Here is a 57,671-nt window from a genome sequence, read left to right on the forward strand (position 1 = left end):
CTAGAGTGAATTGCGGCCCCTATCGTATTCCGTTGCGAATGTTGATCTCCAAGGATCTTGATAACTTATTAATGGCCGGGCGAAATATCAGTGCGACGCACGTCGGTCTGGGGACGGTACGTGTGATGGGCACGACTGCTTTGACCGGGCAGGCAGCAGGCGTGACAGCCGCCGTGGCTGTAGGCCAAGAATGTGAAGTGCCGGCGGTCGCTCAGCAATATATGCAGCAGGTGCAGCAAACTCTGTTGCGTGCAGGTTGCTTTTTACTTTCGGCTAAAAACGAGGATGTTAAAGATCTCGCATTGCAGGCTCAGGCACGCGCGTCCAGTGAGGCCAGTTTTGAACTCGTAGAACCTTGCTATAGTCAGGATTCGGCGCTTCAGCAGTATTGGATGTCTGCTGATCGAATTAGGCAGTTGCGCTCACAATGGATTGCTATTTCCACGCCGCAACTTGAGTCTGTGGGGCTGTATTTGACGAATCAAGAGGCGTCATCGCAGAAACTACGATTGCGATTGGTGCAGGCCGAGCATATTTGGGATTATCCTTTTGACGGTGATCTAAACATACTTGCCGAAGTTCATTTGAATGTGCCTGCGAATCATCACGGTTGGCTGGATTGGCCTTGTCATGTGCAGACGACAGGATCTTGCGCTTATGTGCGTTTGGACGTTATGTCAAATGATGCTCTGGTTTGGCATACCGCGGCTCATACCATACCTGGTTTTCCTGCCGCTTTTGAATTCCAGCCAGGTCAAATGCAGCGTTGGCGGGAGGCATGTACCAATGCCATACGAGTGGTGCCGGCGCAATCTGTCTGGCCTGCTGCGAGCGTCTTGAGTGGGGTGACGCGTCCATATCGTGCGACAAACGTCTGGCGTTCTGATGCGGCAGAAACCCTGCCGCAGAGCTTGGAACTTGTTTGGGATGACGAAATTTGCTGCTCCAGAGTCGAGCTCACGTTTCCAGGTAACATTTTACTGGAACATCATAAATATCCGCCATTTTGGTGTGATCCTCAGTTGCCCACGGAATATGAATTGCAGTGTTGGGATGGAGGCGCTTGGCGATGCGTGTTGCAGGTGACCGGCAACTACCAGCGGCAGCGTATTCATCGTTTCGATGCGACGATTACAACACGGCGTCTAAGGGTTGTTGTGACGCGGACAGGAGGAGATCCTTCCGCTGCTATCACAGAGATTCGTTGCTATGCCTGAGGGCGTGTCGAATCGATTTATTGAAGTTTTTTATTATGCTAGTTGTTAAACAAAATCAAATGCGCCAAGCGCATGAACTTTCCGGATTTTTTCGTTTTAAAGCAGACCGCAATGCGTGCTCTGGATCAGAGGCTTGGGAGAATGGTCTGGTGGGTGATGTGCATGAGCTGGCAGTGCCTGGGAGTTGGAATGAGCAAGCTCGTGATTTACACGATTTCTTTGGTGAGGGCTGGTATGAGCGTGAGTTTACTGTGCCTGATGGCTGGCAGGGGCAACGCGTTTGGTTACGTATCGGCAGCACTGCTGGCAACGCGCGCGTGTGGCTGGATGGGCATTTGCTGGGGCAGCACCGTGGGCCGCATTTGCCATTTGAATTTGAACTGACTGCATATGTGCGCTATGGCGAGACGCAGCGACTCAGTATTGCGGTTGATAATACCTTGGTGCATTATGATTTACCTCCAGGTCAGGCGCGTAGCGATGAAGATCGAGCGGCTGGGCAGTGTAGTGCCAAGCCCGATGTGGCTTATGATTTTTTTCCGTCGGGTGGTATTCATCGTCCAGTTTGGTTATACACGACCGGGGCGGCCAAAATCGAATCCCTGCAAGTCGCGACAAATTTTCAAGGGACGCAAGGGCATTTGCACCTGCGGACCACGGTTTGCGGTGAGGGGGCAGCTGAGTTGCAAGCGGTGGTGGATGGAAAACGTTATGTATTTCCCGTGGATCAGTGCTCGGTGTTCGGGGAATGTGTGATCGAGAATGTTCGCTTGTGGTCGCCGGAGGATCCGCACCTCTACCAGTTGGAATTACAATTGGTATCATCGAAATGTGAGCTGCTCGATTACTATACTCAGGCTGTCGGGGTGCGCACCATACGAGTTGAGGGACATTCGCTACTCCTAAACGATCAGCCTATTTTCTTGCGTGGAGTGGGCAAACATGAGGATTTCCCAGTAATTGGGAAGGGGTGGATGCCGAGCTGTGTGGTGCGGGATTTTGATTTAATGCGCTGGATGGGGGCAAATTCTTTTCGAACAACTCACTATCCATATGCGGAGGAGATGTTGGACTATGCCGATCGACACGGGATGCTGGTGATTGCAGAAACTCCATTTGTTGGCTTAAAAGAGCATCTATATACTGATGATATGCTGGCGCGTGCCCAGGATACGATTGAGGAGATGATTGTGCGCGATTATAATCATCCAAGTGTGATTTTGTGGTCAATGGCGAACGAGCCTAATGTGCGTAGTGAAGCTGGGCGTACATTCTTCAAAGGCATGGCGGATAAAGCACGTAGTATGGATGCGACGCGGCCCATTATGTTTGTCGCGCATCAGTGGCCGGACAATAACCTAGGAGCTGAGTTTTATGATATGATCGGGGTCAACAAATACTATGGTTGGTATAGCGATCCGGGGGATATTGACGGTTCTTTGCAGAAGTTGATAGATAATTTGGAGGCCTTTAACAAAGAATTTGATTGTCCGGTTATGCTGGCCGAATTTGGTGCGGATGCAGTCGCCGGTATTCATAGTGATCCGCCAGCAATGTTCACTGAAGAGTATCAGGCGCAAACGATTGAGAAGCAGTATAATGCGGTCAAGGATTTACCCTGGATGGTTGGTACACATGTCTGGGCGTTTGCTGATTTTAAAACTCAGCAGTCTTACACGCGAGTGAATGGTAATCGCAAGGGGCTCTTTACTCGTAATCGGCATCCTAAGATGGCAGCGCATACGGTGCGTCGCTTGTGGACAGGCCAATGATGCGTGTGCGATTGACTTGGTGCTCTGGGTGGATGCTGCCCGGCAGATTTATTTTGCGCATTCGGAAATATTTACCGATTATGTAATTTGCGCTGTATTAATTGCAGTTCGATCTTGAATTTAGATGTAGGCGAGTCGTGGGATTAATTTTTTAGAATTTTATTTGATGTTTTAAATTGATTCTTAAGTGTCTTTAAAGCAACTTCTTATGTTTTTATATGGCACGGTGTTTTTGTGTTTTAATTGGCGTTATTTTTGATTGGGTATACTTGTTGCTTTGTCTATTGCAAAGTAGCAGATAGTGGCTACGTTAAACTCATTATTTTTAATCTTTAATTATAGAATCATCATGAAAAGGGCACTCACATTTTCCTTATTTAGTCTCATTGCCGGCGCATCGTCAGTCATGGCAGCTTACCAATATGGCGACTATGTAAATTATGACTACAGCAGCCTGACTGTTGTGGAAGATAGCAGCTTAAGTTTGGACTTCTTTATCGAGTCTTCCGCTGATGGTTATGACATTCTGGACTGGGATACTTTGACGGTCGAAATTACTAGCAGTAGTAACGAAGTCACGTTGAGGGATGTGAGCGTGACTGGCACGTCCATCGATATTGGAAATTTTGTAGCTGGCGATAGCTTGTTTTTCTTCGTTAGTGGTGATCAAGGCACGACGAGCACTTCCTACACTCGGGACTTGGGGCACCGTGGTTGGGAATATAGTAGCACGTTCAATGGTCCGGATTCTTTATTTTTTGGTGGGAACTATGGCCAAAATGGAAGCGATTATGCGCAACTTTCGTTTCGCGTTAGTGGGGGAGCACCTCAATCCGCCAGCGGTCAACCACTACCAGGTGTCGCAGTGTCGATGTTGATGGGGAGTGCTGGGCTCTACTGGGTCAAGCGTAAGAAAGCTGACTGCGTCGCTGCTTAATGATAACGGTCCATATCTGAAACACGAAAGTTAATCTACTGAAAGCACTTCGTCCCTGTTGGGATGAAGTGCTTTTTTTTGTGTGTGTGTTGCGAATCTTTTATCTAAAGTCGTTCATTGTGGTGTGATTCAAATGCGAGGCAATGAATTCGGCGTTCGTTGTTTAGATACACCCGCTTTAATCGTATTAGATCGGTGGAAATATGTCGCCATTTGCTAGTTAGTTGATCATTATCTATCTAGGAATCGGGGGTTATTATGCTTCATCAAAAATTACGTATATCTTGCCATCGCATATTGGATGCAGGTGTGAAGCAGTTGGACGTACCGATTGGTATTGTTAGTCACATATACAACGGGCTGTATCGGGTGATTGCGATTAATAGCGAGATGGGGGAGCTGGTTGAGAATGCAGTTTTTCCACTGGAAAAAACTTACTGTCGGGACGTATACCAGTCGGGGAAAGCTATGGCTCTAACGGATATCGATCATGTTCCTGGCTTGCGCTTGCATCCCTTGTACTTGAGTTTGCCTCTGGAAGCTTATATCGGTGCACCCATTATCCGTAAGGATAGTGTTTGGGGGACCGTGAATTTTAGCTCTTCCAAATTGCACGATGCTTTTACGGAGCAGGACCTTGCTTATGTCGAGAGCTGTGCGCGGCAAGTCAGCGAATTATTGGCAGATATGGATGCCCCAATGGTGGGTGATGTCGGCACTTTTGCTCCCTTTGGGCCGGATGCACACCGAGGCTAGCTGCAGTTTTAGATTTTACCGCCAGCGCCTTCGATTCCTAGCGGAAAACTTAGATACGGCCTAAACACGGCGTTTCATGGCGACCATGATGAGTGCAGAGAATCCAAAGATGAGGGCGTAGGTGGTGGGTTCGGGGACGGCTGCAACTAGCTTTTCTGTGAAGTTGGTGTCCAGCGCGGGGAGGTGGAGCTCTTGGCCGCCAGTTTCGATATTGTTGGCCACTACAACACCTTCGATAATGTTGCCTACACTGTTAATGTTGGCTTCAGGTGCCAGAATGCTGCCCCAGAATTTTCCATTGCCTCCGATGGTGATGGTATCGGCGGCAGTTGCGTCGACGAAGTTGAAGAGCATTTTCGAAGCGAATGTATCGTTCCAGCCGTCATTTTTAAATGCGCCAGTGGGAGTGCCGGTGATATTGACGACGACGCCATCCACAGCTGCCAGTTGACTTAGGAGCGATTTATCGTTGTTGTTGCTAATCTGGGTCAGCTGATCGAAGGCCATATTGACGACGACGAGGCCATCGGCGTTGGAATCGACTAGGTTGCCAACTAAATCACCCTGATTGTTGACGTAAAGAGAGGCGCCACTGTCGTTGATGAGCTTGCCCACATTTACCGCGAATGCCTTCATTTCCTGGGCACTAGAGCTTATGTCCATATCGGGATCCAGGATGACTTTGCCACCGGAGTTGACTTGAATTCTTTTGCCATTGCTGAAGGTCGCCATGCTACCTTGGTTGGTGAGGATGACCCCAGCGTTGACGCCATTTGTGCTGATGCGCACATTTCCTGAATTGATCGTCATATTTCCATTTACAGAGCCTGCGACTATGACTGATTCGTCTGGTGGTGTGACTGTCAAGGTGTTGGGGGCCCCCGAAACACTGCCATAGGTCGAGCCATATACGATGAAACGTCCTTCAGTGTGTGCCGTTGTCGTATAGTCGCCCAAGGCTACCATGTTATACTTAGTGAGCAGGTCCGCCACTGGCAAGTCGAGGGTGCTGGCATTGCCGCTGATGACTGCTGCGAGGCTGCTGGCCAGTGCGATGTATGTGAGCTTACCGTATTTGCGAAGGAAATATGAGTATTTTGTAGTCATGGTGATTTACGCAGATTGTTTGCGGAAATCACGTATTAGTCAAGGGGGTAATGCCCCTAATTTGCTCATCTTGGGATGCGCTTTATCGGGTGCTCGCTTTTTTTAGGGAAAAGGATTTTTTTAAATTGATATACTAGAATCTGATGTTCATTTTGATGTTTTAAGCGCCATACATCGGCACTGCTTTCACTCAAATGCCCTGAAAATGTTAGATACCCTGTGTAGTCGATTGTGTGCGAAAGGAGCGACTCCCATTGAGTGGGAAGGTTTTAATGGTTATGCTTTAAATTTTAAGGAACGTGTCTTGCGAGTCGTTCTGCCTCGAATGATGGCATCCGGGAGTCCTTGGTTTTGGCGACCGGAGTTTTTTGGTGCGTTTGCTCAGACAGATCAGATGCTTTTGGAGCGTGGATGGGTGCTGGTTTTCTTGGACCTGCCAGATCATTATGGCTGCCCGCATGCGGTTGAGCTTTTTGCTGCGATGCACCTGTTTGTCACACAAAGCTTAGGTCTGAGTGAGCGAATGGCGGTGGTGGCACTGAGTCGAGCAGGGCTTTCTGCTTATAATTTTGCATCGCGCTATCCGGAGAAGGTTTGCGCGCTCTATGCCGATAATCCTGTATGTGACTTTCGTAGCTGGCCAGGTGGTATCGGTGTGGGGCCTGGGAGTGAGAACGATTGGCGGAACTTACTCAAAGTATATGATTTGAGTCATGCGGAAGCTTTGGCTTATGCAGACCAGCCACTCAGTTTGGAGGTCTTGAGGCCCATCGTGGATGCGAAAATCCCAATTTTACATGTCTGTGGTGATCGCGATGAGATTGTTCCTTATCAGGAGAATTCACTAGGCCTCGGACAGAATGTTCAACAACTAGGCGGCGACTACCAGGTCATCATGATTCCTGGTGGCAAGCACCATCCCCATGGTTTGCCTGACCCCACGCCGATTGTCGCATTTTTGGAAGCTTCTATTCCCTGCCACTGATATCATTTTTCTATATGAAACATCTAATATTTTTTACTATTTTTGTTATGATTTCGACACAAGTAACGACCGCGCAGTCATCCCTGCACTTTTCAGAATTCGATCAACGTGCCGCTGGTGGCAGTTCACTCACTGTGGCCTTTCTTGGTGGCAGCTTGACTTGGGGCGCGCAGGCTACGGATCCACTTAAGACTTCATATCGGGCGTTAGTGTCTAATCACCTGCGTGAGCGTTATCCACAGGCTAAGTTCACTTTTGTAGATGCGGCGATTGGGGGCACTGGTTCACAACTAGGGGTCTTCCGCTTGCAGCGTGATGTTCTGGATTATCAACCGGATCTCGTTTTTCTTGATTTTACAGTTAACGATGGCGCGTATGCCTTGCCGACAGATGACCGTCTTTCCTCGTATGAGGCCATTATACGTCAATTGTTGCGATCTGGTACTCCGGTGATTCAAGTCATATTGGCGATGAAGGCGGATGTTCAGCTCGAGCCTTCGTCGCGCCCTCTGGATGCATTGCACAAGGAGATTGGGGCTGCCTATCAATTGCCTCTGGCAGATGTTCTGGCACAGATGCGGCAAGCTGTCGTAGTGGAAGGACGTGCTACACCGGATGAACTGTGGGATCTTCCTTATGATCAAACGCATCCTGGTGATGCGGGCTATGCTCTATATGCGGAGTGTGTCTGGGCCACTTATCTGGAGGCGGTGCAAGAGGAGTTAGTATGTCATTTACCAGAGACAATGTTGCACCCAGATCACTACATGCAATTGGATCGCTTCCGTTTATGTGGCTTAGACATTTTGCCTGCAGGGTGGTCGCGCGGGGTGCCGCATCGTAATGCGATTGCCTTTGATTTTGTATGCTCGCGTTGGATGGACGATGTCGCGATTGCGCGTGCAGTTGAGGGCGTTGTGCCAGAGGCTTTGAAGCTAGAGTTTCAGGGGCAATCCGTGCTGCTTTTCGGAGAGGGGACTCAGAAGTCAGGTCGCTACATTGTGCGAATCGATGGTGGTGAAGCCAAGGAGTACAATATGTATTGCAAGGACGGTAATATGCGGCACGTGCAGATAATTGCACAGGGGCTAAAACCCGGAATTACACATACTCTCGAAATTACCCCCAAACTCGCTGATGGGGAAGAGTTGCGTCTGGAAAGTGTTTGTGTGGCAGGTGGTGCGGTGCTCGCGCTGGCGGAGTAACACGCTGCTGGCGCGAGCATTTTACTGAGCTCGATTTAGTGTGACGATAAATTCACTGCCGTTGTTTTTCTGACTCTTTACTTGGATCGTGCCGCCCAGTTGAGTTACAAATCTTTGGACGATGGCCAAGCCCAAGCCAGCGCCACCAAAACGGCGTGTGTTGCTGGCGTCTTCTTGCACAAAAGCTTCAAAGATTCCATCGATTCGACTGGCGTCAATTCCGATGCCAGTATCGCGGATATGGAATGAAATTTGATCCGATGAATGTGGCATTACGGTCAGTGACACCTCACCCGTATGCGTGAATTTGACTGCATTTGACAAGAGGTTCCAGAGTATCTGTCGCAACATTGGCGGGTCGCAGGTAATTGTAGCGCAGTCTGTCGGGATCGGCTGGACTTGAAAAGCGACTCCCTTCGACTCGGCTTGGTGGATCAATGGGGGCACCAGTTCTCGTAAAAATGAGTCAAGTTCGATCTCCCGGTAATGATATAAATGTAGTTGCTTGGATTGGCTCAGGACTAGGACGTCGTCCAGTAGGCGGGTCAATGTCTGGGCCGATTGAAGTATGACGGAGGCGTTGTCGACAATTTCCTTATCATCCGCTGACATTTTGATGAGTTCAGACATGCCGCAAATTCCATTGAGTGGTGTCCGTAACTCATGACTCATGTTTGCATAAAATCGCTCCTTGATGGATGCGACATCGCGCTCCATATTCTGACTGTGTTGGACGCGTCGTATAAAGAGGTAGTAAAGGAAAATGACCACTAACACCAATACCGTCACTATCACTGTGATCGTTCGAATATAGAATGCATTCGGGGAGACCTGTAGCCAGCCAGCTTTAGGCACCGCAGCCATCTCCCAACTTCCTGAGAGCAATTTGATCGGGGAGCGCACCGGGTCGGCCTGATCGATTGCAGGCGAGCCATAGAATATTTCTCCCTTGGCGCCGCTTGCATCCTGCCCTCGTATATTCACCTGTATCGGTAGGGATGGGTCGTATAGCCCCGCTTCTTCATACAAGACGCCAGTATCAAATGGGGTAGAAAGAATGCCCCAGAATTCCAGCTGCTGGTTCTCTTTTGAACGAATATAGACTGGAAAGCGGCCGATCACGGCTTCTCCGCCTTGAACTAGTGTAAATGGTCCTGCAATGATAGGTTTGCCAGTCTCTTTAACCTTAAATGCACCCTCTCTTTGGGTGGGGTGTTTGGCATAGTCGAGTCCGAGTGCAGCCTCATTACCCTCCAGCGGATATACATGGCGAACGACCATATCCGGTGCTGCGGCAATGTTACGAAGTCCTGAGCGTGAACTTACTAAGCGAGAGCAAATTTCCTGAAACTCCTCATCGGTAATACCGCCGTTGATTTCAATCATACGAGCCAATCCGACGACGAGATAGAAAGTCGAAATGGTTTCCGCTTGAATGCGCGAGGCTAGGATCGAGGCTTCTGATAAAGTTTCTTCGCGCTGGTCATTGAGCGCTCGCTCCAAATCGACACGCTCTAAGTGAGTATCGATGACAACTGCACCTCCAATGATGCCACTGGCTACCAGCAACAACCATAGCAGCGGACTGGCAGCAAAATAGCCTGCTCTGGGCTGTTTGAATAATAGAGTTGGCATGGCGGGTCAGTATCGATTGCTAGGGTTTTCCAATTGTATCTAAAATTTTTAGTATTTGTCGACGCATAGGATCCGACGAGAATTGTTTAATTCAAAAACAAGGAACCGTGTCTATCCTAATGGTGTTTTCATCATGTTTTTAGTGTGACATGTCCGGACTCCTGCTTCAGTCAATGTAGATCATGCATTTTAAAGAAAACCCGCGCTTTATTGAAACTATTGCCGCATTTGATGCGCTCAACGCTCAGGACCCCAATAGGGTCGAGTTTGAGGGAAAGCCCATGCCGAAGGAGTTGCACGACGCCTACGCAATGACCCGCTGGGTGGAGGCTCTCGATCCAGAAGCCAGTGAAGCCGTGCATTTAGCGGCGCGTTGCCAGCATCTATGTCGTTGGGAAGTGCCTCGTAGTAGTTACCCTGAGGGGCGAGGGGGCTATCTGAAATGGCGCAGCGATTTGAAAAAATGGCATGCTCAGAAAAGTGCCGAGATCTTAGGTGCACATGCTTACGATTCCACCATGATCGAGGCAGTGAGTACCATTAATCTGAAGGAGGGGCTGAAGTCTAATTATGAGGTGCAATTGATTGAGGATGCGCTCTGCCTGGTTTTCCTGGAAACCCAGTTTGAGTCCTATCTGGACCAGTGGGACGAGGCCAAGGTCATCCGTATATTGCAGAAGACTTGGGCTAAAATGAGTGCGCGTGGGCATGCGGCTGCGCTCAAACTGAAACTCTCAGATCGCGCCAGTCGATTGGTACAGCAAGCTTTGTCCTGATGCTCGGGGGAGCGCGCCATGGCAGGATTTGAGGTTTCTGTGGCATAGCGCGTGGTCGATTTTATGATAAAATGGTGCTTCCTAACCCATTATATCATGAAATTAATTAACGTGACCGCTTCGCTCATTCTTTCATTTTGCATGCTCATTGGCATGACAGCTTGCTCTACCAGTAGTGCCATACGCACCAGCGTTTATAATTATGAGGCCACTCTCGCGAGTGAGGTTCAAATTTTGACGAGTTATCCGCAAGCTTATGAGACTTTGGGGCTGGTTGAGGCTTCTGCACCTAAAGGCTACCTATGTAAGGCCGAGCGCGCGACGGATGCGGCTTTACGCGCATTAAAGCAGCGAGCGGCCGAACTTGGGGCGGAAGCTATTGTTCTAAAAGACTACGCTGCATCTTCAGTGCCGGACTTTAGTCTCGGCGGCAGTGATTTGGGTGTTCTGCTTTCCTCTGAAAGAAAGCATATTACCGGTGAGGCCATCCGTTTTAAGTTGATAACTGCTTCTACACGATGAGTTTGTTGGTGGTTGACGTGCCTGGGGCTCGTCGCTAGCAGTCCACCTTTTTTCATAATATTTATCAGTTTCGTTGCCTATCAAAGTTAGATTCTTTATTTTCCCCGGCATACAGATGCTCGATCTCGCTGGGCCCTTGGCCGCATTTGAGATTGCGCAAAGGCATCATGGTGCGTGCAGCTACGAACTTGAGACAGTTTCTCTGATGGGGGGCCCCATCCTTTGTTCCAATGGCTTGCAGTTGGATTCCCAGCGATTATCGAACGATTATTGTGACAGCTTGATCGTGATTGGTAGCGATGAAATGGCTAGCGTATGTGAGTGTACGCGTACCTTGGATGCCCTGCGTTATGCTGCTGAGCGAACGAATCGCATAGTGAGTGTGTGCACCGGAGCTTTTTTACTGGCATCTACAGGTTTGCTCTCTGGGGTAAAGGTGACGACTCACTGGCGTTTTGCGGAGTTATTTCGCCAGCAATACCCGGAAGTCCAGCTGGAGCCAGACCGAATCTTTCTTAAAGATGGCAATGTATGGAGCTCTGCGGGGATTACCAGCGGCATCGATTTGGCACTGGCACTGATCGAAGAAGATTTCGGTGAGAGCGTGGCGCGGTCGGTCGCTCAGGATTTAGTGGTTTATTTGCGGAGGCCAGGCGGCCAATCTCAATATTCGGAGTTGCTTCAGGTTCAGGCACGTTCGGAACGTATGAGTCTAGTGCTTAGCTATGCGCGGGCTCACTTAGGCGAAGACCTAAGCGTGGATGTCCTGGCGGAGGTCGCATGTTTGAGCCCTCGCCAGTTTGCTCGTGTTTTTCGTGAGGAAACGGGGCAAACGCCCGCTAAGGCTGTAGAATTATTACGCGTGAGGGACGCTCAAGTCAGGATCGAAGCGCACACTTCACAGTCGTTGGAAGAAATTGCTCTAAAAACAGGCTTTCTGGATATGGAGAGAATGCGTCGTTCTTTTTTACGCTTGCTGGGACGTCCTCCGCAGACCGTGCGACGTGAGGCTAAGGAGCGTATGCGGCGCAGTCGGTAATTAGTTCAGTGGGGCTGCATAGATGGGGAGCAGGTCGCTCAATGTGAAATACATAAAATGCTGATTGCTCGGAATAAAGACGGTGTTGGGCTATCCTATGGCCATGATCTCGAAAACCATACCATCTCTCTCATCTGCATTATTTCTCACAATAATCGCTATTTTCAGCACGGCACAGGCGGAGCCTGCAAATGTGTCGAAATTGTCATCGGTCGTGTCAGCGACGCAAGAGGCGCACGGATTACGTGCATGGTGGGGGAAAGAAGTGGTCGTTGCCGATGTGGAAATTATCTTTGGCGGAAATCCGATTGTGCAGGGCACATTTAGCTTCGAAGCACATGGGCCACGTGCTCGCTATGACCGTCAAGATGGTGTATCTGTTATTTTTGATGGCAACACTGCATGGGTGACGCCGGCGGATGCGGCGGCACCCAAAGGACGTTTCCATGTGCTCACATGGCCATGGTTTATTATGGCACCCTTTAAAATGCAGGGCGACGGGATTCATTTGAGTGATCTCAACAGCGCTGAAGTCGAGGGCAAAGTATATGACACGGTCTTGCAAACCTTTGGCCAAGATATGGGCGATACACCTGATGATTGGTACCGCTTCTATCTCGATCCCAAAACACAACTGGTGGATGCCATGGCTTACATTGTAACTTTTGGCAAAGACGTGGAGACCGCCAATCAGTCGCCATCAATTCTTAAGTATTTTGATTATGTCGATGCCGATGGACCGATGATTGCCACACGCTATGAGTTTTGGTATTGGAATCCAGAGCAGCATACAGTCGTTGGTGATGCACCGAAAGGTGTTGGCACTGTTTCTAATATTCGTTACACGACGAAACAAGCGGCCGACTTCTCGGTGCCGACTGGTGCGCGTGAATTGCCGCTTAAATAGTGCTTTAAGCCTACGAAATATGAAATATTTTTCGCTACTGTGGGGCTTTTGCCTCGTTCTTAATATTGCTGAGTCCAAGGTCGGTGATTCCGTTTATGCGGTTCTATTACAGAAGTATGTGCAGGCTGACGGTGTGAGCTATCAAGCCTGGGCGGATAATGCTAAGGATGTCAAAGCGCTGGATCTTGTTCTGTCGAATTGGTCGCAGGTGAATGTGGCGCAACTTGCGCCTGAGGAGCAAAAAGCATTTTACATTAACCTGTATAATGCGGCGATGCTTCAAGCAGTGCTGCAGCGCTATCCGATTGACTCTGTGAAAGATATCGGGCTGATTCCATTTAGTATCTTTAGGAAAAATTACATTAAGCAAGGAGACCGAAACTTGAGTCTGGATGATATCGAGAAGGGGATCTTGTTGCAGCAGTTCCCCGATCCACGGATTCATTTTGCTGTCAATTGCGCCAGTGTGAGTTGTCCGCCCTTGCGACAGGAGCCCTATCGGGCTGAACTGCTCAACGCACAGCTTGAAGAGCAGGCACGCTTGTTTGCCGCCAGCGACCGGGCCGCGCGTGTGGATTCTCGGAAGCAGCGCACGGCATATTCTGAATTGTTTAATTGGTATGCATCTGATTTTGGTGTGGATAATCCCGCTCTCTTTTTAAACCGTTATCGTTCGGACGCATTGCCGCCTCAATATGAGGTGACTTGGATCGATTATGACTGGTCGCTCAATTCTGCGGAATAATGCTTATGCAAAACTTAATTACACGTTATACGCATTGGCTGCATACACGTTGGCCTGCTGGCGGAGTTGAAAAGGGACCGAGTGTCAATGCCGACGGCACGACTCGCTTGAAGGGAGTCCGTGTTGTGGGAGATCTCACTGGGGTGCCTTTACTTAAGTTTTCCGCAGATACGGGGGCTAAGGCTGTTTTAAGTATTTTGGAAGAGCCCGACTTTAAACCAGGCGCGGGTAATGATGCCCGCATCCATGATCTGGTGATTGTCGGGGCAGGGGTTTCAGGTTTAGCCGCCGCGATTGAAGCCAAAAAAGCGGGTCTTAGCTATATGCTATTTGAGGCCGACGAGAGCTTTTCCACCATTCAGAATTTTCCACGTAAAAAGCCGATTTACACCTATCCCAGCGAAATGACGCCTGTCGGCGAATTACGGTTTGAATCCAAGGTAAAAGAAGACCTTTTACTGGAGCTGCAGGCACAACAAGAGGCGCATGGCATCGAAACTACCTCAGCTAAGGTTGAGCACATCGAACGTGATGGAGGCGTGCTACGCGTGAAATTAGCGCAAGGCGCGCCCGTGCGTGCGCAGCGCGTAATCGTCGCGATTGGCCGCACGGGAAACTATCGCAAACTCAATGTGCCAGGCGAGAATTTGGACAAAGTATCGAACCGCTTGATCGATGCGGGGGAACATGCGGGACAACAGGTGTTGGTCGTCGGTGGGGGAGATTCTGCACTAGAAGCCGCAATTGCATTGGCAGAAGCGGATGCCAGCGTGACTTTAAGCTATCGCAAAACAGAGTTTTCACGCGCTAAGCCCGAGAATGTTGAGCGTGTTCAGGAACTGGCCTCCAATGGACAGTTGCAGATGCTGCTGGGAACTCAGCTACAGGAAATTAATGAGGACCATGTAGTCCTCTGTGGTGAGGATTCAGAAGATTGTAAAATTGCTAACGACTACGTATTCACATTGATTGGCCGCGAACCGCCGCTGGATTTCTTTCGCAAGTCCAGTATTCCAGTTACGGGCGATTGGACGCCGAAGATTTGGGGCGGGCTGATCGCATTTATGCTGCTGATGACCTTTTTATATCATCTGAAGGCATATAAGACTTTTCTGGGAATTCCCAACACAAACCTTTGGCAGATTTTTGCTAGTAAGCAATGGTTCCCCTTTAATATTCCCGTAGTCGGCGGGGAGGGCAGCTTGCTGTATACCTTCCTGAATGCGGCGCGCAATGATCCGGGATTTACCTTTGCGCTGATTTACACGACCGTGATCCTGGTGTTTGGTGTCCGCCGCATGCGTCGCCGTCAGACGCCCTATGTGAAGTTGCAGACCAGCACTTTAATGGCTGTTCAGGTGATTCCGTTATTCATTCTGCCGTATTTGCTATTTCCCTACCTTTATCACCATGGAGTATTTACCAATGGTGGCTTCGGAGAATGGTTTGGCAGAACCTTTTTGTCAGACGGTCAAGGTGGTGATCCCAATCAGTTTTGGCGCTCCTTTGGTTTTATTCTAGCTTGGCCACTTTTTATTTATAACATCTTCACTGCAGCTCCCATTTGGGGGTGGATCGTTTTTGGCTTTGTTCAAACCTTTGTAGTGATCCCACTGATTGTATGGCGTTGGGGAAAGGGAGCCTATTGCGGGTGGATATGCTCTTGCGGGGCGATGGCGGAAACGCTGGGGGACCAACATCGGCATAAAATGCCACATGGAGCTAAATGGAATAAGCTCAATATGATTGGGCAGTGGGTTTTGGCCATCGCATTTGTTTTATTAGCGCTGCGTATTATCGGCTGGGTGACGCCATGGGAGGGATTCGATCAAGCCATTGCGGGCTTTATTGATAAGAACGAATTATTCAGCTATAAAGTGTTGATTGACCTCTGGCTCGCGGGGGCGATTGGTTACGGCTTATACTTTCATCTGTCCGGGCGTGTTTGGTGTCGTTTTGCATGCCCATTGGCGGCACTGATGCACATTTATGCCCGTTTTTCGCAATTCCGCATTTTCGCTGAAAAGAAAAAATGTATCTCCTGCAATGTGTGCACTTCGGTGTGTCATCAGGGGATCGACATTATGAACTTTGCCAATAAGGGCCTCCCCATGGAAGATCCGGAGTGTGTGCGTTGTTCCGCATGTGTCCAATCGTGCCCCACTGGTGTCTTAAGCTTCGGTCGCATGAGCCGTTCGGGGGGAGTGGTCTTAGATAAGCTGGCAGCTTCGCCTATTCAGATGCAGGAGTTACAAGACTTGACGCCAGTGGATCAATTCTTATCGAACGCACGTAAGCGGGGCGAGACATTCTAAGTTCGATTCGCGCCATGATGTTGGCACAATGACCTTTTTATCTATGAATTTGCTCAGTCTATTCGTTTTCGCCCTCTATACATCCTGTAGTATTCTATTGTTACTCTATGGGATGAATACCTACCTAGTGCTCTTTCTCTATTGGCGGAAGCGCAATGCCAACTTGCACAGCGATGCCACGACTGAATCGCAATTTGAGCAGAATTTTGCTGGACGAGAAGATTTGCCTGTCGTGACGACTCAGATTCCACTTTATAATGAGATCAATGTGGCCGAGCGTGTGATACGAGCTGTGGCGGCGATCGATTATCCTCACGCATGTCATGAGATTCAAGTGCTGGATGATTCAGATGACGAAACCTGTGCTTTAGTTGACCAAGTGGCGGCAGATTTACGCGCTCAAGGACATTGGATAGAAGTTTTTCGAAGAGCAGATCGGATCGGGTATAAGGCTGGCGCACTAGAGGAGGGGATGGCGGTCTGTCATGGTGAGTTTATCGCGATTTTTGACAGCGATTTCATCCCTCCTGCTGACTTTCTACGTCGTACACTCGCTCACTTGTGGGCAGATGAAAAATGTGCTCTGGTGCAGGCGCGCTGGGATCATGTAAATCAGGACCAATCTTGGCTTACGCGGGTGCAAGCCATGGGAATTGATGGGCACTTTGTCATCGAACAGACGGCTCGAAATCGCAACGGATTGTTTATGAATTTTTGCGGCACGGCCGGGGTCTGGCGCCGTGAAGCGATTGATGATTCAGGCGGCTGGCAACACGATACCGTGACTGAAGATTTGGATTTGTCCTATCGTGCACAGATGCGCGGCTGGCGCTTTCACTATTTACCGTCATTACGCGTACCCGCGGAGCTGCCGCCGACATACAGCGCTTTCAAAAGTCAACAATACCGCTGGGCCAAGGGAACCTTGCAAACCGCGCGTAAACTCCTGCCCACCGTATGGCGTTCTCCGATGCCTTTGTTTAAAAAATTACAAGCGACGGTCCACTTGACCCGCTATGGCTTAAACTTGCAGATGGCATTGATTGCGCTTCTGGTGCTTCCACTCATTGTTTCGCTCGGCGAGAGTGGCGTTTGGTTTTATCGTTCCGTCTTATTCATTAGTTTATTAGTGCCTGCTGCGATCGGGCCTAGTTTGGGCTATGTTGTTTGCCAATACAGCGAACATCCAGATACCTGGAAGCAACGTATCGCCGTCCTCCCATTTTTACTTATTGTTGGCTTTGGGATTTGTTTGTCCAATGGTAAAGCTGTGCTCGCTGGCTTGTTTGGTAACGATAGCACCTTTGTGCGCACGCCCAAAGCGGGCGAGACCAGTCTTAAAGATTACTGGGTCCAGCGAGATTGGATGCCGCGCATTGAGATTATTTTTGCCGCTTATTGTGCGCTGACAATTGGCGTGTTGGGATACCTGGGGCAATATGCCTTAATGCCATTTATTGCCGTGTATACACTTGGTTTCGGCGTGGTCGGCTCTAAAGGCTTGGTAGAGGCTCGAGTCTAGGACGGCAAATGTATGCACGTAATCTAGCTTGGATGCTCTGCCTGTTGCTCGCAGGCGTGGGGGCGGGGGGCTATGCCTGGGTGACGCCTGATTTTGATGCCTCGGGATTGCCTCGTGTGCTGTGCTATCTTTTGCTGGGGGGGGCAGGTATGCTAAGCGTTTTTTTGTTTCCCCGCTTTCAGCGTCGGCGCTCTGTTGTATTCGCAATTTGGATACCAGCGATTTTGTTGCGGGTCGTGCTTTTGCCGACTGCGCCTTCAGATGATGTGAGTCGATATCTGTGGGAGGGGCATCTAGTGAGTGAAGGGATCAGTCCATATGCACAAACTGCTGATGCGGAATCCCTTCGTCAGTATCGTGATGCACAATGGGTGCAGATGAATCACAAAGACCAAGCGACTGCCTATCCGCCATTGTCGGAGTTAGCTTTTGCTGCGGTGGTGTCCGTTGCGTATCATCCGCTTGCATTTAAGCTATTTTTTGTGATCGCGGATCTATTAACTTTGGCGGCAGTGTTACGCCTGTTGCAAGTGCGCGGGCTGTCACTCCAGTATTCTGGATTTTATGCACTTTCACCGGTTGTATTAATCGCCTATGCGGGGGAAGGGCATTTTGATGCACTGATGGTGGCCGCTTTGATGTGGGGCTTTTGGGCGGCGGCTGTGGGCCGCGATAAGTGGGCGGTGTGTTTCGTCTCCTTGGCCACTGGAGTAAAGTGGATTACTCTGCCCTTGCTACCATTCTTTATTTGGGGACAGAGGAAGCATTCCGGCGAATCTACATTCTTAAATCGGGTGTACCGACGAAGCCCATATCTCTTACTTTCTTTAGTGATCTTGCTTTTGCCGACGATTTATTTTGTGCCATCCTTGCCCGCTTTGTTCGCAGGCCTGTTTAAGTTCGGGGGCACGCGTAGTTTTAATGGTCCTATTTACGATTTATTGCTGTTGGGCATCGGATTACCACGAAGCTTGTGCTCGGCGCTTGTGATGTTTCTTTTCGCATCTGTTTGCCTCTGGCGATGGCATGAGCGGGAGCAGTCCACCTTGGATGCGCATGGCCGCTGGATTCTGGGAGCTTTAATCGTTTTGTCGCCGACAGTACATTTCTGGTATCTTGCTTGGATTTTACCTCTAGTATGTCTGCGGCCAAGTTTGCCTTGGATTTTGCTGTCTTTGAGTAGCGCTGTCTATTTCATGGTCTGGTCAAATGATGTGTGGGGACTCAGCTTGCTACAGCGTTTTGTGTTCTGGTTGCCCTTTTTTACTGCTTTGTGTTACGAGTGGTGGAGCACGCGCGGGCGTGTTGTATTGCCCTGTCAGCGTCCCAGGGATGAAGTGGTCACAGTCTCGATTGTAATACCGACTTTGAACGTTGCGGATCAATTGTTGGGAGCTTTGCAAAGTGTGAGCGCGCAAAGTCTCATGCCTTGCGAAGTCATCTGTGTCGATGCTGGCTCCAGAGATGCCACGTTGAAACTGGCCCGGCAGAGTGAACTTGGTGTACGCGTCATTCAATCAGAGCAGGGGCGAGGGCAGCAGATCGCTACGGGCGTTGCCGCGGCCACCGGGACATGGGTATGTATCTTGCATGCCGATGCGGCACTAGCGCCCACGGCCATTGAGCAGTTGAGCCGAAGTGTGCGCGCGGATCCATCGGTTTGCGGGGGTGCCATGGGGCAGCGTTTTGAGCAGGCACAAGCGGAACTGCTGCCGATTGAACTGTTGAACGATGCGCGTGCATTGTTTACGCGCACCGCATTCGGAGATCAGGTTCAGTTTTTTCATCGTGATACAGCCTTACGGTATCAATTGATGCCGCGACAACCACTGATGGAGGATGTGGAATCGAGCTGGCGTTTGCGAGAGACTGGCGGTTTTCTATTTTTGAATCTTCCCTGTGAGGTGTGTCATCGTAGCTGGAAAGCTTCGGAGTGGTTGACGCGATTCAGATTGGTTATGCGTCTGGTTGCTCGCTACCGGTTCGTACGTTTGTCTAGTCGAGCTCAAGCAGAAGCTTTAAGCTATAGGCTGTACGATGAATATTATAATCAGCGCAAATAAAGTCGAGGGGTTTCATTGCTGCTTCTCAGGGATGACTCTGGAGGTGAAATATGCTAGCGGAGAGTCTCAGTTACTATTTTCCATGTCATGGTACGATCTTTGATCGAAAAAGGTTTAATATCGTTTGATGCATGTAAAAAAATAGTATAGCATGCCTTGGTTTCGTTCCTATCAATACTTTTCCCCTAACCTGTTAATGCATGCCTGAACTCAGTGAGCAGATGATTCATTCGCTTCAAGACTTGGATGAGGCGAAGCGTCAATTACAGCAGTTGAGCAAAGAGTTAAGAGATTTGCGAGCGAGTGAGATGTATCATCGCACAACCTTTAACTCTATTGGTGATGCTGTGATGACCACAGATGCGAGTGGGCGTATTTTGAAAATGAACCGAGTGGCTGAAGAGTTGACTGGTTGGACGACTGGCGAGGCCTATGGTCGAGATTCCCGTGAGGTCTTTCGAATCATCAATACCATCTCACGTGAAATAGCAGAAAGCCCCGTGGAGCGTGTTTTACGTGAGGGGGTAGTCGTTGGTTTAGCGAATCATACTTCTTTGCTTTCCAAGGATGGAAAAGAATACCCGATCGCGGATAGTGGTGCACCGATTAAAGATGATTCAAATGTCATGATGGGGGTGGTGCTCGTATTTCACGATGTATCTCTGCATTATGAGAACGAAGCCAAAATTCGTCGTAATGAACAGTTTCTTGCTTCTCTTTTGGAAAACAGTCCATTGCCGACATGGATTGCTGGAGCGGATGGTTATGTGATTCGCACGAATCCTGTCTTGTGTCAGAAACTAAATCTTTCGTCGGATGCAATTATCGGGCATTATAATCCTTTGAAAGATCCTAACTTGGAGCAGGCGGGGGTCATGCATAAGGTTCATCAGGTTTTTTATGAGAACAAAGTCGCAGTTTTCGAGTTATTATGGCAGCCTCATTTATTTTCTGAAGGGTATAATGAAGGCCATGCGCGTCATGTGAACGTCATTTTATATCCTATCACGAATGATGCGGGAGTCTTAAACAATGTGGTTTGTCAATGGGCAGATGTCACGGAAGCTAAAGAGGCCGAATTGGCCCTAGAGCATACAAAGACGCTTTTCCGTATGTCACGAGATCTGGCCGCAGTGGGAGCTTGGAGTCTAGATATACAAACTGGAGTGTTTGAGTGGTCTAAAGAGACCTTCCAGATCATGGGGCGTGATCCTGAAAAATTCTTTCCTACGCTGGAAACTGTGGATGTGGTTTTCTACGAGAATGACCAGCAAATCTGGGAAGAGCATATCAAGAAGTCTTTAGAGGAGGCGCGACCCCATCATTTTGAACTCCGAATTGTGCAGCCGGGGGGCAACGTACGCCAAATATCTGTAACAGGGAAGATGCGTTGGGATGCTCAGGGCGAGCCCACTGTCTTGTCCGGAGTGATGCGTGATGTGACTGATGAGCGGAAAAAAGAGGCTCGCCTAAAGATGATTTCAGAGGCCACTGAGAATGCATACAGTGGTTTCGATATCGTCGACCAAGATGGTAAATTTGTGTATGCAAACAAATCTTACTTGGATATGTGGGGCTATGATCGCTTGGAAGAAATCGTCGGCACTTCACCTGCGGGCCATTGTGTCGATCCAGAGATGCCCGCGCGCATCATCGCGACGGTTAAAAAGCATGGTCGCTTTGAGCAGATTTTTGAAGCCAAGCGTAAGGATGGTACTCACTTCACTGTGTTAATGAATGGTGGCATCAGTCACGATGAATATGGTCGTGAACTTTATTTTTCCTATTCTTTGGATATCACAGAGCGTGAATTGAATAATGCTAGACTGCAGCACCTAACGACAGTGCTTCGCTCTGTGCGTAAGGTGAACCAATTGATTACACGTAAGCAACCCGATGCGAATACCCTGTTGCGCGAGGTCACACGTATACTTGTGCGTGATCGTGGATACAGTTATGTTAGTTGTGCTTTGGTGGATCGGCACGGCAATGTTTCTGACTTTTTGGAATCGGCCGATCAGAGTGAGCATTGCGCTTTATCGATAAACTGTGAAATTGGGCAACCACTCACGTGTTATAATTTATTCTGTGCAAAAGATCACTGCATGCATTATAAAGACAGCTGCGATCTTTCTGCGATTCAGGCTTCTGAGGTCGAATCAAGTGATATCCAGGAGAGTCATCGCTTTTGCGGTTTGCTTGAATATGAGCAAATCGTCTACGGAGTCCTCACGATTTGCACTGCCCAAGGTGTTCAAGCCACCGAAGAGGAATTGGCTCTCTTCAAAGAAATGTGCAACGACATAGCCTTTGCACTGCACAGTATCGAACTCGAAGCGCAGAAGCAGGAAGCCTTTCAGCATATGGCGCTCGCCAAATCAGAGGCAGAGGTCGCTAATCGCGCTAAAGATGAATTTTTGGCTGTGATGAGCCATGAATTAAGAACACCTCTCAATCCTATTTTGGGTTTTACAGATTTATTGAGAAAGGGGGCGACTCCAGAAGATTTGGAGCTATTGGATATTATTTATCGCTCCGGTGAGCGACAATTGAAATTAATTGAAGCCATTCTTGATTATACACGATTGGATCAAGGTAAGCTCAATCAGAACAATACGACTTTCAATTTGTTAGAAATCTGTCGTTTGGCCTTCGATGGCATTCGTCCAATGAGCGACGGTTTAGCATACGAATTCGTCAACGGTCAGGGGGACTTGATGGCTATTAGTGAGACGCTTAAGGTCGTCCACGATTCAGAAATACTGTTACGTATTTTGAGTAACTTATTACAGAATGCATGTAAATATACCGACGAAGGCTATGTACGTTTAACGGTCGGTCAGGTGCACTCGTCCAGTTCGGATTTGCCGGAGTTTTGTTTCATCATTGAAGATAGTGGCATCGGGATTTCAACGGAATCCAAGGAGAAAATTTTTAACGCCTTTACACAGGTGGATAGCTCATGCTCCCGTGCACACGGAGGCCTCGGGTTGGGACTCGCCATTTGTAGTAAGTTGATTGCTTTTTCTAACGGTAGAATTGAGGTGTCCAGCCAGGCGGGCAAAGGCAGCACCTTTACCGTTACGCTTCCACTTGAAATTCAAGAGCCTGAGTTGCCACACTCGACTCAGCCCGAGGCTGGTGAAGGGCAAGCCGGCGGTTCTGCTGCGCTTCGCAGCTTACGTTTATTACTAGTCGAAGACGATGGCTTCAACCGTCTCTACTTTGAATCGCTGATGAAAAAAATCGGGCTCGATTATACGCTCGCCGATGGCGGTCATACTGCTATCGAGGCTTGCCGTCAAAAAAAGTTTGATGTGATTTTGATGGATTTACACATGCCTGAGCTCAGCGGTTTTGAAACCATGGATCTTATACGTAGCGAGGGGGCCAATAGAGCCACTCCCATTTATGCATTAACGGCTGACAACTCAGTCGGTATGCATGAGCAATGTTTATCGACTGGCATGGTTGATGTTTTAACCAAGCCAATCTCTCCAAATCAGTTGGAAGAGATCCTCGAAGCAATCGCTCAAAAATGATGCTAGAACTCTTGGTTACGTGAGGCTTGCTGTATCTCTTGTGAAGCTAAATGGAATCCGGCTACAAGCGCTCCGGAAGATCTCCCGCTTGCCACAGTTCGAGTAACGAGTCGATTTGTGCAAAGCTAGGTGATTCGCCCGTTCGCACAAAATAGCCGCTACAGCAGACTCCGGCTAGTAGTATGCCTAGATCGTCCAACTCGAGCAAAGCGCCACTCAGGCAACCCGCCCCAAAATGATCGCCGGCCCCGGTAGATATCAGGGGCGTTTTGACCACTGGCCCCGGAACATAGACCGTACCTTGGGCACTCGCGCAGGCGGCTCCGTCGTTCGGGTGGATCACGATGCGGTCCACTTCGATGCGTTCTTTTAAAAAGGTAGCCAAAGCCGCCACCGATTCCGGAGCTTTTTGACCATTAAAATCGCCCCCCAAATAGGCTCCCATTTGCCAAGCCTCTTTTAGGTTGAAGCTCAGCAGGGTATGACACTGAGCAGTGATCGCTGGCAGGTCTAAAAGCAGGCGCTCCAGATCTTCCCGGGGGCGTTGTTCAAATTCCGCGAGGTCCATAAAAAACGGAAGTTTCTTTTTTTTGACCCCTAATTTACTGAGTCGGCTGGCAATTTGATTCCAAATCTCGCCGACATTTGGCAGTTTGCCCCAATTCACAGCCGCGATAAAGTCGCTGTCCTTCAGTAACTGGTCCAACTCATCGGCACCGACAGTCAGTAGCAGCCGTTCCCATGTGATTTCAGAGCAGCTACGCATATCACAGAGCATGACTTTGCCATCCTCAAATTCCAGACAATCGCTATGGGCCGGTTCTGCGAGCGAGAAAAGGCGTGTCGTTTTGCTTGCCAAGGCATCTTCGAAGATTGGGAGTATCGCGTCGCGCCCCATGGCACCGATGTAGGTCAGGTCGATCTGTGAGTCATGTATTCCATGCAGCGCTGCAGTGAGCAGTGGGCCATTACCTCCAAATTTATCACCATTATGATGAACCGAGTAGGAAGCCGCGATGCCAGCCGCTGCAGCGATCTTGGGCCCTAATTCAGCCATCGTTGCCGGTTGCTCCATACGAATAAAAGTATCGATGAAGCCGTCGAAGCCCGCGATGCCTTGAGGTTTATGGCTGGAGCCCGTCTTGAGACGATCACGAATGCCGGGCAGTTCGGACGACAGTTCACTAATTGTAGAATAAATTCGGGTCTCTGAGCTCATAAGCATCTAATTAACAAAGTTTTGGAGTTATACCAAATATATTTTTAATCTTTGTAATTCTGACCGGGCACACTGGGCAGCTCCGAGGGGCCAATAAAATGCACTTTTTTCTTAATTCCTGACTTGACCCATGGGTAAGAGCTTCGCCATCTTCCCAACCTTCAATCACGCGGGTATAGTTTAGAGGTAAAACATCTGCCTTCCACGCAGAGGTCGTCGGTTCGATTCCGTCTACCCGCACCATGTATCGAGTGCCTCCTCGCTGGATTGCGAGAATTTTGGGGAATGAATTGGGGATTAGGCGCCGATGGCGACGATCACATCATCGATGGATTCGGCACTCTTGATTTGTTTGCGCAGGCGTTCAGTGCGGCAGGTCTTGGCGATGTCTGCTAGTGTGGCTAAGTGGCCTTCACTGTCGCCTTTGGGGCTGATGATGAAGAAGACGTAGTCAATGGCTTCACTCTGGCCAGGTATAGTTAGGCCTTCGCTGAGTTGAGCGACAAAGCAAATGCGGTAATCGAGGTCTTCGCAATAGACGTGAGGGATCGCGATGCCATGGCCCAGGAAAGCTGGGAAGACGCGGCCTTGTTCAGCCAAATCGGTGAGCACTTGCTCTCGCGAGATGGTGGGGACGTGTTCGTTCGCGACCTGCGCGAGTTGTTGGTAGAGGCTTTCGATGCTGTTGCACTCTAGTTTTAGGAATCCGCCACTATGGAGCGCTCGTAGTAAAAAGCCCTCTGCGCGGCGCAGGCATATAACTTCGTCTTCTGTTTTCACAATTTCTTTTAGGCTGGCGTCGTGGGGCACGGCTTTGAGTTGTTTACCACGACGGATAAAGAGCGGGTGCCAGTCGCCGGAGGCGAGGCTTTTGCCCTCTTCCCACAGCACTGTTTCGAAATTACTTTCGCCCTGTAGCAGTTCACTGCCAATTACGGCGGGGCGTGATAGGTCGCCAAATACTGACTGTCCGGTCAGTTGATCTTCGGTGGTGGGGCTGTCCAATGGGATCCAGCCAAAGACTTTTTCGTTATCCAGCACTTCACCCCAGCGTTGCATTAAGATTTGGTTTAATTCGATGTTATCGGTCAATGCGAGCACATATCCTGCGCCAAAGAGCGCCTGTTCTTCTTCGTAGAGTTTCTCGGCTTCCATGCCATCGCGCAGTAGGGCGGGCAGGCCTTCTTTTTTGGCGAGTGCAATATTGCGGGCATTGGTATCGAGTAGCAATACGTGTTGCTCATCCTGGCGCATCAGTTTACGCGCCAGTTCGCGTCCAAAATGGTGGGCGCCGATGATCACCCAGTCATTGGGAGCGGGGCGCTGGAGGCCCAGCATCTTAGCAAATAATCCTGCAGACAAGCCTTGGATCAATACTGTGGCGCAGATCACTGAGTAGACGAATGATTCCAATAGCGCCGGATCACCGACCGGATTGTCATTGTGGCTGAGGCTCAAGGCGAAGAGTGAGGCCATCGAGGCGGCGACCACGCCCCGGGGAGCCACCCAACTGAGCAGCGCTTTTTCCCGGATATTGAGCGGTGTGCCCCATGCCGAGGCTGCGATACTGATCGGGCGGATGATCAGGATCACCGAAAAGAGGACCCAGCCGCCTCCCATGGTAAAGAAGTCGATGAATTGTTGGAGCTCCAGGCGCGCAACTAATAGTAGAAACAGCATGCCGATCAGTAGGTCGACGATTTCCGCTTTGAAGGCTTTTATCTCACGTAACTGGCGCGGTTTTTTGATGCCGACAATCATGCCCGCAATCGTGACCGATAGTAGGCCGGCCTCTGGCTTAATGAGTTCGGTGGCCCCAAAGATCAGCATGGCGCTGGCGAGTGCGAAGGCATTGGCGATGTTATCCGGCACCCAGTGCTTTTTCATCATCCAGTAGATGGAGTAGCCGCCAATAAAGCCGATCGCGGCACCACTGGCCACGCGTAATAGGAAGCTCGGAATGGCGACTGCGCCGCCGCCTTCCACGACCCATTCAAAACAGAGAATCGCGGTGAATACTCCGATCGTATCAATTAACACACCTTCCCAGTGGAGGATGCTACCCAGTTTCTGTTGCACCCGAATCCGGCGCAGCAGGGGGACGATCACTGTGGGCCCGGTCACGATAATCAAGCTGCCCATCAGCAGGGCAAAGGCCGGTGAGGTATCAAAGACCAGATAGGCGGTCAAACCAGAGCCGAGCCAGGTAATGAGCACCCCCACGGTGAGCAGGCGCTTGATGACGGTTGAAGTTTCTTTAAACTCTTTTAAGTCCAGCGTGAGCGCGCCTTCGAACAGGATCAATCCCACTGCCAGTGAGACGATCATCGGCAGTAAGTCGCCCAAGGCATTGGGGTCCAGTAGCTCCAGACCTTCCGGGCCTAGAGCAAAGCCCCCCAGTAGTAGTAGGACGATGGTGGGCAATTGTAAGCGGCGCGAGAGCACCGTAAGCAAGCAACCGGCGCCGACCGCGAAACAGAGGGCCCAGAGTGCATCCTGGGAGCTGCCCATTGCGAGCTGTGTCAATGAATTCATTGGTTGTGTGTTTATATCGGGTTCACCGTTTGTCTAGCTTTGTCTAGATTAGTCCAGTTTGTGGCACATTCCGAGTGCCGGGCAGACTTCGGAGGCCTGGCCGATGACTTGTGCCGGCACGCCGGCGACGCTGGTGTGTGGGGGCACATCTTTAAGCACGACGCTGCCTGCACCGACCTTGGCGCCTTCGCCAATTTCCACATTGCCTAGAATTTTGGCCCCGGCCCCGAGTAGCACACCAGTGCGCACCTTGGGGTGACGATCGCCGCGTTCTTTGCCGGTGCCCCCGAGTGTGACCTCGTGCAGGATGGATACATTGCTTTCGATGACAGTGGTTTCGCCAGCCACAAAGCTGGTGGCGTGGTCCAGTAAAATGCCGCAGCCGATCTTGGCTGCGGGGTGGATGTCGACTGCGAAAGTCTCCGAAATCAGGCTTTGGAGGTAGAGCGCAAATTCAGTGCGCTTTTGATTCCACAAGTAGTGAGCGACTCGGTAGCAGATCAGAGCTTGCAAGCCTTTGAAGTAGAGCAGGGGGGTGAGCACGTTGGGGCAGGCTGGGTCGCGCTCGTTGACTGCAATCATATCGCAGGCCACATGTTGTAAAATGGCCGGCTGATGCAGGAAAGCTTCCATGAAGGTATCATGCAGCACCTCAATCGACGCCGAATGGTTTACCAGCTTGCGCGTCAGGCGGAAGGTCAGGCATTCCGCAAAAGATCCGCGGTGGAGCACCGTTTCGTTGAGTAAAGTCGTGAGCGCAGGTTCGCGCTCCACGATGTCATGGGCGTGACGTCGTATTTCGTTCCAGTGGGCGTCTAAGTCGATAGCTTGCATAAATTCGCAAATAGTTAGAGAGAAGTCGTCCATATGCCACGCTAAAAAAGCAGGAATCTACACAAATTACAGTGTGTGACGGGGCATATCTGTGGCAGCGGCATCATTGGACGCTTGCCAGCTCGTGAATCCGGTCATTGCAGGCGGGAATCCGGGGCATCAACTGATTTGAGTGATTTGTTACATTTCATTTACGATGAGTCGAACGGCTCTGGAATCATGCATGATTCATCTTTTAAGGCCTATTTTGCCTAATTTATGTCCTGCTTTGATTGTATCTTTCCTTAATAAAAATCTACTGAATATTTTGTTATGCAACTGCCGGTCGTTATTGACGTTAGATCGGATGCCTCCTGATACGAGCGATATTAAGGCGTTGGAAAATCTTATGTGAAAGCTGCGTCTGCAATGTGAAGAAAACCGGTCAAATGTCGCGATTTGTGACCTTGGTTAAGCTTATGTCCCAGTGTTTGACTTGTAGATTCTCCACTTCATTGATCCGCAGCTTTGATGTTTGCGGGCAGCTTCCGTGGGCATCCAACAATTTTGTGAAGAACATTTCATTCGGGATATATAAGATGAATTTCAAAAAACTATTTTTAATTGGCAGCTTCTGTACTGCGCTTGCGAGCGCCAGCACTGCGGGGCTGGTGGCGCATTGGAAACTGGACGAAACATCGGGCACTGTGGCAGCCGATGCCAGCGGCGCAGGGATCGATGGTGAGTTGACCGGTTCGATTGCTTGGGGGGCCGGCAAGGCCGGTAATGCGGCCGTTTTCCCCGGCGTATCGGGTGACTACATTGAATTTGATTCAGATGCATTGAACCTGCAGGGCTCGTTGACGCTTTCGGTGTGGGCGAAATACAATGACATCACCAATTATGGTATCTTTGCCGGTATTGATAGCTCGGGCGGCACTGCGAATGATCAGTTTGTTTTGAAAACCGCTTCTTCGGGCGATGGTCGTATCATTTTTCAGGTGACGGGGGAGGGCGGCAGTTCGGCCACCTTACACTCGACCGATACTTTTAAAAACCTGTCTGAAGCATCGGCCGACGGCTGGATCCACTTGGTTGGGGTGTATCAAGCGGGCGAGTTTGCGCGTTTATATGTGGATGGCTCATTGATGACTGAAAGCACTAATGTGCCGGCACAATTGCAGTCAAAAATCGATGTCGCGCCTTTTAAAATCGGAGCGATGACGACGACGGCGACTTCCTATTATTTGGACGGTGCTGTCGATGATGTGCAGCTTTACGATTACGCGATCAGCAGCACTGCGGTGGCTGAGTTGCATGCCGCGCCCGGCACGGCTCTGGAAGACCCCGTGAGCGGAGCGTCCGGCCGTGTCGCTTATTGGGACTTTGATGAGGGCACGGGCACGACTGCGACTGATTCGGAAAATGATTTGATCGGCACGCTTACGGGCAGTGCGAGTTGGGTGGATGGTGTCGAGGGCAGTGCGCTACAGATCGTCAATGACGATGATAGCCAGTTGCTACTTGGAGCTCCGGATGCCTTGAATATCACAGGCGCTGTAACGGTTGCCGCTTGGGTGCATCCCGATGGCATGAGCAGTTATGGAGTGATTGCCGGCATTGATCAGTCCGGTGGTGCGAGTAATGACCAATACGTATTGAAAACGACGGGGGCGACTAGCAGTTATCTCAGCTTTCAAGTGACCGGTGGCGGGGGCAGCGCGGTATCGGTGAGTGATACCCAATCAATCGTCGATCGTGCCTCTGCCAGTGAGGATGGTTGGATTCATGTGGCTGGCGTGTTCCTGCCGGGTGAAAAACTGCTGCTCTATATCGATGGTGTCGAAGTCGCTCAGAAAGCGACATCCTTGGAGAGCATGCAAAGCACCCTGAGTGAGGCGGTGCCGTTTCGCATTGGTAACATGACAGAAAGCTCAGGCTATGGTTTTAATGGAGCCATCGATCAAGTTGCGATTTATAATGTCGGGCTCGATGCCAGCGAACTTATCCAGCTTGCAGATCGCGATGGAACGTCGCCTGCAGAGGGCACATATCTCTTTTCTTTTGGTGCTGTGGCGGACCCGCAATATAAAGATTCGGATCCAGCCGGTTCGCGCTATTATCGCAACAGCCTGACGAAGTTGCCGGTGATGGTGGAGGACTTCAATACGCGCGATCTGGAGTTCGTCATTTGCCTGGGAGATTTTATTGATAACTACTTTGAGAGTTTCGAGCCGATGATGGAAATCTGGGATGACCTGGTTCACCCCAGCTATCAAGTCGTCGGTAATCACGACTTAGCGGTTGGCAGTCACACCTTGGAGGATGTCGTGGAGGCCCTTAAGATTCCCTCCAATTACTATACCTTCGTCGTCGAGGGCTGGCGTTTCTTCGTGCTCGATGGTAACGATGCGGGCTACGGTATCCACAGCGCAGAGCAATTGGCCTGGTTGCGCGACGGACTCGATGCCGCGCTGGAAAATTCAGAGCCGGTCATCATTTTTGATCACTATCCGGTCTATCCTCCCGGCACGGCCCACATCAGTCCTCAGGCCAGTGAATTGCTGACACTCTTGGCGGACTATTCCAATATCCGTGCATGGATGAATGGGCATAACCATTCGGGTGCTTACGGGCAGAGTGGGGATATACACTTTATTAATTTGGAAGGTATGGTGGAAACCGCTGACACCACTGCCTATGCCGAAATTGAGATTTGGACGGACCGCATCGAGGTTAAGGGGGAGGGCCGCGAGCCAAATCGCACACTCTACTTCCCACAATTGGCCAATGCAGATTTGGAAGTGCCGGCAGACTTTAGTGCCGGTGATGGCGGTGCCGGTGTGAGCCTGACATGGTCGGCGCTGACAGACGCTGAGGTGGAGAGTTTGGAGATCCAGCGTCGTGCGTCCGGTGAGAATGCCGGCTACGCGACAGTCGCAATACTTGCGGCGGATAGTATCAGCTATTTAGATACAGAAGTTGTTAGCGGAGTGACTTACAGTTATCGTATTCGGTCTTTGACCATTGCCGATGCCTTTTCCGAATGGTCCGATTTGGCAAGTGTCGAGTTGGGATACTTAAGCGGTTCGATTCTCGACCTAGCTGCGAATGCTGAAGATACATCCAGTATTTCGCTCACTTGGGATCTGGATTCCGCCAGCTATGATGATTTGATCCTGGAGCGTCGAGTCGGCTCAGGTGACTACCTCGTGGTGAGCAGCGCACTCGCAGGAGATGCCACGAGTTACAATGACAGCGGACTGGCTCCCAATACCAGTTACAGCTATCGTATTTCCGGTGTGAGCGGAGGGCGTCAAACAGAATGGTCCGCGGAGGCGAGTGCCCAGACCGAAGCCGCTGAGCCGATCGAAGGTGAAGCTGCGGGATTAGTCGCCTACTGGCCCTTCGATGAAGGTTCCGGAACCAATGCTGGAGATTTTTCCGGTAATGGGATTTCAGGCACCTTGCAGGCGTCTGCCGCATGGGAGAGTGTGGGGCACCGCAACGGTGCGATCCGCTTTTCCGGTAATAGTGAGGATCAAGTGCTGGTGGGCACTCCCGAGGCGCTTAACTTGACCGGTGCGGTCAGTGTGTCCGCTTGGGTGAAACCGGAAGGTGTCAGCAGCTATGGTGTGATTGCCGGTATCGATCAATCAGGCGGCGCGGCCAATGATCAGTATGTCTTGAAGACGACGCATTCGAACACCCAGCAATTAAGCTTTCAGGTGACTGCCGCCGGAGTGGGCTATACCGCCACCGATACAGTGAACCTATCCGTGCGCTCCAGTGAAGGCACCGATGGTTGGGTGCATGTCGCGGGGGTTTTTGTTCCCGGTGAATCCGTGTTGCTGTATGTCAACGGGCAACTGGTGGCCGAGCGCGCGGTGACGATTGATACGTTGCAAAGCACGCTGTCTGCAGAACGTCCCTTCCGCATCGGCAACATGTCGGTCAGTAGTGACTATGGCTTTAATGGTTTGATCGATGAGCTGCGTGTTTTCTCCGCCAGCCTGAGTGCCGAAGAGGTGAGCGCGTATGCCAACGACGAAACCGTCCCGTCAGAATTAGCCCCTTTTGTTGAAAAAGATGCGCAGTGGTTGTATCTCGATGACGGATCCGATCAGGGCACTGACTGGACAGCGACCGACTTTGACGACAGTGCATGGTCCACCGGCACGGCTGAGTTCGGCTATGGAGACGGTGACGAGGCCACAGTTCTCAGCTATGGCACAGATGCTGCCAACAAGCATCCGACCACCTACTTCCGAAAGGCCTTCGAGCTCGACTCGCTCGCTGGGATCGAAGGGATCTTAATCGAAGTGCTGCGGGATGATGGTGTGATCATTTATCTCAATGGGCAGGAGCTGTTGCGCGATAATATGCCTAGCGGCGCTGTTAATTATCAGACCTATGCTTCCTCTGCACTGGGTGGGGATGATGAAAGCACATACTTCGAGTTCAGTGTTGCCGCAGATGCGCTGGTGACAGGGCAAAATGTATTGGCCGTCGAACTACATAATAGCGACGCCAGCAGTTCCGACTTAAGCTTCAACCTGCAAGCGACTGCCATCCTGGAATCGGACAATACTCCAAAGGTGAGTGAAGCCATTATCACCGCCGGTGCCGACTGGGCCTATCTTGATGATGGGAGCGATGCCGGCACAGCATGGCGCGCCGCTGCTTTCGACGACAGCACCTGGGCGCAAGGACCCGCAAAGTTCGGCTATGGCGACTCCAACGAAGTCACCACGCTCAGCTACGGCTCCGATAGCAACGATAAGCACATTACCTACTACTTCCGCAAAGCCTTCGTGTTGGAAGATCTGGAAGGCGTTCGTGAGCTAGAGTTCGGCGTATTGCGCGATGACGGCGTGATCGTCTATCTCAATGGGATCGAAATCATTCGCGATAACATGCCCGCCGGTGAGATCAGCTCGGAGACCTTCTCCAGTAGCATCACCGACGGAGCGGCCGAGGGCACCTTCTATGAATTTAGTGTGGCGACCGATGCCCTGGTAGAGGGTGAAAATTTGCTCGCAGTAGAGATTCATAACCGCGACGGCTTTAGCTCCGACATCGGTTTCGACTTGTGGATGAACTTGCTCTCTGACCTGCATCCCGATGCGCCTATTTTCGAGAGTGAACACATCGAAACGGCCCATGCGCTTGCTGGCAGCGATTACGCCGCCAGCGTGGCCGAATACGCCAGTGATGCCGATGGCGATACCATGTATTTTGCCAAAGTCAGCGGACCGGATTGGTTGATCGTGCATGCCGACGGCAGCCTGAGTGGCACGCCTAGTGCCAGCCATTTTGGTCTCAATACCTTTGTGATTTCTGTCACCGACAATGACGAAGGCACCACTACCGTGATTCTAGAAATCATGGTGGAAGAGCCGGCTGAGTTGGCTCGCGCCGCCATGCCCGGCAGTGAGCTGGCACTGCGCTTTGCAGTGATTCCCGACACCCAGGGCAGCACGCTGGGAGTGCCGACCGATGAGGCTTCCGCCATCGCACGTGAGTTGATTGCGCAAGCGCCCGAATTTGCGATTCACGTTGGCGATGTGACCGATGGTTACTCCGGCGGTGATGCCAAGTTGACCGAGTTGGAGTATTTAAAAGAAGTGCTGGCCACTCCCTTACTGGAGAATGGGATCGGCTTCTATCCCGTGCGTGGCAACCACGATGCCAACGCATACTTGCCCACCTCCGAGGGAGAAGCCGCGTGGCAGGCCGCGTTCCCATATCTGTTCGAAGGTGAGGGTGCTGTGGTCGATCCGAGCGATGTGCCCGGCGGCAGTGAGGCATCGCCCAATCCAAATAACTTCAGTTATGTTTTGGATGCAGGGCAGGACACTTACTTCGTCTCGCTGGACCTCTGGAACGGGGGCAGCTCGGACAATTACTCCGATTGGGTGGCTGAGAAATTTGCTGAAATACGCGCGGCGAATCCCGATGCGCACATCTTCGGCTATTCTCACCCGGGCTTGTTCTCTGTGGCATCGCACCCCGCGATGACGGAATACGTTGATAGCCCGCAACCGTATTTGGAAGCTGGCAAAGCCTCACAAGTTGATGGTTGGTTTAGTGGCCACAACCATATCTACGACCGCTCGGTCGCGGTTAGCCTGGATGATGGTAATAAGCCCTACATGTTTGATTTCACCTGTGGCTCTGCTTCGGAGAAATTTTACTCGATCAGCCGTAGTCCGGCCGAGGATCAACACTTGAACTGCCTGATCGATAGCACGACGATCGCCGGGCGGCCGATTGCCTACCTACTGGTCGAGATCAACGGACCCTTTGTTTGGGTGCAGACTTATATGACGCCCGACACGGATGGCCATGGCACCTTTGATGACTGGTCGGTCTGGGATGCGTATACCTATTCCCGAAATGGATTGCAGTTCACCGTCGCTTCCGGGGAGAGCTACAATGACCGTAATATTCAAGACCGTGCGCCACTGGATGATGGCTTTATCGGAACCAGTGTCGAAGTGGTCGATGGTGTTAATAGCGATGAAACCGTGCACATCTATGGAAGCACCAGTTTTGGACAATATCGCAATATCACTACCGGTTGGTGGTCACGCGATGACTGGTATGATGCGGGCGAGAGCAAAGTCGTTTCCGATATCGTGAGTCTAAATGGCATGCGTGAGGCCCCTGGCCGCAATCGTTGCGACGCCTACACCATCAAGCTGAGCTACGATGCCAGTCGCTTATCCGCACTGGAGATTCAGTCGCTACGTATCGCCGCCTTTCTGGATGCCGATACCGCAGACAGCGATGCCGGTGATTGGCTACCCGCCGTTTCGACCACTCTCGAACTCGCAGCAGAGACGCCCCTCATGCGAGCTCCCACCGCTGAAGACAGCGTGGGCAGCTGGGGGATCGATTTGGACAATCAACAAGTCTGGGCGCGCCTTGATTACCAAGGCGACTTTGCCCTGATCACAGATGTCATAGATAGCGATGACGATGGCTTGGTGGATGCTTGGGAAATGGAGCAATTTGGCAGCCTCGCTTACACCGCGAGCCAGGATCTGGACGGCGATGGACTCGACAATGCGGCGGAGCAAATACTAGGCACGAACGCGCTGATGACGGATACCGACGGCGACCTCTTCAACGATGGAGCCGAGCTCGCGGCTGGCCTCGATCCATTGATTGCCGATACCGAGCTAAGTGACAGTGTGCTCGACTTGATTCGCACGCACAGCGAACTCCAAGCCGCAGCCGGGCTGTATCCACTCAGTGCACTGGGAGGTTTGAACTATGAGCAGACATTGATCGCACCCGATGCCGAGGGCGACTTACACTTCCGCATTCAACTCTGGAGCAACGATGACCTGTCATCCGACGACTGGATCGAACTCGGAGATGCCTTTGAGCGCACGATACAAATGAACTCCGATAAGCAGTTCTACAAGTGGGCGCTAGAGGTCGACTAGGCAGTGTGCCTATGCGATCTGGATGCCGTCGCGGCCTTCGTCGACCTCCATGTAGTCAAACATCGTATGTATGTCTTCACGGTGACGAATGCCGCTGTCCGACTTGTAGTCTGCCAGCGCCTGACTGCGGGCGTCGTTCCAGCCGATTTTGCGCGCATATTCATTCCAAATCAGTAGATCAACTTCGTCTAAGCCGCGGCCATTCTCTTGGCACCAGTCAAAGATCGCTTCGTCGCTGTCGCCATTCAAAGTGCGTTTCACCAAGTCGGGGTAGGCGACACGTAGATAGGCACAGCAGCGTCCATCTAAGGCCACGCCCAAGCTCTTGTGGAAATCATCGTGCAGTTGCGAGGCCGCGTGCTTGCGAATTTTATCCAGCATGCGCGGAAAATAGAGCATGCCAAGCGTTTCTGTGTAGGGAGAGATCGGCTTCAGTGTCGCTTGAGTCATGCGGGCATGTTCGAGCTAATTGCAAATAAAAGCAAATCTCGTCTGGAACAAGTTCCAGACGAAGCAACTGGCTTGCCCAGGCGTAGTCTCCTTGGAGCTTAGTGGTCCGGCTACACTTCGTTACGCCGCGACATGCTTCGTTTGCTGGAACAAGTTTCAGACGAAGCTAACTGGCTTGCCCGGGCGTAGTCTTCATGGGGCTTCGTGGTCCGGCTACACTTCGTTACGCCGCGACAGGCTTCGTTTGCTGGAACAAGTTCCAGACGAAGCTAACTGGCTTGCCCGGGCGTAGTCTTCATGGGGCTTCGTGGTCCGGCTACACTTCGTTACGCCGCGACAGGCTTCGTTTGCTGGAACAAGTTCCAGACGAAGCTAACTGGCTTGCCCGGGCGTAGTCTTCATGGGGCTTCGTGGTCCGGCTACACTTCGTTACGCCGCGACAGGCTTCGTTTGCTGGAACAAGTTCCAGACGAAGCCTGGTGGTCGAGGAGGGACTTGAACCCTCACGCCTCGCGGCACATGACCCTTAATCATGCGTGTCTGCCAATTCCACCACTCGACCGATGGACTACGTTTCCGTAGCGAAGTTCGAAGGTGATAGGTGTGTTTCTGGATTGATCAACAACAAACCGTACTAATTCGATATTTTATTATAAAAAAGTGAGTCGACCCCATATATACTGACTAAATTTTTGGAGCCGCAATTCTTAGACTCTGGGAGTCTGCGCTTCACTTCGTAATGCTGTGACAGGCTTCATTTGTTGGAATAAGTTCCAGACGAAGCCTGGCGGAGAAGGAGGGAGTGGAATACGAACTGAAATAGAATGATTCTGACAAGGGGCAACCAGTCTGAATGGCCATTTGAGACTAGAATTCGCTTGGATCAATCCCTAAACGTGAAATTTTACGTTGAAACGATTCTCCAGTTTATGACCGAAACTTGGTTCCAGCCCATGCTCCTTTTCCGTTTACTAGTCTGCAGAAATCGTTCCAATCGTTCCACTTTTCCAGATGTGATCTGCTTGATGGCTGGCTTTTGGTTCGATCCCAGATTGACCAGCCACCCAATTTTTTGCATCGTAGTTGGGGACCAATGGAACCTTTCGATGCCTCGATGCCTCAAATTTTGAAAGAGAACGGTGTCTATACACATTTAGTTACTGACCATTATCATTATTTTGAAGATGGAGGCACCAATTACCACACAAAATACTCGAGTTATGAAGCTTTTCGTGGGCAAGAAGGCGATTCTTGGGTGGGGCAGGTACGTGATCCTGAAATCCCAGCTGATGCTGCAGGGCGTCACGGACTGAAAGATTATAAGGCTGCTCGCCAGGATTGGATCAATCGCCAAGTGATGACCGAGGAAAGCCAACAGCCACAAAGTCGTGTTTTTCGCGCAGGCTTGGATTTTATTGAGCGTAATAAAGATGATGATGATGATGATGATGATGATGATGATGATGATGATGATGATGATGATGATGATGATGATGACTGGTTTCTCCAGATCGAGACCTTTGATCCGCATGAGCCTTTCTTTGCTAACCAGTGTTATAAAAGTCTATATTTTGAGCCGCATTACCGCGATTATAAGGGACCGCATTTCGACTGGCCCAATTATGAAATGGTGAATGGGCGTGTCGAATTGGCGGAGCATGCTCGATATGAATATGCATCTTTGGTCGCCATGTGTGACGCTAAATTGGGAGCCGTATTGGATGCGATGGATACTAACCACATGTGGGAAGATACCATGTTGGTGGTCTGCACTGATCATGGCTTCTTGCTCGGAGAGCATGACTGGTGGGCAAAAGTGATGATGCCATGGTGGGAGGAGACTGCTCGGACGCCTTTCTTTGTTTGGGATCCGCGGACGAAGAAAGCAGGAGAGTCACGTGAGTCACTGGTGCAACCTGCCATCGACCTTGCGCCGACAGTGCTTGGATGTTTCAACCAAGAGATTCCTACTAGTATGACGGGCCACGATTTGAGCCCAGTGATTGAGAAGGATGAAGCCGTGTGACAAAGTTGTATTTTTGGAAGTTTCGGTCAACAGGTCAATGTAACTGACGGACGCTATGTCTACATGCGTGCTCAAGGAGATCGTATGGCGAAAATTTCTGATTATACCTTGATGCCTGCACATATGCGTACGCCCTTTGGAACTGATTCGTTTTCAGAGAATCGTCTGTCGCTTGCTAAACCATTCAACTTTATGCAGGATTGTCAGGTAATGCAAATCGATTGTTCTGGTATGGGTTGGGCGAGTGCGGATTCGAAGGCTAGGGATGAATGGTCGTGGAAGACATTGCTTTATGATTTGGAGGCTGATCCGCAGCAAGCGTTGCCAATTTCGAATACTGACGTAGAAGCCTATATGACTGAGCTATTGTTAGCGAATATGGAAGCTAGCGATGCTCCACGAGAGCAGTATTTACGCTTAGATTTGAAAGCCCCGGCATCTGCGCACTAGTCTTACAACTATTGAACACGTGTGAGTTGTGCCCTGCATTTAAGCTGAGATATTGATCCGCAGCACAACATTCTCTTATTCGATGCCTAATGTCATCGGACTTTTGACTGACGCCTGTAGGTGCCAGGGGACATTTTAAATGCTTGTTGAAAGCAATAACTGAAGCGTTGCACGCTGGCGAATCCAGAGAGTTCGGCGATGACTTCCTGTTTGTCGTCGGTGGTGGATAGGAGCGTTTGGGCGCGTTGTAGGCGCACGCGTTGAATCTCGCTGAGGATGCCGCGTCCGAGCATTTTTAAGAAGCGGCTTTGCAATCCAGTTCGGGAGATGCCGACCGCTTGAACGACTTGTGTCACGCGAATGTTCGGGTGCTCTCTGATGAGTCGTACGGCTTTGGCAACCAGGGGATCATCGCAGTATTGCACATCGGTCGAGCGCCGGAGAGCAATGTCCTGCACTGGCAGTTGGATCGACTCTAGGTCGGCATGTGGATCGCTAAGTCGGCGATCGAGTAGTGCACCGGCTTCATAGCCGATCTTTCGGGCGGGCAAGCGAATACTGGAAAGTGGAATGGCTTCAAATTCTACTTGAAAGTCGTCATCGCCAGCACCGAGAATGGCGACGTCTTCGGGCACGCGTAAGTCGAGATTGCGGGCAGCCCGTTGCACGGCCAGTGCATAGCCGTCAAGAGCGGCAAAGATACCAGTCGGTTGGGCGAACTTTTTGAGCCAGTTCTCGGTCTGTTTAAATTCATCGGCGGTGAGGATGCCTTCAGCCACGGTTAGTTTGGAGAGCTTACTTTTTTTGGGAGCAGTTCTCTAAAGCCCACGTAGCGTTGATCTGAGTAGCTAGTTCGCGTTTGGCCTACAAAGCCGAAGCTGCGACAGCCACAATTCATCAAATGACGGGCGGCGATGCGTCCGACTTCAAAATCGTTCTGCGTAACAACGGGCACTCTTGGGACGCGAATAGAGTTCGAAACATTGACAACCGGGACTTGGGTGTGCCGTAAAGCAGTCTCTTGTTTTTTGCTGAAAAGGGTCGCGACAATCCCATCGACGTGGTCGCGCTTGGTGATGCCTTTGAGGTCTGCCAACTCATGTTGCAGCCAGCGATCTACGAACACGAGTCGACCAGTTTCAAAGCCATAGCGTCGGACGCCGAGTAGCACTTCTCGGAAATATTCCAAGTCCGAATCGATACTGATCTGAACGCGGTAGGGCGGACCTTTAGTAGGGGAATTCAATGTGTCAAAAACATTAAGTTATTTATCGTTTTCGACAAGGATATTGTCGACGGACTCTAGTATACTTACTGGCACGTTTAATTCTAATTCGATTGAATCGTCTGCTTATGAAAACAATTTTCTCCTTAAACTCCGCGAATTGGTTTTTTCGCGATTGCTCGAATCAAGAATGGTTACCGGCAACCGTGCCTGGCTGTGTGCATGCTGATCTGGTGGCTTGTGACAAGATTCCAGACCCTTACTATGGTAGTAATGAGTTGGATCTGCAGTGGATCGAAGAGCGCGATTGGGAGTATCAGACTGAGTTTGAGGTGTCGGGAGCTTTACTCGAATCGGATGTGATTGAATTGTTGGCCGATGGCTTGGATACCGTTGCGACGGTCTGGCTGAACGATGTGAAAATCGGTGCTTCAGATAACATGTATATCGCGCATTGTTGGAAGGTGCAGAAGTATCTTAAAGTAGGAGTGAATACACTCCGAATTCGTTTTGAGAGTGCGATGGACTATATTCGGAATCACCGCACCAGCTTCACGCCGCCTGTGGACCATTTGGATCCGGTGGGAAATTCCGTGCGGATTCGTAAGGAGCCGTGTCAGTTTGGTTGGGATTGGGGTCCACGTTTGGTCACTGCCGGTGTCTGGCGTGATATCCGTTTGGAGGCGTGGAGTGTGGCGACCTTGGATCGCTTTACGGTGGATCAAATTCATTCTGACAAAGGTTCGGTTTCACTCTCCGTTGCCGCTCAACTTTCCGGTCGAAAGTTCGGTGTTCGCTATGTGGTCGAGGTGAGTTTCGAGGGTGATGTGGTCGCCTCTGCGGAAGCCGATGCCGAGACAATGGCGGAACTGAGTATTCCGAAGCCACAGCTCTGGTGGCCAGCGGGGCAGGGCGCGCAACCGCTCTATACCGTGACTGTGACTGCCTTTACCAAGGATGGTTCTGAACTGGGACAGAAGTCCAAGCGTATCGGACTGCGTACAGTCAAGCTAGACCGATCCAAGGATGAATGGGGTGAGTCATTCCAGTTCGTGGTGAACGGTCGTCCTGTCTTTGCCAAGGGCGCGAACTGGATTCCTGCCGACTGCTTTGTGGCCGGACTCAAGCGTGAGGACTATGCGCGTGATCTGATTGCTGCGGTTCAGGCCAATATGAACTGTGTGCGTGTCTGGGGCGGTGGCATTTACGAGAGCGAAGATTTTTACGATCTCTGCGATGAGCTTGGGCTGATGGTGTGGCAGGACTTCATGTTCTCTTGCATTCTGGTGCCGGCAGATAAATCCTTCTTGAAAAGTGTGAAGGTGGAGGCGGTGCAACAAGTGGCGCGCTTACGAGACCGTGCCTGCCTTGCGCTCTGGTGTGGTAACAATGAGTTGCCTCAGTTGAACCAGAAATTCTTCGCGGCGAAACCCAAGTTGAAGCGCGATTACGTAAAGCTGTTTCATGAGCTGCTGCCATCGATTGTTGAAGCGGGCAGCGCCGGCACCGACTACTGGCCGAGTTCTGAGTGGCGCGGTGTGTTCGAGAGTGGTCATGAGTTGGGCGAGAAGTCGGGCGATACCCACTACTGGGATGTCTGGCACTCGCGTCATCCGGTGAAAGATTACGAAAAGTGGAATTTCCGCTTTTGCTCCGAATTCGGTATGCAGAGTTACTCCTCGCCGCAAACCAACGCGACTTTTGCACCCCAGGATTCCAATGTCTTCGGGCCGATCATGGAGAACCACCAGAAAAATACGGCGGGCAATCAGGTGATTCTCTATTACGTATCGCAGCGCTACCGTTTTCCCAAGTCGCAGGATGACTTGATTTGGCTGTCACAGTTGAACCAAGCCTATTGTATGCAAATCGGTGTCGAGCACTATCGACGCCTAATGCCGAGATGTATGGGGGCGATTTACTGGCAGCTCAATGATTGCTGGCCGGTGGCGTCTTGGTCCTCAATTGAATACACTGGGCGATGGAAGGCGCTGCACTATGCGGCGCGTCGTTTCAACGCCCCGGCCTTAGTGAGTGCACATGTCCGCGGTGATGAGATCGTAGGGAAGGGTAATTATCGCGAGACAAGCATTCGTGAGGTCGATCTCTATACGGTGTATGATGCGCCGAAATCGGCGAAGGGCACTTTGATCTGGGACCTGTATCATATGGACGGACGTCAGCTTCAGACTTCCAAAAAATCAGTGCGCCTACGTCATGGTCAAAGTGTGCTGCATAAGACCGTAGATCTGAGTCAGGCGATGGCGGAGCATGGTCGTGAGAACATCTACCTGAAAATCGCATTGCTCATCGGTGGAGACATCGTCAGCGAGCAAAGTGTTTTGCTCGCGCCACCGCGTTTCATCGATTTTCCCGAGGCAAAGACTCAAGCAGAGGTGAAGATCGAATCTGCGAAGGAAGCCGTCATCACATTCACTTCCACGGCGTATCAACACGCGTTCACCTTCGATTTTGACGACTCCAATTATAAAGTGCTCGATAATGGCTTTGATTTATATCCGAACGAGCCCAAGCAAGTCCGTGTGGAATTGAAGCAACGCGTTTCGAAAAAGAACTTGTTAAACGCGCTCTCCTATAAATCGCTCAAAGATAGTTATTGATAAGAGCGTATCGGACTCCGTCAGCGACTCGGAAACGAGTCGCTTAATCGATTTGATACTGTATGTATTCCTTTAGGTCGAAGAGCTGCCACTCTTCGGAACCTACTTCTCGATATTCCAATACTAAGCCGAGTTTTGTGGCCGGCCCTTGGTAGTAAACTAGCTGAAAGCGATGTAGGCCTTGGTCTAGTTTAAATGTGCCTGTTTCCGTGGCCATTGCATGGTTGCCATCGTTGTTCACCACGAGTTCTCGGTCAATGAACAGCACCGATCCATCATCGGATGCGAGGCGGAATTCATATTCGCCAGCAAGTTTCGCAGGCCAAAAAAGTTTGACTTCAAAATCGACGGCAAACCATTCGAATTGATCTGTGACACCAGGAAATCCTTCGCTGAAGTTCTGTGTAGGGAGGTTTAGGACGTGGTTATAGATTTTCGAGCTCTGACGTCTGCCATCTTTGAGTCCGCCGATTTTTTCTTTCTCGTCTAGGATTCGGTTAATTTTCTTGGGCTTGAATAAATAGACGGTGCCTTCCCATGCGTACGCCATTTTTTTAGTCGTTCCAAAACCTATAATGTCAGGGAATTGGTTGATGTTCATGCCGAGCCCTGCGCCCAAGTTTAAGCGTCCGCCCCCGGTGGAGCCAAGTGCTGCACTGACGGTGAAACTTTGATCCATTGATGGCAGGTCGACATCGATACTGGCTACGGAGATGTCTGTGACTGGGCGCATCTTTAGATGGTTCATCGGCTGAGCCTTGGGCGGATTTGGCACGATTGTCACCTTCTGCTCTTTGGGGATTTCAATTTCTTCGATGGCGGGAACCTCTTCAAATCGCGTGTCCTCTTTGATAACAACATTGGCCACGGTGATGATTCCAGCCACGAAGGCGGCAACAATATGCAATACTATACTAATGAAAATAACTTTCATCAGCATGACATTTTTTTTTTCTGTTTCGGGGGTGTTATCATCGTAAGGGTTGAGTATACAATATCACCATTATTTAGTTACCTATAGTAACATATTATGATACTATTTGTAAGTTTTGGATGAGACTTGCTCGTCTGAATCTTCCTTATTTTATAGATCGGTTCTTAGCGCACGTGTAGTGCGATTAGATGGCAGGCATCGAAGTCCAAGCGGATGCTACCTGTAGCAGAGCGGGTAAGTGCTTGGCCAGTGGTTGCATCGATGACCTCACCATTATCTGGGAGGTTGATCGAGACACCTTGGACTCCTTCGTAGCCTGGGTTGACCACTGCATAGTAGGCACCGTGTTCACCTGCATCGATTCGGCGCACAACAATTTGTGAGTTGGATGCGGCTCCGTCGACAACTTTGGATGGTAACGCTGGAAGTGCTAGGTAGGCCGCGTTGAAACGACGCACATAGGATGGAGAGAGACGATTGAAATTGTTTGATGCTAAATAGCCTATACTGGTTGGATTTCCGTTAGCCATGGCGTTGGCTTCTGGGAGCATTATATGTGGTCCGACACGTTCCATATCGGCTACAAAATAGCCCAGTGGATCGAGTGGCTTCTCGTTTTTACCTCGTTCGATACGGAGCATGTTTTCGTTTAGACCGTAGTGGCGTATCATGGCCATGCCGGAGGCTGTCTCGAATGCTTCGAGCGCCATCGGATCGGATACTGAGGATAGGCGATTGAAAGAGTAGGTTGGATAAATGTCTTCGACATTTTTGTACGCATGTGGGTCGTATACCGGTTTGGCGTGTTCGTGCTCCCATTTTCCCCAAGTCTTGCGGACGTTGGTGAGTGCTTTGTAAGACCAGTGATTGTCAATAGTGGTCTGCAATTGAACTGGTGGCTTTTTCAAGTCGATATCTCTCCAAGCGCTCTCATCTTCAACGACGAGGCCTGTGCCGACACCTTCAGGATGGATCCAGCCTGGCTCGGTTGTGTCAGCTGTGTAATAGATCGAGGCATCTTTGATACCTTCGCTTTGCAGGTAGTCCCTGAGTTTGGTCAAGAATTCCTTACGTTTGCCATACCACCAATCGAGGTAGGCCTTGTAAGTTTCACCACGCTTATTGAGTTCGCCCCGTGTCACTTCACTGCGGCCGCTTTCTTGTGCGAAGCGTTGAATGGTGGCATCGGCAAAACTAATGGCGAGCTGACTCGGGCGAGGGCGTATCCAAGCACCTATAATGTCTGCGTTGTCCTTTTCTTCAACAATTGTAATTTCCAGCATCTTGCGGAGGTCTTCGAAGGTGTCCGGATCTGTTAAGTCTGCACGTGCGGTTTCGGTCCACGTAGTATGGGTGTAGTTTTTACCGTTAAGCGGTTGGGCTCTGAGTTCAAAGCCGAGTCCATTTTTTCCTTTGCTGCCCGCGTATTCAAAGTATGGTAGGACGGATAGATCGTAGTTTGTGGCGACTTTAAGCAGATTACTCCAACGGTCCGGAGTTTTAGATTGGTAGACCCAACTGCTACCTCCGAATTTTGAAGAATCCCACCCTTGGTTGGCTCCGAATTCTAAGAGGTCCTTTGCCATGGTGTTCATCCCCAAAAAGTGCATCATCTCGGCTTTGCCGCGATAGTAATCCATGTGATCGTCCCAGCCATCTCCTGAATCGTGGCCGCCGATGACTCCATCCGCCATTTCTTCTCTGAAAAACAAGTGGCGCCGTGGGAGATCACTTGGTGGGTAGTTGATCTTCAATGCAAAATCTTCGAAGGCGGGTGCTTTGTAGAGGCGGATTTTAGAGATTGCCGCACCTTGTGATAGGGGGTCCTGTTCGGGTTCGAATTGGGTGATATAGACCCAGAATCCGTCTTTAGGTGTCATCGTCCGCTTGCTTTTCGATTCATCCGGCACGACGGCACCACGAAACCCTCCGGATTCCGCGATATGATCCTGAAGTCGCATCCACATGTGCACGGCTTGGTATTTGCCAGAAAGCGGAATTTCCAAAGACTCAGGGGCTTGGTAGACATAGCGAGGGTTTAGGCAGTCACCAAGTGTATTACCCGTGTAGAAGCCGCGTAGCGTTTCATTGCCCCGGTTAATTAGAATGGTTGAACGTGGTGTGTCTTCTGGGTAGACGACTTCAAGGACATAATTTGCATTGGCTTTCAAGCCTTTGTCTTTACCGATTAGGAAGCCGAAGTATTTGATGCCTGGCTTGTCATTCGGGATCACTCGTGCTGACTCACCTAATAGAGTGGTGACTTCAGTGATACCTTCAGGAAATTCTTTATACTGAGACTTGTCGGTGGGAAGTCGGCTGACGTCGATTTCCTGAATGAGTTCGAGGCTCCGATTAATCGGGACGCCGCCAAAGCTCGTCGCTAGGCCAGCGATGCAGCAGGTGAGGATTGTTGCAGTGATCGACTTCATAATTATATGATAATTTAGGGTGGTGGAAGGGCGAAAGCCTTCGGGCATCGCCTGTAAATAGTAATGAATGAATCTCTGATTCTAAAGGGAGTTTTGATTTTAATCAAGTATAACGTTATACTTTAGTGGTATGAGCTAGTGTGAAATCTATAGTTCAATTTTTCGTGCTCAATATGCTCATGCCATTAACAAGCACACTGGCTTCGCGGTGCTCTCCTCTCTTTGGGACTCTCGGTTGGCCATGCTCAAACAATTCGAGGTTCGAAACAAATTATTTCTCTAGCGGAACGGCTTTATCGGAAGCTGGAAAGGCGCCTGATACGATTTCAACAAAGTCGACTTTCAGGTGGCTATTAACGGTGCGGATTCCGAACCATCCGGATGCTAGGAATTCGGGGTCATCGAATTCAAATATAAGTGCACCGTCACGGAAAACTTGGACCTTTCCATTGTCGGCAGTGAGTTCTACGAGGATGGGCGTGTCTGGACGAATTCAACCAGTTTCTGTGCTTAAGTCATGTTCGGATCGAAGTGGACGGTTGGACGGTTGCCTAATCCATCGTAACGGCGAAAGCGGGTTGTGGTATTGTCGTTCCCTCCAATACTGGCGTAATAGGTTTCCAGTAAGTTATAGCTGGAAAAGCTGCCATCTCGACTGTGTGATGAATCGAAGAGGTTATTCGGAGATCGGGGATCCCGTGCCATCCAAAACATATTGATATCGGAAATGCGGCCAGGCGAAGCGACTTGAATTTGAAAGCAAATCTTTCAGGTGGCTATTAACGGTGCGGATTCCGAACCATCCGGATGCTAGGAATTCGGGGTCATCGAATTCAAATATAAGTGCACCGTCACGGAAAACTTGGACCTTTCCATTGTCGGCAGTGAGTTCTACGAGGATGGGCGTGTCTGGACGAATTCAACCAGTTTCTGTGCTTAAGTCATGTTCGGATCGAAGTGGACGGTTGGACGGTTGCCTAATCCATCGTAACGGCGAAAGCGGGTTGTGGTATTGTCGTTCCCTCCAATACTGGCGTAATAGGTTTCCAGTAAGTTATAGCTGGAAAAGCTGCCATCTCGACTGTGTGATGAATCGAAGAGGTTATTCGGAGATCGGGGATCCCGTGCCATCCAAAACATATTGATATCGGAAATGCGGCCAGGCGAAGCGACTTGAATTTGAAAGCAAATACGAGCGGGTGCATGCAGTAATTTACTAAACCAGATGGTAGCACCGGCCTTGTCTTGGATAACGAGTTGTCCGTCTTGGATTTCGACTGTGCCGCCGGGTTGTTGTTCGACGGTCCAGTGGGATAAATCCTGAGTGAATGGTTCTTTAAAATGTCCTATTGCTGGCACTGGGTCGTGTGCGTAAGTGAGCTGCAGGGGCAGCGTGATAAAAGTTAAGGCACAAATGGTTGGCAGAATGCGCTTCATGGTGTGAGTGATTTAAATAAAAAGCCGCCTTGGGCACTGTGGCTCCAAGGCGGCTTGCGTATGAAATGAGAATTAGTTTGAGCTTAGCTCAAACCAATCGAAGTTGTAGCCCGAGTTCAGTTCAAAACGTAGCACATGTTGCCCCTCGGTCAGGTAGATGCCGTTCGAGTTGAAGGTGGAGAAGCTGTTCCATCCCCCTGTGTATGTCGTGGTCACGGAAACAGGCGTGCCTCCATCTACTGACATGCTAATGGACTTGTCGGTATGTGAGTTTTGAGCGAGTCGAAGACTCAGGTCATAGTTGCCGGTCGTGGCGACATTCACTGTATATTCCAACCACTCGCCGTTGGCGATCCAACCTATCATATACTCACCATTGCTGATGCCTACATCCACATCGTCTGATCGATACTTGTTGGGTGTATTGCCGGTAGTCGTATCGTGGTAGGCGTCGCCTTCGCCTCCGATGTCATAGTCTTCAGCTTCGGTGCGTCCCGGGATGCTATGCACCGCACCACCATAAGGGGCTCGTGTGATCCCTGATGGAGCGATGCCATAACCGCTTTTTTCAGTGATGATGAGGCCGCTGATGTTGGGGGTTCCAATCGGATGCTCGGTTGTAAAAATGAGATCCATTAAGCCGGTAGAATCTGGCTTTGCGTTAGCGACTAATCCAACTTGATCGACATTCTCTTCAACGATAATGGTGTCACCTTCGCCTGTGATTGCATCCAGTAGCGTCGCATCGATGTTGTAGCCAATGTAATTTTCAATATAACCAGTATAGCTTACTTCGTAGTATTTATTAGGGTCCATACCTGTCATGCGAAAGACACATGGGTCATTATAGGGAGCGGTGATTTTGATGCCTTGGCGAGTAATTGCCGTGGGAAAATCACCAATCGTTAGTCCGGCGGAATTAGTATAGATCTTTGAGTGCTGAGAATAGCCTTGATAGATATTTTCAATCAACATGTGCCAACCAGTGGCGACTCCATTGACATCGTAGAGATCGGTATTGGTGGGTAAGCCGTTGTATTCTAATCCTGTGCCACCATTGCCTAAGTCTGTCCAATCCGGATAGAGGCTGTTGACGCCACTGTTCTTGTGCATGTTGACCTTGGATACGGTTCCGTAGGTGATATTTGTATCAGAAACATAGATTGTGCGAAAAGCGGTGTAAGCTTTATTGCCTGCAGCATCCATCACATCGTAGGTCATGGCATACTCACCAGTCTGGTTCATGTCGATGGGATCGGTAATCCATGTGGTGACGACGGATTCGCTGAGGTTTCCGTCTACGTTATCCACAGCGATATAGCCCGGATCGAAATATGAACTACCGACTTCGAAGCTTATTTTATTGCCGCCAAGGAGGGTGATTTCGGGTGCTTCCAGATCGTCTGCATTCAGATTCGCAGGATTATAGGTTAAGCCCAAGCCACGATAGTTGTAGAAGGTATCTGGCTGAATGCGAACGTCCACTGGGGGCATGTTATTGCCATTCCACGTGAGCTGCTGCCATTTAGTGGGGGATTGGTCCGGGTAGTAATAATTTGTGGCATCAGCGGTATGAGTAGAGATGCACTGATATAGCTTAGTCATGCCAGCTTCGCTTCCGGTCATTTCATAGTGAATAACGACATCACCAGTTTGGTAGGTGATATATTCACCATCTCGTCCTGCATAGCCATCAGTTTCGAATATTGGCGCCCAAATTGTGACTCTGCGCATGTCAAAATCATCCGCAAAGCCAGTATTCATGAATTTGATCTGAGGTATATTTCTCCATTCGTTGTTCACTTCTGTCACGCAGGTTCCACCGTTATAGGTGTAAGCCCATTGCTGAAGCAGCGGATCATATAGATTGCCTGAGATGAGGGTTGGATTCCCCGTGACGCCAATTTCCTGAAAAGCCGTTGCGTCGACTTCGTTAGTATAAGCATCATTCGAGTTGGGAACATCCAGTGGTCCCCAAATATTGTTGGTGAATTCGTAGGGGGTAATGTCATCTCCATTCCAAATGTAACTGGCGTGAGCGCGACCCATGCCTAAGTAGTTATTGTCATAGATGAATTTCTTACTCGCAGATGGAGATCCTTCGGAAGCATTGTCCGATTTGCGAATTGTCTGCATCATTCCCATGCCACCAACCATGATGTTATTTCTGACTTCGATATCGCCCTCAGAATAGGATAATTGCTGTAGGCCTTCTTGATAGCTGCTTTGGAAGGGAGTCCGGAAGTTGGAAGCCGAGCCGTAAATGATGTTATTCTCAATTCTTGAACCTTCGACCAAACCATCGGTTTGCATCGCTTCAGTGCCGGAAAAGAACATAATGTTGTTACGCAAGGTTAGTTTCGTTCTGTCATAATTTGCAGTGAACTTTCCGATATAGAATGATTCGCTCGTTGTGAATGCAGCAAAGCAGTCCTGTGCATCCACTTCGCAGACGCCATCCGGTGCGTATGGCTGATCGTTCTTTAGATTGAATGCGGCAAACCCGCCCCCAAAAGCGGCGACATAGTCGATTTTACAGTAATCGAAGTTTTGAATCCTAACTAGATTTCCAACACCAGTTGTGTTCAATGGGTCAGCTGAGGCACGATGGGCTGCCCAGAGGTTATCGACCCAGATGCCATAGTTACGATAGTATTCACCATCCCCCATATTTGCGCCTCCATTGTGGCCGAGATAATTAGGGTCCCCTGTTTGGGCTACTGGATCGTATTTGCCGGTTACGTGGACATTCATGAAGCCCGAGATGCTTAGTGACCTTAGCCAATCCGTAGTCCCAACCATTCGCACCTGTCCTCCAAGATTGGTAATGATGGTAGGTTGTGTCTGACTATTGACAGCATAGTCGCCTTTGAGGCTAATACGCGTGTAATCACCCGCATAGATGTGGACTTTTTTGCCGAGCCCTACGGGTGGACTGTCATAAAGGCCTCCATGGTTGTCATCAGGTGAGAAGTAGATGTAGTCATCGACGTTTACGTTGGGCCAATAATCCGCATCGGCTTGTGTGGCGAGGCGATTGGTTGTGGTGTTCGGCATTTGTGCAGATGTCGTGTGGACACTGGTTACCATTACTAAAACAGACACGATCGTCTGGATTGGAGTCTTCAACTGTGTTGATAGATGCCTCCAAAGATACTTTGGGATTGTATACATATATTAGGGGGGGGTGGGTTGATTCTCGGATGCCTTGGCCTTAGGCATCCGAGAATCGGTAGGGTATGTGAATGGATGACTTAAGGGTCTCCAGCTCACGAGAGTATAATAATTATAAGAGCTATAACGATATAGCTTGAAAGCTTCTGTTAGGTCAAACGTAAAATACTTAGTTGCTAGGAATTTATATTTAACTAACATGGAGTTCTTTGAAGTAGGTTATCGTCCCTATTTAATTGCCTGTTTTATCGCGCTTATAGCTCCTCGATTTAGTTTGAATTCAAAAAGTGGACCTTCAGCATGTAATTATAATTTTATTTGTTGATGTTGTATAACGTATTCCTAAAGTGCCATTATTATCCGATAATTGATTCTTATTAAGAACCCCGAACCTTTTGATTCACATGGCAAATGTTAATTCATCAAACCCCATTCTGGCTGGTATGCATCCGGACCCGACTGTATGCCGTGTTGGTAAATATTTCTATCTGGCAACGAGCAGTTTTGGTCAGTTTCCGGGAGTTCCGCTGTATCGCAGTGAGGATTTGAATCACTGGGAGTTCGTGCGTCATATCCTTTCCCGCCCCGAGCAATTGTCGTGCGTTCCCCATCAGAAACTGGGGAATGCCGGGATTTTTGCGCCTTCATTGCGCTATCACAATGGCACTTTTTATATGGTGACCACGCTGCTTGGGCATAAGGGGCATTTCTTCGTCACGGCTGAAGATCCTGCAGGCGAATGGTCGGACCCGTTCTGGATCGATGAGGCGCATCGTGGTGGTATCGATCCATCGCTCACTTTTTTGGAGGACGGGACTGTGCTCTTTCAGTCAACTGCCGATGGACGGCATAATGAGCCACAGGGGATCATTCAATTTGAGATCGATCCAAAGACTGGGGAGGGACTCACACCGCGGAAATATATTGCTGCTGGATATGGAGATAGGGCGGTGGAAGCACCCCATGTGTATCAGAAGGGTGACTATTGGTATTTGATGACTGCGGAAGGTGGCACTGAATCGAATCACCGTGTATCGATCGGTCGATCTAAGTCTGTTTGGGGACCATGGGATCACTGTCCACACAATCCAATACTGACACATTGCGGTGTGGAATCACCGATTCAGCATGTCGGTCATGGCGATCTCTTTGATGATGCAGACGGCAATTGGTGGATCGTTTTTCTCGCAGTGCGCCCACAGGGCTATCCCCCCGTGCATCTTTTGGGACGTGAAACCTTCATTGCTCCAGTGCGTTGGGATGAAGATGGCTGGCCTGTGGTGAATGAGAATCAACCGATTCAACTTTCCTTAGACGCTTCTAAAGCCTTGCATGCTTGGGAAGATAATTTCGACGACAAGACTGGATTGCATCACCGTTGGGTCACAATTGGCCGGGCATATCGCGAGGTCTATTCTCTCAAGGAGGGGGAGACCGGTCTCCAACTGATCGCGCAGACGAGCACTTTAGCGGTGTCGGAGAAAAAAGCATGGGTTGGCGCACGGATGACGCAGCCGCAGGCGACTTACCATTGTGAGATTCAGCTGGAGAGTTCCGACACGGAAGTGGGCCTTACTGCGTTCATGGAAGCATTTGGCTACTATAGCTTAGGAGTTCGTGAAGCTGCGGATGGTTCGGCGATTGTGCGATTGACGCAGCGTGTGCTTGATTTGGAAAAAGTGACTGAAGTGGTGCTCCCAAAGCAGGAAAGCTATCATTTACAGATGAAACTTCAGGATAGTCCGGACGAATGGACTGCGGGCGATGCGAGCCGATTCATCTTCTCGGTGCAAACAGCCGCCGGCGATTGGCAAGAAGTGGGGCGTGGTGCGTCACGTAATATTTCGACGGAGCTCATCGGAGGCTATGGCGGACTTTTTGCCGGGATCTACTGCATCGGAGAAACGGGTGCGACTGGGCGTGTTCTGCAGGTGGGCTGCAGTGAATGAGTTGACTCTAAATAATAAGGCTTATCGTCATTCATCGGGGTGACTCGCACGACGCTATTTCTCACACGGAGGCGCGGAGACACGAAGGCTCATCCACCGCACTGAACTGAACTTAGAATATTGGAAGAGTCAGGTTCATCTGTATTCCAAGGTAGGTCATTGGGACTGCACTCATCCCAAGCTCCGTGTCCTTGTGCCTCCGTGTGAAACCCTGTTCCTGTTTGCTACGTGCTTCAAGACTCGCACAACGCGATGTCTCTCACGTAGATGCGCAGATCCATCCGTCGCACAGAATAGAACCTGAGATTACTGGAATGTTTAGGCTCATCTGTGGCACGCTCACAATGGAATCCGATCGAGGCATGTGGCTAAATCAGTTGAGAAGCGCCATCTCCCCGTTATTGGCCATCATGCAGAGCTGGCCAATCTTCTCTTCCAGCGTCATGCGCGGAAGCAGGTCTTTCTGTCTTTCTTCAGTGGAGAGATTTGAATCTAAATAGGGATGCATATATTCGGTGTTTAAAAAGGTTAATGCTTCGGTAGTAATTCAAGTGTGCCCCAGTATTCCGGTTTGTGTCCGAACGGGTTGGGCCAGCTGTTGAGCGTCTTGGGAGAGAGGGGGATCGCGAGTTTGGCGTTGGCGGCAAAACGTATCGCGGACAGTCCTTTTAAGTGATCGCCTAGAACGGTGGTTGGTATCAGCACTTCAATGACAAGTGTGTTGCCCTGAACCGATGCGGCACGTTCGCAGCGGTCATCATCGTAAGTGATTTCAATCGCGGCTGCCTGATTCGCCCATTCTCCGGCATAGAGATCGATGTTGCCTGATGCATCTCTTGTCGGTGTGAACCAGAGCTGGTGTGAACCTTGTCCTGGTAGTTGGACAAAGCACTCTAAACCGGGAGCCTCCCAGAACTTGGTTGGACTCAAACTAAAGCGGAAATCGTCGCCCATATCCATCTGAAGGGCGAGATAGAGGCCTTGCTCCGACCAAGCGGCACGCAGGTTTTGCACGAACAAGCCTTTTGAGCCATTGACGAGAAAGTGGTCGGCATTCAACTGACCTTGAGTGCTCCAGTCTTCCAGTGAGCCGTCTATCTGTATCTCTGCGGCATATGGGATTTGAAGTTTTGCCGGGCGCAGAGTGTGTGTCAGCACTGCGCCGTTGGCGAGTTGGACTGTGAGCTCAAGTGGAGATGAGCTCTCGGACGCGGTGAACTGAATTTCTGCAGTTTGATTGGGGGCGAGTTGGATGGTCTGTTGACTCAATTTTCCGGACTCGGCTGTCAGCGACAGCTCGATGGGCTGGTTGAGCATGGAGAGCACCTGCACCCGTGCCGGTTCGTTGAGCATGAAAGCATCCGAGCGGATTTCCAATCCCTGACGGACGACTAAGGTGGCCCAAATGACTTTATCGCTGCTTTGTCCCTTTGAAGATAGGGATATTGGGTATCTGCCCTGAGCTATGGACTCGGGTAGTTGTAGTGTGGCGACGGTGTATCCCGCTTCGTTAAAAGTCCAAGCAGAGAATGTGACGCCTTCAGGTAATTGGTCCCACGCGAGAGTGTCAGCAACAGCACCGGTGATTTGGATTTCTACCTCACCTGCTTGGGATACGTTTAAAAGGGTCGGACTGATCCACTCAAAGTTCAAATGTTCGGTCCAAGCGCTTGGAAGTGATTCTAATTCGAAGTATGCCGGCTCGGCACTCAACTGCTGCATCGAGAGTGGGTTGCCGAACATACCGTAAGCAGCTTTTGCCGACTGTAGGGCTTCGGGGAGCGGGGCGCTATCGGACATTGTCCATGCGGCTATGGTGTAATCACCGTTTGGTTGCAGAAACACTAGACCCCAGTTGTCGTAGCCTAAGTCAATCGACCCCAAGTATTCGGCCCGTGCGGTCATTTTGGAGACCATGGCCATGGCGGCTCCAGAAGCTTGTGCCTGTCCATTTGAAAGGAGTCCATTGTCGCTAAAGCGTCCATCGCCAGGGAGATCACGATCCCAGAACCAGAAGACTTTTTCAGTGTTCGCCCAATGCGCCAGAAGGTAGATGCGTTGAAGATAGGCGCATTGTAAAAGTGTGCCGACGGCAGGGCCACGTTCTGCGGACCAGCCGATCTCGGTCAGCCAGGCTTCGTTGCCTCCTGCGTGCGCGACCGAGTTGATGCGGCGCATATTATCCAGAAAGGAAATGGTTTGAGGTCGTTTCTCGCCGCCGGTGTTGAAGTCTTTTTCGGCGATTTCAGGAGAGACGGGGCCGGTATAAAAGTGATAATTGACGACAGAGAAATCCTCATTGAGTAGATCGATGTATTGCTGGGCGCGGTCTGGCCAGATGCCGGCTTCGCCGTTCAGCGCCACCTTGGCATTGTGTCCTGCCGCTTTGAGTCCCTCGGCGGCAGCTTCAATGTAGTTTAGATAGCTTTCAAACCATCGCGCATACTCCGGCGTGGAGGTGTCCGGATGTTTTAAGTCGGCTTCATTATCCAATTCCCAATAAACAATTTCAGGAAAGCTGTTGCTCAAGTATGTGTAGTCGTCACGAATCCGGTCCACTTGATCGGTGAAATACATTAAATCCGGTCTGCGGTAGGTCTTTTGTATCACCGGCAGGATTTCGATGCCAAAGCTGTCTGCGTTTTGCTTGATGTATCTGTAAGATTGGCAGTCAGGTGCGATGTCACGTTCGGCAAAATGATACCAAGTGTAGTCACGGGCCCAGTGGATGCCCATTTTGGATAGAGTTTCCCAATGGACGGCCACGCCGACATTGATCCCGATGGGAGAGGACATTCGTTCCGCATCAGACAACTTAGGCAGCTTGACAGTATTGACCAAATCGACGGAGTCAGCTACGAGTTGCTCGCCACTTTCGGTATTCGAAAGTCGGATGTGATAGCGTTCTCTCCCGTAGTAGCTTGGGGCCCAATCGATGGATGTGGTCCATTCATCCTGTCCAGATTCAATGGTTAGAGTGATTGGCTCTAGTGCGTGCTGACTGCCGAACCGGTCGGTTCGTTCGCTAGTTATGGTGTAGTTGCCTGGATCGAGTTCACGCGTATCTAAATCGATATTCAGGCGTGTGCTTTTACCACCAACGACCAAGCCGTCATGGGCGTCCGTATGCACACGCAACAACTCTGCCTGCGCGGAAATAGGGGCGAGGAGTAGTGCCAGTCCACAACTGAGGCTGACGAAGCGTTTGAGTCGGTTCGGCATGAGGTGTATTTGAGCGGATTAGAGATAGTGGCGAAATAACGACGTAAGAGCCGCTTCGTGCTCGTATTTGGACTTAAGCCTTATAGGGAAACAGCAAACTGTCTTCAGTTTCCGCATCGAAGAGATGCGCCTCATCCATATTGAGAGTCAGATGGAGGTGTGCACCGATCTTGTAATTATAGTGACCCGCGACTTTTGCGATAAAGCTGTCATTACTTTTCGTAGAAAGGTAGAGCATGGTTTCGGCGCCCATCGGTTCTGCGTGTTCGACGAGTGCCTGAATGCTGGATTCTGAAATCGTATCCGAAACTTCCATCCCTTCCGGGCGAATTCCAAAAATGATTTCTTTACCGACACGTGGTTCAGCGAGTTCAGTGAGTCTTCCTCCAATTAGGACTTCCATTTTATGGCCTTCAGTTCCATGACTTGCGAAGCCTAGCTTGCCGTCATTTTTCGTGATGAGGCCGTTGAAGAAATTCATGGGAGGCGAACCGATGAAGCCTGCGGTGAACACATTCGCCGGCTTGTTATAAATATTCAGCGGCTCATCCACTTGCATGATGTTGCCGTCCTTCATGACGCAGATGCGATCGCCCATGGTCATGGCCTCGACTTGGTCGTGGGTGACATAGATCATCGTCGCATCCAAGCGGGTATGTAGCTTGCTGATTTCCGCGCGCATCTGCACACGCATTTTCGCGTCGAGATTAGAGAGCGGTTCGTCGAAGAGGAAGACATCCGGGTTACGGACAATGGCGCGGCCAACCGCGACACGCTGACGTTGTCCACCGGAGAGTGCCTTAGGCTTACGGTCGAGCATCGAAGTGAGGCCGAGGGTTTCTGCGGCGTCATCGACGCGCTTCTTGATCTCATCGCGCGGCACTTTCTTTAACTTTAGGCCGAAAGCCATGTTGTCGAAAAGAGTCATGTGCGGGTAGAGCGCGTAGTTCTGGAACACCATGGCGATGCCACGGTTCTTTGGCTCCACATCGTTCATGATTTGCTCACCGATCTTGAGCGTGCCGCCAGTGATCTCTTCCAGACCGGCGATCATGCGCAGAGTGGTGGACTTACCACAGCCGGACGGACCGACCAGCACCATGAATTCTTTGTCTCGGATTTCGAGGTCGATCCCCTTGACGGCACGGAATTGATCCTTCTTGCCGGGACTGTAAGTTTTATCGAGTTTGCTGATGGTTACGCTGGCCATAGGATGAGAAGTTTGAAGTTGGAAATAAGAAGTTTGAAGTGCGTTCGAGCCCCAGGCGACTAGCCTTTGACTGCGCCGGCGGAGAGGCCTTTGACGAAGAGGCGCATCGAAAAGATGAAGATGATTAGGAGAGGGATGGATGAAATCGAGTAGGCGGCCATCATTTCGCCGTATTGCTTGACGTATTCGCCATCCATTCGGAACAAGCCGACGGGAATGGTGAGCAATTGATCATCGCGCAAAATGAGTAGTGGGAAGATCACATTGTTCCAAGATGCGAGGAAATCCATGATGCAGGTTACCGAAATTATCGATGCGGAGAGAGGGACGATGATGTGACGGATCTGCTGGAGGTGTCCGGCGCCGTCGAGTTGTGCGGATTCGAAGAGTTCTTTCGGAATGTCCTCAATGAAGTTACGCAGAATGAAGACGCCGGCGACCTGACCGCCGACGGAGGCCATGAGCACGAGTGCCCAGAGGCTGTTCATTAAGTTCATTTTGCCGATTAGGTCAAAGAGAGTGACCAGTGCAGCAACGGTTCCCGGGAGGAACATGGTCGCCATGACCATGTAGAAGATAATATTCTTACCTGGGAAGTCGAAGCGCGCGATGGCATAACTACAGCAAAGCACGATGACCAGTGTGACGAAGGTGCCAGTGACCGAGACGAAGAGAGAATTCGCGATGTAGCCTTTTACCGTATCCCATGCGATGGCCCAGTTTTGCCAATTCCATGAGCTGGGTGCATCAAAGAACCATGGGTTGGCCATGTATTGGTCGTTTGACTTGAAGCTAACCACGAGCATGACGAACAAGGGCACGAATGCGAAGAAGAGAACGAAGCTCAGATAACTGATCTTCAAGCCTTCACCTAATTTTGTGACTTTTCTGGGCATAATGAAAATCCTTGGGGTATTACTTATCTACTTTGACGTAGCGTTGATAGATGATGGTCAGGATCAGGATGATCACAAAGAGAACCATGCCCAGTGCGCAGGCGTATCCGAATCGGCCTTCGGCAAAGGCGGAGCTGAACATATACAGCCCCGGCACCATGCCCTTATTGCCGGGGCCACCTTCCGGCCCGAGTAGAATGAGGAAAATTTCGTAGGCGGTGAGTGTGCCGATGGTCATAAAGATCAGATTGATTCGGACCTGAGTCATAATCAGTGGCAGCTCGATACGGAAGAGCATGTCAATCGGGCCAACGCCATCAAGCTCCGCTGCTTCGTAGACATCTTGAGAGATGCCTTGCAGCCCGGAGAGATAGATGAGCACGCCGACGGTGCCGACCCATGGGAAGCCCCAGAAAATTAAAGCAGGGACCACGAGTTCAGAACTACCCAGCCATGCTGGAGTGCCAGATTTGAATTGAAGGAGGGGCTCGGTCCAAAGAGCGCCGAAAACGACGAAGCCTATGCCGACACTTAAAACACCGAGTCCGATACGGCGAACAACTGGACCGCCGGTAA

40 protein-coding genes and 2 tRNA genes (2 of these 42 cut by a window edge) are annotated in these 57,671 nt (G+C 50.4%); 21 read left to right on the forward strand and 21 right to left on the reverse strand.

Annotation, left to right across the window (positions count from 1 at the left end):
* The 4 genes from SH580_RS20500 to SH580_RS20515 form a co-directional block, all read left to right on the forward strand.
* Nucleotides 1-1,217, forward strand: the 3' portion of a protein-coding gene (locus SH580_RS20500; protein ID WP_319832680.1) for an FAD-dependent oxidoreductase. The gene continues 1,138 nt to the left of window position 1, outside the view; the window shows 1,217 of its 2,355 coding nt (coding positions 1,139-2,355); its start codon lies beyond the left edge, outside the window; the stop codon is at nucleotides 1,215-1,217.
* Between the two features lie 35 nt (nucleotides 1,218-1,252).
* Nucleotides 1,253-2,989 carry a beta-glucuronidase gene (gene uidA / locus SH580_RS20505; RefSeq protein ID WP_319832681.1) on the forward strand — a complete coding sequence of 579 codons (1,737 nt, stop codon included), beginning with the start codon at nucleotides 1,253-1,255 and terminating at the stop codon, nucleotides 2,987-2,989.
* 349 nt (nucleotides 2,990-3,338) lie between these two features.
* Entirely contained in the window at nucleotides 3,339-3,926 is a 588-nt protein-coding gene (locus SH580_RS20510; RefSeq protein ID WP_319832682.1) for a hypothetical protein, read from the forward strand.
* A 258-nt stretch (nucleotides 3,927-4,184) separates the two neighbouring features.
* Complete coding sequence (locus SH580_RS20515) at nucleotides 4,185-4,682, forward strand: GAF domain-containing protein (RefSeq protein WP_319832683.1); 498 nt, start codon at nucleotides 4,185-4,187, stop codon at nucleotides 4,680-4,682.
* Between the two features lie 60 nt (nucleotides 4,683-4,742).
* Here SH580_RS20515 and SH580_RS20520 read toward each other — a convergent pair whose 3' ends face one another.
* Entirely contained in the window at nucleotides 4,743-5,789 is a 1,047-nt protein-coding gene (locus SH580_RS20520; RefSeq protein WP_319832684.1) for a collagen-binding domain-containing protein, read from the reverse strand.
* 205 nt (nucleotides 5,790-5,994) lie between these two features.
* Between SH580_RS20520 and SH580_RS20525 the strand changes: the two genes are divergently transcribed.
* Nucleotides 5,995-6,774: an alpha/beta hydrolase family protein gene (locus SH580_RS20525; RefSeq protein ID WP_319832685.1), complete on the forward strand. Its 780-nt coding sequence runs from the start codon at nucleotides 5,995-5,997 to the stop codon at nucleotides 6,772-6,774.
* A 47-nt stretch (nucleotides 6,775-6,821) separates the two neighbouring features.
* Nucleotides 6,822-7,979 carry an SGNH/GDSL hydrolase family protein gene (locus tag SH580_RS20530; RefSeq protein WP_319832686.1) on the forward strand — a complete coding sequence of 386 codons (1,158 nt, stop codon included), beginning with the start codon at nucleotides 6,822-6,824 and terminating at the stop codon, nucleotides 7,977-7,979.
* Nucleotides 7,980-8,000: 21 nt separating this feature from the next.
* On the opposite strand, the gene SH580_RS20535 is transcribed toward SH580_RS20530, so the two are convergent.
* Nucleotides 8,001-9,614: a sensor histidine kinase gene (locus tag SH580_RS20535; RefSeq protein WP_319832687.1), complete on the reverse strand. Its 1,614-nt coding sequence runs from the start codon at nucleotides 9,612-9,614 to the stop codon at nucleotides 8,001-8,003.
* 182 nt (nucleotides 9,615-9,796) lie between these two features.
* On the opposite strand from SH580_RS20535, the gene SH580_RS20540 reads away from it, so the two are divergent.
* From SH580_RS20540 to SH580_RS20580, 9 genes are all read left to right on the forward strand, one after another.
* Nucleotides 9,797-10,390: a DUF4202 domain-containing protein gene (locus tag SH580_RS20540; protein ID WP_319832688.1), complete on the forward strand. Its 594-nt coding sequence runs from the start codon at nucleotides 9,797-9,799 to the stop codon at nucleotides 10,388-10,390.
* Nucleotides 10,391-10,486: 96 nt separating this feature from the next.
* On the forward strand, nucleotides 10,487-10,912 hold the full coding sequence (locus SH580_RS20545; RefSeq protein ID WP_319832689.1) for a hypothetical protein: 426 nt from the start codon (nucleotides 10,487-10,489) through the stop codon (nucleotides 10,910-10,912).
* Nucleotides 10,913-10,985: 73 nt separating this feature from the next.
* Nucleotides 10,986-11,951 carry a GlxA family transcriptional regulator gene (locus SH580_RS20550; RefSeq protein ID WP_319832690.1) on the forward strand — a complete coding sequence of 322 codons (966 nt, stop codon included), beginning with the start codon at nucleotides 10,986-10,988 and terminating at the stop codon, nucleotides 11,949-11,951.
* 214 nt (nucleotides 11,952-12,165) lie between these two features.
* Nucleotides 12,166-12,858, forward strand: coding sequence for a DUF6503 family protein (locus SH580_RS20555; protein WP_319832691.1), 693 nt, complete (start codon nucleotides 12,166-12,168; stop codon nucleotides 12,856-12,858).
* 19 nt (nucleotides 12,859-12,877) lie between these two features.
* Entirely contained in the window at nucleotides 12,878-13,603 is a 726-nt protein-coding gene (locus tag SH580_RS20560) for a DUF547 domain-containing protein (protein ID WP_319832692.1), read from the forward strand.
* Between the two features lie 5 nt (nucleotides 13,604-13,608).
* A complete protein-coding gene (locus SH580_RS20565) occupies nucleotides 13,609-15,918 on the forward strand; it encodes an NAD(P)-binding domain-containing protein (RefSeq protein ID WP_319832693.1) in 2,310 nt (769 codons plus the stop codon).
* Between the two features lie 43 nt (nucleotides 15,919-15,961).
* Nucleotides 15,962-17,440: a glycosyltransferase gene (locus SH580_RS20570; RefSeq protein WP_319832694.1), complete on the forward strand. Its 1,479-nt coding sequence runs from the start codon at nucleotides 15,962-15,964 to the stop codon at nucleotides 17,438-17,440.
* An 8-nt stretch (nucleotides 17,441-17,448) separates the two neighbouring features.
* Complete coding sequence (locus tag SH580_RS20575; RefSeq protein WP_319832695.1) at nucleotides 17,449-19,503, forward strand: glycosyltransferase; 2,055 nt, start codon at nucleotides 17,449-17,451, stop codon at nucleotides 19,501-19,503.
* A 200-nt stretch (nucleotides 19,504-19,703) separates the two neighbouring features.
* Nucleotides 19,704-23,045, forward strand: coding sequence for a hybrid sensor histidine kinase/response regulator (locus SH580_RS20580; RefSeq protein ID WP_319832696.1), 3,342 nt, complete (start codon nucleotides 19,704-19,706; stop codon nucleotides 23,043-23,045).
* Between the two features lie 61 nt (nucleotides 23,046-23,106).
* Here the strand turns inward: SH580_RS20580 and SH580_RS20585 are convergent, their stop codons facing one another.
* Nucleotides 23,107-24,264 carry a hypothetical protein gene (locus SH580_RS20585; RefSeq protein ID WP_319832697.1) on the reverse strand — a complete coding sequence of 386 codons (1,158 nt, stop codon included), beginning with the start codon at nucleotides 24,262-24,264 and terminating at the stop codon, nucleotides 23,107-23,109.
* 169 nt (nucleotides 24,265-24,433) lie between these two features.
* On the opposite strand from SH580_RS20585, the gene SH580_RS20590 reads away from it, so the two are divergent.
* A tRNA-Gly gene (locus SH580_RS20590) sits at nucleotides 24,434-24,507 on the forward strand.
* A 54-nt stretch (nucleotides 24,508-24,561) separates the two neighbouring features.
* Here the strand turns inward: SH580_RS20590 and SH580_RS20595 are convergent.
* Together SH580_RS20595 and cysE are read right to left on the reverse strand one after the other, a co-directional pair.
* Nucleotides 24,562-26,799 (reverse strand): cation:proton antiporter domain-containing protein, encoded by a 2,238-nt coding sequence (locus SH580_RS20595; protein WP_319832698.1) that lies wholly within the window; start codon nucleotides 26,797-26,799, stop codon nucleotides 24,562-24,564.
* Between the two features lie 48 nt (nucleotides 26,800-26,847).
* Nucleotides 26,848-27,633, reverse strand: coding sequence for a serine O-acetyltransferase (gene cysE / locus SH580_RS20600; protein WP_308948878.1), 786 nt, complete (start codon nucleotides 27,631-27,633; stop codon nucleotides 26,848-26,850).
* 578 nt (nucleotides 27,634-28,211) lie between these two features.
* Between cysE and SH580_RS20605 the strand changes: the two genes are divergently transcribed.
* Nucleotides 28,212-35,069: a LamG-like jellyroll fold domain-containing protein gene (locus tag SH580_RS20605; RefSeq protein WP_319832699.1), complete on the forward strand. Its 6,858-nt coding sequence runs from the start codon at nucleotides 28,212-28,214 to the stop codon at nucleotides 35,067-35,069.
* A 9-nt stretch (nucleotides 35,070-35,078) separates the two neighbouring features.
* Here the strand turns inward: SH580_RS20605 and SH580_RS20610 are convergent, their stop codons facing one another.
* The gene (locus SH580_RS20610; RefSeq protein ID WP_319832700.1) at nucleotides 35,079-35,519 is read right to left on the reverse strand and encodes a DUF5069 domain-containing protein; all 441 of its coding nucleotides are present in this window, start codon (nucleotides 35,517-35,519) and stop codon (nucleotides 35,079-35,081) included.
* A 477-nt stretch (nucleotides 35,520-35,996) separates the two neighbouring features.
* Nucleotides 35,997-36,081 (reverse strand) — tRNA-Leu (locus SH580_RS20615).
* A 531-nt stretch (nucleotides 36,082-36,612) separates the two neighbouring features.
* Here SH580_RS20615 and SH580_RS20620 point away from each other — a divergent pair.
* Nucleotides 36,613-37,545: a sulfatase-like hydrolase/transferase gene (locus SH580_RS20620; RefSeq protein ID WP_319832701.1), complete on the forward strand. Its 933-nt coding sequence runs from the start codon at nucleotides 36,613-36,615 to the stop codon at nucleotides 37,543-37,545.
* An 84-nt stretch (nucleotides 37,546-37,629) separates the two neighbouring features.
* On the forward strand, nucleotides 37,630-37,995 hold the full coding sequence (locus SH580_RS20625) for a hypothetical protein (protein WP_319832702.1): 366 nt from the start codon (nucleotides 37,630-37,632) through the stop codon (nucleotides 37,993-37,995).
* Between the two features lie 92 nt (nucleotides 37,996-38,087).
* Here SH580_RS20625 and SH580_RS20630 read toward each other — a convergent pair whose 3' ends face one another.
* Both SH580_RS20630 and SH580_RS20635 read right to left on the reverse strand, forming a co-directional pair.
* Nucleotides 38,088-38,774 carry an AraC family transcriptional regulator gene (locus SH580_RS20630; RefSeq protein ID WP_319832703.1) on the reverse strand — a complete coding sequence of 229 codons (687 nt, stop codon included), beginning with the start codon at nucleotides 38,772-38,774 and terminating at the stop codon, nucleotides 38,088-38,090.
* A 2-nt stretch (nucleotides 38,775-38,776) separates the two neighbouring features.
* Nucleotides 38,777-39,241, reverse strand: coding sequence for a type 1 periplasmic-binding domain-containing protein (locus SH580_RS20635; RefSeq protein WP_319832704.1), 465 nt, complete (start codon nucleotides 39,239-39,241; stop codon nucleotides 38,777-38,779).
* A 107-nt stretch (nucleotides 39,242-39,348) separates the two neighbouring features.
* Here SH580_RS20635 and SH580_RS20640 point away from each other — a divergent pair, with 107 nt between their 5' ends.
* Nucleotides 39,349-41,841, forward strand: a complete 2,493-nt coding sequence (locus SH580_RS20640; RefSeq protein WP_319832705.1) for a beta-mannosidase — start codon at nucleotides 39,349-39,351, stop codon at nucleotides 41,839-41,841.
* Nucleotides 41,842-41,884: 43 nt separating this feature from the next.
* Here SH580_RS20640 and SH580_RS20645 read toward each other — a convergent pair whose 3' ends face one another.
* The 7 genes from SH580_RS20645 to SH580_RS20665 all read right to left on the reverse strand — a co-directional run bounded on the left by SH580_RS20645 (nucleotide 41,885) and on the right by SH580_RS20665 (nucleotide 49,701).
* On the reverse strand, nucleotides 41,885-42,775 hold the full coding sequence (locus tag SH580_RS20645) for a PA14 domain-containing protein (protein ID WP_319832706.1): 891 nt from the start codon (nucleotides 42,773-42,775) through the stop codon (nucleotides 41,885-41,887).
* Nucleotides 42,776-42,939: 164 nt separating this feature from the next.
* Complete coding sequence (locus SH580_RS20650) at nucleotides 42,940-45,207, reverse strand: hypothetical protein (protein WP_319832707.1); 2,268 nt, start codon at nucleotides 45,205-45,207, stop codon at nucleotides 42,940-42,942.
* Between the two features lie 271 nt (nucleotides 45,208-45,478).
* Entirely contained in the window at nucleotides 45,479-45,700 is a 222-nt protein-coding gene (locus tag SH580_RS22260) for a DUF6250 domain-containing protein (protein ID WP_425607167.1), read from the reverse strand.
* 17 nt (nucleotides 45,701-45,717) lie between these two features.
* A complete protein-coding gene (locus SH580_RS20655) occupies nucleotides 45,718-45,972 on the reverse strand; it encodes a DUF6250 domain-containing protein (protein ID WP_319835027.1) in 255 nt (84 codons plus the stop codon).
* A complete protein-coding gene (locus SH580_RS22265) occupies nucleotides 45,884-46,126 on the reverse strand; it encodes a DUF6250 domain-containing protein (protein WP_425607168.1) in 243 nt (80 codons plus the stop codon). Before SH580_RS22265 ends, SH580_RS20655 begins: the two co-directional genes overlap by 89 nt.
* A gap of 17 nt (nucleotides 46,127-46,143) precedes the next feature.
* Nucleotides 46,144-46,644, reverse strand: coding sequence for a DUF6250 domain-containing protein (locus tag SH580_RS20660; RefSeq protein ID WP_319832708.1), 501 nt, complete (start codon nucleotides 46,642-46,644; stop codon nucleotides 46,144-46,146).
* A gap of 72 nt (nucleotides 46,645-46,716) precedes the next feature.
* Nucleotides 46,717-49,701: a carbohydrate-binding protein gene (locus SH580_RS20665; protein ID WP_319832709.1), complete on the reverse strand. Its 2,985-nt coding sequence runs from the start codon at nucleotides 49,699-49,701 to the stop codon at nucleotides 46,717-46,719.
* Between the two features lie 521 nt (nucleotides 49,702-50,222).
* On the opposite strand from SH580_RS20665, the gene SH580_RS20670 reads away from it, so the two are divergent.
* Entirely contained in the window at nucleotides 50,223-51,767 is a 1,545-nt protein-coding gene (locus tag SH580_RS20670) for a glycoside hydrolase family 43 protein (protein ID WP_319832710.1), read from the forward strand.
* Between the two features lie 373 nt (nucleotides 51,768-52,140).
* On the opposite strand, the gene SH580_RS20675 is transcribed toward SH580_RS20670, so the two are convergent.
* From SH580_RS20675 to SH580_RS20695, 5 genes are all read right to left on the reverse strand, one after another.
* A complete protein-coding gene (locus SH580_RS20675) occupies nucleotides 52,141-52,275 on the reverse strand; it encodes a hypothetical protein (protein WP_319832711.1) in 135 nt (44 codons plus the stop codon).
* A gap of 20 nt (nucleotides 52,276-52,295) precedes the next feature.
* Nucleotides 52,296-54,989, reverse strand: coding sequence for a DOMON domain-containing protein (locus tag SH580_RS20680; protein WP_319832712.1), 2,694 nt, complete (start codon nucleotides 54,987-54,989; stop codon nucleotides 52,296-52,298).
* Nucleotides 54,990-55,062: 73 nt separating this feature from the next.
* Nucleotides 55,063-56,199 carry an ABC transporter ATP-binding protein gene (locus SH580_RS20685; RefSeq protein ID WP_319832713.1) on the reverse strand — a complete coding sequence of 379 codons (1,137 nt, stop codon included), beginning with the start codon at nucleotides 56,197-56,199 and terminating at the stop codon, nucleotides 55,063-55,065.
* Nucleotides 56,200-56,258: 59 nt separating this feature from the next.
* On the reverse strand, nucleotides 56,259-57,095 hold the full coding sequence (locus tag SH580_RS20690) for a carbohydrate ABC transporter permease (RefSeq protein WP_319832714.1): 837 nt from the start codon (nucleotides 57,093-57,095) through the stop codon (nucleotides 56,259-56,261).
* Between the two features lie 19 nt (nucleotides 57,096-57,114).
* A protein-coding gene (locus SH580_RS20695) for a carbohydrate ABC transporter permease (protein ID WP_319832715.1) crosses the window boundary here: on the reverse strand, nucleotides 57,115-57,671 show its final stretch. It continues 922 nt past the right edge of the window; 557 of the gene's 1,479 nt are visible here — the last part of the coding sequence; its start codon lies off the right edge, out of view — the gene reads right to left on this strand; it ends in the stop codon at nucleotides 57,115-57,117.

This window comes from Coraliomargarita algicola (genome assembly GCF_033878955.1).
GTDB lineage: Bacteria > Verrucomicrobiota > Verrucomicrobiia > Opitutales > Coraliomargaritaceae > Thalassobacterium > Thalassobacterium algicola.

Bases quoted from the DNA above. Each gene is read 5' to 3' on its own strand.
- uidA (WP_319832681.1), top strand. From the start codon at position 1,253: ATGCTAGTTGTTAAACAAAATCAAATGCGCCAAGCGCATGAACTTTCC.
- SH580_RS20510 (WP_319832682.1), top strand. From the start codon at position 3,339: ATGAAAAGGGCACTCACATTTTCCTTATTTAGTCTCATTGCCGGCGCA.
- SH580_RS20515 (WP_319832683.1), top strand. From the start codon at position 4,185: ATGCTTCATCAAAAATTACGTATATCTTGCCATCGCATATTGGATGCA.
- SH580_RS20520 (WP_319832684.1), bottom strand. From the start codon at position 5,789: ATGACTACAAAATACTCATATTTCCTTCGCAAATACGGTAAGCTCACA.
- SH580_RS20525 (WP_319832685.1), top strand. From the start codon at position 5,995: ATGTTAGATACCCTGTGTAGTCGATTGTGTGCGAAAGGAGCGACTCCC.
- SH580_RS20530 (WP_319832686.1), top strand. From the start codon at position 6,822: ATGATTTCGACACAAGTAACGACCGCGCAGTCATCCCTGCACTTTTCA.
- SH580_RS20535 (WP_319832687.1), bottom strand. From the start codon at position 9,614: ATGCCAACTCTATTATTCAAACAGCCCAGAGCAGGCTATTTTGCTGCC.
- SH580_RS20540 (WP_319832688.1), top strand. From the start codon at position 9,797: ATGCATTTTAAAGAAAACCCGCGCTTTATTGAAACTATTGCCGCATTT.
- SH580_RS20545 (WP_319832689.1), top strand. From the start codon at position 10,487: ATGAAATTAATTAACGTGACCGCTTCGCTCATTCTTTCATTTTGCATG.
- SH580_RS20560 (WP_319832692.1), top strand. From the start codon at position 12,878: ATGAAATATTTTTCGCTACTGTGGGGCTTTTGCCTCGTTCTTAATATT.
- SH580_RS20565 (WP_319832693.1), top strand. From the start codon at position 13,609: ATGCAAAACTTAATTACACGTTATACGCATTGGCTGCATACACGTTGG.
- SH580_RS20570 (WP_319832694.1), top strand. From the start codon at position 15,962: ATGAATTTGCTCAGTCTATTCGTTTTCGCCCTCTATACATCCTGTAGT.
- SH580_RS20575 (WP_319832695.1), top strand. From the start codon at position 17,449: ATGTATGCACGTAATCTAGCTTGGATGCTCTGCCTGTTGCTCGCAGGC.
- SH580_RS20580 (WP_319832696.1), top strand. From the start codon at position 19,704: ATGCCTGAACTCAGTGAGCAGATGATTCATTCGCTTCAAGACTTGGAT.
- SH580_RS20585 (WP_319832697.1), bottom strand. From the start codon at position 24,264: ATGAGCTCAGAGACCCGAATTTATTCTACAATTAGTGAACTGTCGTCC.
- SH580_RS20595 (WP_319832698.1), bottom strand. From the start codon at position 26,799: ATGAATTCATTGACACAGCTCGCAATGGGCAGCTCCCAGGATGCACTC.
- cysE (WP_308948878.1), bottom strand. From the start codon at position 27,633: ATGCAAGCTATCGACTTAGACGCCCACTGGAACGAAATACGACGTCAC.
- SH580_RS20605 (WP_319832699.1), top strand. From the start codon at position 28,212: ATGAATTTCAAAAAACTATTTTTAATTGGCAGCTTCTGTACTGCGCTT.
- SH580_RS20610 (WP_319832700.1), bottom strand. From the start codon at position 35,519: ATGACTCAAGCGACACTGAAGCCGATCTCTCCCTACACAGAAACGCTT.
- SH580_RS20620 (WP_319832701.1), top strand. From the start codon at position 36,613: ATGGAACCTTTCGATGCCTCGATGCCTCAAATTTTGAAAGAGAACGGT.
- SH580_RS20625 (WP_319832702.1), top strand. From the start codon at position 37,630: ATGGCGAAAATTTCTGATTATACCTTGATGCCTGCACATATGCGTACG.
- SH580_RS20640 (WP_319832705.1), top strand. From the start codon at position 39,349: ATGAAAACAATTTTCTCCTTAAACTCCGCGAATTGGTTTTTTCGCGAT.
- SH580_RS20645 (WP_319832706.1), bottom strand. From the start codon at position 42,775: ATGAAAGTTATTTTCATTAGTATAGTATTGCATATTGTTGCCGCCTTC.
- SH580_RS20650 (WP_319832707.1), bottom strand. From the start codon at position 45,207: ATGAAGTCGATCACTGCAACAATCCTCACCTGCTGCATCGCTGGCCTA.
- SH580_RS20660 (WP_319832708.1), bottom strand. From the start codon at position 46,644: ATGAAGCGCATTCTGCCAACCATTTGTGCCTTAACTTTTATCACGCTG.
- SH580_RS20665 (WP_319832709.1), bottom strand. From the start codon at position 49,701: ATGCCGAACACCACAACCAATCGCCTCGCCACACAAGCCGATGCGGAT.
- SH580_RS20670 (WP_319832710.1), top strand. From the start codon at position 50,223: ATGGCAAATGTTAATTCATCAAACCCCATTCTGGCTGGTATGCATCCG.
- SH580_RS20675 (WP_319832711.1), bottom strand. From the start codon at position 52,275: ATGCATCCCTATTTAGATTCAAATCTCTCCACTGAAGAAAGACAGAAA.
- SH580_RS20680 (WP_319832712.1), bottom strand. From the start codon at position 54,989: ATGCCGAACCGACTCAAACGCTTCGTCAGCCTCAGTTGTGGACTGGCA.
- SH580_RS20685 (WP_319832713.1), bottom strand. From the start codon at position 56,199: ATGGCCAGCGTAACCATCAGCAAACTCGATAAAACTTACAGTCCCGGC.
- SH580_RS20690 (WP_319832714.1), bottom strand. From the start codon at position 57,095: ATGCCCAGAAAAGTCACAAAATTAGGTGAAGGCTTGAAGATCAGTTAT.